A 56,915-nucleotide genomic window follows, 5' to 3' on the forward strand; every position below is an offset into this window, starting at 1 on the left:
ATAGCGCTGTCTCTGGTCGCGGCTACGCTGCGCGATCCGCTCCGTCACCTCCCCCACGCGGGCATTGAGGGGGGCGGTGGGGGCAGTGGTGGTGGCGGGCATGACGGTCTCCTGCGGGCGAGGAAGCGATCTTCAGGATAAAGCATTTAGGCCATTTGGTGCCGAAGCGCACGCGCCGCTCAAATCGATTTGATCCCAGCCGCCGCGCTGACGCTGGCCGCAGATCGTGCCCGCCAACGCGGAATGCCCGCCCCCTAATGCAATGGCGGAACGGCTGCGCCGGTGCCGGCCAGACCGGCAATGCGCACCAGCTTGTCGGGATTGCGGGTGATGTAGATGGCGACGATGCGCCCGTCGCGGATGTCGAGGGCGGTGGTCTGCAAGGCGTCGTCCCGCTCGCGACTGACATAGCCCGGCAGGCCGTCGATCCAGACCGGACGGATCAGCACGGCCGGCTGCCGCGTGAGCTTGCGATAGAGGCCGGCGAACAGGCGAAGCACGCGATCGAAACCCTCAATGGCATTGGGGAAGGCATGGGCCTTGCCCCCGCCATCGGACATGATGACCACGTCCTGCGCCAGCAGGGCGCGCAGGGCCGCCATGTCGCCGTTGGACGAGGCGAGGAAGAAGGCGCGGGCGATGCGGTCGCCCTCCTCGCGCGCCACCTTGAAGCGGGGACGGTCGTCGCGCACATGCTTGCGCGCCCGCGCCGCAAGCTGGCGCACGGCGGCACCGTCACGCTCCAAAGTGGTTGCTACCTCGTCGAGGGGCACGCCGAACACGTCGTGCAGCAGGAAGGCCGCGCGCTCCAGTGGCGACAGGCGCTCCAGGGCGAGCATGAGGGTCAGCGTCAGCTCGTCGAAGCGCATGTCCTCGTCCTCCGGCTCGACCATGGGCTCGGGCAGCCACGAGCCGAAATAGGTCTCGCGCCGCGCCCGCGCCGACATCATGGCGTCGAGGCACAGGCGGGTGACGATCCGCGTGAGATAGGCCGCCGGCTCGCGCACCTGCGCCTGGTCGACCGCCTGCCAGCGCAGCCAGGCGTCCTGCACCATGTCCTCGGCCTCGGCCATGGAGCCAAGCATGCGATAGGCGAGGCGTACCAGCCTTGGCCGCTGCGCCTCGAACCGGTCGACGGTGGCGTCAGGCGACGGCACGGACGTCCACCGGATGGGCGACGCGGAAGCCCACCTGAAGCCGGTTCCAGGCATTGATGGCGCCGATGGCCAGCGTCAGGCTCACCTGCTCCGCCTCCGTGAATGCAGCCTCAACCAGCGCATAGTCCGCATCGGGCGCACCGGTTTCGGCGAGGCGGGTGAGCGCCTCGGTCCAGGCGAGGGCGGCCCGCTCCCGCGCGCTGTAGAGGGAGGATTCGCGCCAAGCGCTCAGCATGTAAAGGCGCATCTCGGTTTCGCCGTGCTTGCGCAGGTCGCTGGCATGCATGTGGATGCAATAGGCGCAGCCGTTGATCTGCGAGGCGCGCAGCTTCACCAGCTCGAGCAGATTGTGCTCCAGCCCGCTGGCAGCGAGAGCGGCCTCCAGCGCCATCATGGCCTTGATGGCGGCGGGGGCGGCCTTGAAGGGTTCGGCAATACGCACGGTCATCATGGTCTCCTGTCACAGGGATTGTGCCTCCATGACGAGACGGCACGCTGGAATGTGACATGGCGGTGCTATGGCCCGCGAAAAAATCGCCGAGACCCCATCCCAAAGCCGCGCGGGACATCCGTTCGCTGCTGCACAAAACCCGGCACCAAGACCTGCCTTGCCCCGCTGATCATCCATCCCTAGTCTTTTCGGTAGCGGGCCGATACGAGCCCGGTGGGAGGAAAAGGGATGTCCGATGCCGCATTGGACCTGAAGCTGTGCCTTCTTCGGGGTGAGACACCAAGTCCGCTCGATCTCGACAGCTTTGCCGGCGCCGACCGCATCCGCCTGCGGACCCAGACCAAGTCGGCGGTCTCCGACCGCCTCGCCGTGCGCCTCCTCACCCTGATGGCATCGGGACGGCTGCCCCCCGGCGCCCGCCTGCCGCCGGAGCGGCAGATCGCCGAAACCGTGTCGGTGAGCCGGGTATGCGTGCGCACCGCGCTGGAACGCCTGAAGAGCGCCGGCTACCTGCGCTCCATCCAGGGTTCGGGCACCCGCGTGAGCGAGTGTCATGCAGGCAGCAGCCTCCACCGGCTGATCGCGGCGAACTCCACCAATCTGCACGACCTGATGGAGATCTGCGGCCACCTGGATTCCTGGGCCCTGGTACGCGCCATGCGCCACGGCGCCAGCGAGCCGAGAGACCGGCTGGTGGCATTGCTGACGCAGCCCGTCTCCTCCGCCGATTTCGCCCAGCGCGAGGCACAGGTGCGCTTCGCCTTGGCCGAGGCGACCCAGAGCGAGGTGTTCCTGTGGCTCATGCGCCACCTGTCGCGCGGCCTAGAGCGCGCCCAGGCGAGCCCGGCCAGCGAGACCGAGCGGGCGCTCCAGGTTGCCTCCCACCGGCTGGCGCGGGCATTGCGCCATGACGACCTGCCGGCGGCAAGCGTCGCCCTGGCGGAGCGCTCCGCCGCCCTGCTCCAGTGCAACTTCCATGACGGCTCGACGCCCCGGCGCGGCATGGGCGATTTGCTGGAAGGCGACGCCTTGCTCGCGGCCCTCACCATCGCCCAGCCCGACCAGCTGCGCGCGCGCCTCGTGGCGGAAATCGGCGTGCTCATGTCGGAGGCCAAGCTTTCCGACGGCGCCAAGCTGCCGAGCGAGCGCCAGCTCGCCGACCTGTTCGGCGTCAGCCGCATGTCGGTGCGCGAGGCCCTCGGCGCGCTCAAGGACCAAGGGCTGGTGCGGGCCAGCGCGCGCACCGGCACCCATGTGTGGCAGGCGCCGCTGGCGGAGAGCGGGCAGGAGCTGCGCTGCATCGTCCAGCGCAGCGAAGCCAACCTCATGGATGTCTGCGCCCTGCGGCATTATCTGGAGGCGTGGTCGTCCCGGCGCGCCGCCGCCTGCGCGAGCGTGGACGACCTCTCCGATATGCGCCGCATCATCGGCGAGATGCGCCGGCCGATCCCGGCGCTGCGGCGCAAGATCGACCTCGACTTCCGCCTGCACCTCACCATCACCCGCGCGACGGGAAGCGCGGTGGCGCTCTACATCACCGAGGTGCTGCGCGACGTCTACTCGGTCTATTTCGACTATACGCTCACGGAACTGTTTTCACCGCAGCGCGACAGCCTGTTGCTGGAACAGCATGTGGAGATCGTCGACGCCATCATGGCCCGCGATCCCGATCGCGCCGGGCGGGCCATGGAGGCGCACTGCCACATCTTCCGCAACCTCTACGGCCTGCTGCACGACACCGAGCCGCCCACCGCGCACGCGCTGCATTGAGCGGCGCGTGCCGCGCCCGAGCAACCCTCAGCGGCCGGAGAAGCCGGGTTTGCGCTTGTCGCGGAAGGCGTTCACCGCCTCCTGGTGATCGGCGGTGATGTTGGACAGGGCCTCATAGGCGAGGCTCGCGTCCATGACGCCGTGGACAATGCGCTTCAGCTCGATGTTGGTGGCCACCTTCGACCAGCGGATGGCCTTGGTGGCGCCCGCCAGCAGCTTGCCCACATAGGCCTCCACCGCCGCATCCAGATCGGCGGCGGGAACGGCGTGGTTGATGAGGCCGATCTCGGCTGCGCGCGGGGCGGTCAAAAGGTCGCCGCTCATGAGGAATTCCTTGGCCCGCGCATAGCCGATGAGCTGCGGCCAGATGGCCGCGCCGCCATCGCCGGCGACGAAGCCCACCGCCACATGGGGATCGCCGATCTTGGCTTCCGACGCGGCGAAGACCACGTCGCACATCAGGGCCAGCGTCGCCCCAAGGCCGGTGGCGTGGCCGTTGACGCGGGCGATGAGCGGCTTCTCCAGATCCAGCATGGAAAAGACGATGCGCTTGGCCTCCCGCGCCGTCTGCTCGAAGGTGTGGGGATGGTCGATCATCTCCTGCATCCAGTTGATGTCGCCGCCGGAGGAGAAGGCCCGCCCCGCCCCGGTGAACACCACCACGTCGCTGCCGGGATCGCTGGCGATGTCGTAGAACACCTCGGACAATTCCTCATGCATGACCTTGTCGGCGGCGTTGAGGAAATCGGGGCGGTTCATGGTGAGGGTCAAGAGCCGGCCCTTGCGCTCGATCTTCAGGGTCTCGTAGCGCTCTTCCAGGGGGATCCGCTTCATGGGAGAGAGGTCTTTCTTCGTCTTGAAGTTTAGTTCAATAAATCACGCCGCCGCGCCGAAGCGGGCGAGGTGTTCCTGCGTGGAGCCGAACAGCGCCGCATGGGTCTGGAGGCGCTTGTAGACGTGGCCGATGCGGTATTCCTGCGTGACGCCGATGCCACCGCTGACCTGGATGCACCGGGCCACCGCCCTGAGGCCCTGCACGCCGGCATAGGCCTTCAGCGCTGACGCCGCCCGCCCACGCTCCCCGGCCGGCCCGGCAAGGGCATCCGCCGCCCACATGAGCAGGGAACGCATCTGCGCGATCTCGCAGAAGCTCTCGGCCATCATGTGCTGCACCGCCTGGAACGAGGCCAAAGGCGCGCCGAACTGGGTGCGGTCCTTGAGATAGGACACGGTGAGGGCAAGCCCGGCATCGGCCGCGCCGAGGGCTTCCGCAGAGGCCCCCACCGCCGCCGCATCGGCGATGAGCGCGGCAAGGTCGAAGGCCGCTTCCCCCCGCGCCACAATGACGTCCGGGGCCACCGGCAGGTCGGCGAAGGTGAGCGCGGCGGCGGTGCGACCGTCCATCAGCACCGTCTCGTCCCGCGCCGCCGCAGCCGATGCCGGCAACAACAGCAGGGCGGCGCCATTGGCCGAGCCGGAGCCCACGGGCACGATCCAGTGAGTGGCGAGATCGATGCCGAGGGCCAGCCGGCTGCGCCCGGACAACAGCGTCGCGCCTTCGCCGAGCCGCAGGCCGGCGTCGGGGACATAGGCGAAGCGCACACTGCCCGCCTGAAGGCCCTCCGCCAGCGGCTGCGCTGCCTCAAGCGGCAGGGCCGCGAGCACGGGCGCGGCCAGAAGGAGGCTCGCCAGCAGCGGCGCGTCATCCAGCACGCGGCCGGCCTCCTCCAGGATCACCATGCATTGGGCCGGATCGCCGCCGATGCCGCCCAGCGCGTCCGGCAGGCCGAGGGCGAACCAGCCCAGCTCCGCCATGGCGCGCCAGCGCGCCTCTGGATCCCCCGTGCGGGTGTGCGACCAGGCGTTGGTGTCTTCGAGGAAGCGGCGCGCGCTGTCGCGCAGCAGCGCATCCTCCTCGCGTCGGTGTTCGGATCTGCGCATGGCTCCTCACATCCCCAGCACGGTGCGGGCAATGATGGTCTTCTGGATCTCGTTGGCGCCGGCATAGATGGTCACCACGCGGCGGAAGAGGTGACGCTCGGCCCAGCCCGCCGCCTCCGTGGCGGCCGGCCGCGCGTCCCCATCCGCGCTCCCATGGCTCTGCCGGATGCCCTCTTCCCCGAGCACGTCCATGGCCAGCTCGCTGATGCGCTGCTGCAATTCGGAGCCGATGACCTTGAGGATGGAAGCTTCCGGCCCCGGCTCGCGGCCGTCCGTCTGGTCGGCGAGGATGCGCAGGACCGTCACTTCCAGGGCGCTCAATTCCACGTCGAGGGCCGCGAAGCGCCGCTGGAACACCGGATCGTCGAGGACGCTCCCGCCCGCCGGCCCGTTCACCTGCCGCGCGAGGTCCCTGAGCCGCGTGAACTCGCGCCGCGAGCGGTGCACCTGGGCGTTGTTGGTGCGCTCGTGGCTGAGCAGGAACTTGGCATAGGTCCAGCCCTTGTCGATCTCGCCGACGAGGGCATCGTCGGGCACGAAGACGGCGTCGAGGAAGGTGGTGTTCACCGAGTGGGCGCCGTCGATAGTGATGACCGGCTGCAGCGACACCCCCTTAGCCTTCATGTCGACGATGAACAGCGACAGCCCGGCCTGGGGCTTCACCTGCGGATTGGTCCGCGCGAGGCAGATCATGTAGTCCGCGAAATGGCCCTCCGTGGTCCAGGCCTTGGCGCCGTCGATGACATAGCCGCCCTCCACCTTGCGCGCCGTGGTCTTCAGGCTGGCGAGATCGGAGCCGGCATTGGGCTCGCTGTAGCCCTGGCACCAGAAGGTGGCGCCGGAGCGGATGCCCGGCAGGTAGGCCGCCTTCTGCGCGTCCGAGCCGAAGGTGTAGAGGGTGGGGCCGACGAGATAGACGCCGAACACGCTCAGCGGCGGGGCATCGGCGTCCGCGCATTCGGCCTCGAACAGGAAGCGCTCGATGGGGGTCCAGCCCGGCCCGCCATAGGCCTGCGGCCAGTGGTGCGCGGCCCAGCCCTTGGCATCGAGAATGGCGTTCCAGCGGGCCATGTCGGCGCGCGACAGATGGATGCCGGCCCGGACCCTGGCGGCAAGGTCCGCGGGCAGGTTGGCGCGGATGAAGGCGCGCACCTCGGCGCGAAACGCCTGTTCCGCATCGCTGAAGAAAGTGTCCATGGCGGCCTCTCAGGGGATCAGGATGAGCGAGCCGGTGGTGGTGCCGGCTTCAAGGCGGCGATGGGCCTCGCCTGCATCCGCCAGCGGCAGGCTGAGGCCCACAGTGGGGGCGACGGCGCCGGAGGTGACCATGGCGAACATCTCGTCCGCGCCGGCCTGAAGGTCCGGCAGGGTGCGCAGATGGGCGAACACGCCGGGCACCGCTACCGACAGCGAGCGCTGCGGCCCGAGGCGCGCCAGCTCCACCGCGCCCAGCGGCTCGCCCACCTGGCCCAGATTGACCGCGAGGCCGAACGGCTTCAGGCAGTCCAGCGACTTCAGGAGCACGTCGCCCCCGAGCCCCTCATAGACCACGTCCACACCCGCCCCATCGGTGAGGCGGCGGGTCTCGGTCGCGAAATCCTGCTCCTTGTAGAGGATCACGTCGCAGCAGCCGGCCCGGAGCGCGTGCTCGGCCTTCGCCGGTGACCCCACGGTGCCGATCACCCGCGCGCCCAGCGCCCTCGCCCATTGCACGAGGAGGAGGCCGAGGCCCCCGGCCGCCGCGTGCACCAGCACGGTGTCGCCGGCCGAAACCCGCCGCACGCGGGTGAACAGCATGTGGGCCGTCATGCCCTGGAGCATGAGGGCGGCCGCCGCCTCGAACGAAATGGCGTCGGGCAGCTTCACTAACGCGGCCTCTGGCAACACGCGGGCGCTGGCATAGGAGCCCACCGGAGGCCCGGCATAGGCCACCCGGTCGCCGGCCTTGAGGCGCACCACGCCCGGCCCCACCGCCTCGACCACGCCGGCGGCTTCCACCCCGATGGCGCCCGGCAGGCGGGGAATGGGGAACACGCCCCTGCGATGGTAGATATCGATGAAATTGATACCCACCGCATGCTGGCGCACCAGCACCTCACCGGCCCCCGGCGCCGGCAGCTCGACCTCCTGAAGGACGAGGGCATCTGCCGCCCCGTAGGCGGCGATCCGGACCTCGTGCGCACGGACACTCACGCTGATGCCTCCCACTGGCCTCTTGAGGCAAACGCGCGGCGGCGATGCACCGCTTTGCCTGTTGCGCCTCAGGGAACGGGAGAAGCCGTCCGCAAACAACGTGCTCATTGGTCCGTCCGGAAGACCAAAGCGGGTTTTGACGGCGGGCCGGCGGCCCTGCGAAATCGATCCCGATCCGCGCCGCCCACCGGTGGCGCCCGAGCGAGCGTGCCCATGTCCCGTTCCACCTCCCCCGTGCCCGCCACCTCCGCGCCTACAGCCGTGCTCGACCTCACCGTGCCGGACCTGTTGCGCCTGCAGGCGCGGGAGGCGCCGAACCGCCTCGCCCTCTCCGCCCATTCCGCTAGCGGCCATCGCGACCGGCTCACCTATGCCCAGCTGGTGGAACGCATGGAGGCCATGGCGCGGGGGCTGGCGCGGCGCGGACTGGGCAGGGGGGACCGCATCGCCGTGCTGCTCGGCAACGAGGCCGGGCGCGAATGCATCCTCACCGCCATGGGGGCACTGCGCCTCGGCGCCGCCGTGGTGCCGCTGAACACCCGCTATGCAGACGAAGAACTGGCCCACGCGCTGGCTCTGGTGGAGCCGGCGGCGGTGGTGACGACCGTCGAGGGGGCAGCTCGCCTTGCGCGGCTGGCGCCCGCTCTGCACACCCTTGCCGTAGACGGGACGACGATCGGGGCGGACGCCTGGCCGGAGCCTGAGCGCGAGCCGCCGGGTCCTCTTCCACACGACCCCGCCGACGGGAGCCAGCTGGCCTGCCTGCTCTTCACCTCGGGCACCACAGCGCGCGCCAAGGCGGTGATGCACGATCACCGCTCCATGATCGGCGCCGGCCTCAGTTGCAGCGCCGCGCTGGGCCTCACCGAGGCCGATCTCTACCAGGGCGGCTGGCCGTTCTTCACCTCGTCGGGGCTTAATCTGGGCTGCATGTCGAGCTGGGTGGCAGGCGGCGGCTTCGTGTTCGAGGAGCCACTGGACAATGGCGGACGGCTGCGCCTCGTCGCCCGCGAGCGCTCCACCTTCCTGCACGGCGTGCCCTCGGTGATCCATTTCATGATCGAGGAATATGCCAAGGGTGGCTACGATGTCTCCAGCCTGCGCCGGGTGGGCTATGGCGGCTCCGCCATGCCGGCGGAAGTCATCCGCAAGATCGACGCGGCCTGGCCCGGCGTGGAGCAGGTGCAGATCTACGGCATGACCGAGAGCGGCCCGGCCGGCGCGCGCCTTGAGCCCGCCGACATGTGGCGCAAGCACGGCTCCGTCGGCGTCGCCATGCCCCATTGCGAGATCGCCATCGTGGACGAGGACGCCGCCCCCCTGCCCGCCGGCGCGACGGGGGAAATCCTCATCCGCGGGCCGGGGGTGGGCAAGGGCTACTTCCGCAATCTCGAGGCGACGCAGGCGGCGTTCCGGGCCGGTGGCATCCTCACCGGCGATGTCGGCCACCTCGATCCGGAGGGCTATCTCTCCTTCACCGACCGCAAGAAGGACGTCATCAACCGCGGCGGGCTGAAGATCTCCTCGGTGGCGGTGGAGCAGGTGCTCTACCGGTTTCCCGGCGTGCTGGAGGCGGCGGTGGTGGCCATCGCCCATCCCCATCTCGGCGAGGATGTGGCCGCCTGTATCGTGCCGCAGCCGGGCGTGCGCCTCGACCTCGACGAGATCGCCCGCTTCTGCGCCGACAAGCTGGCGGACTATGAGCGCCCGCGCCGCTGGCTGATCCTTGATGCCCTGCCCAAGAACCCCATGGGCAAGGTGCTGAAGACCGAGCTGCGGCAGCGGTTCGAGCCGACGCCGGCGTGAGGGGTCAGGCAGCTTCGCTCAGGCGCCGCGCGGGCTCTATAACACGCGGCGGAAGAAGGCCCGCACCTCGGCGGCGGCCCGGTCCGGATCCTCGTAGTGGACGAAATGGCCGAGGCCCTCGGCAACCGAGGCGTCGAGATCGAGGAAATAGTCCGGCAACCTGTCCATCCACGCCGACTTGAGCACCGGGTCGCGATCGCCCCAGAACACCCGCGTGGGCACGGCGATGGGCGCCACCGGTGGCGCCTCCCCCTTCATGATGGCGAGGCGGCCCGCGCGCATGCTCAAATACCAGTTGAAGCCGCCCTGCAAATTGCCCGGCTTCATGAAATTATCCACCCAGCGCTCCAGCGCGTCATCGAAGGTGTGGGGATCGGCGGACCAGTGGCGCAGGAAGTGCGAGAAATACTGCCGGCAGGTCTCGCGCGATGACCCCACCATGGCCGCCGCCCACGGCAGGCAGTGGAAGCTGTGGTACCAGATCTCGCGGATATGGTCCGGCGACGCCCAGCGCTTGCCGATGCCCGGATAGGGACAGTTGAAGAAGAACAGGCCGGAGAGCCGCTCCGGGTGGCTGCGGCCCGTGGACTGGGCCACCGAGGCCCCCACGTCATGGGAGACGAGGCCCACCGGTCCCTCAAGCCCGAGCCCGTCGAGAAGGGCGAGAAGATCCGCGGCGAGCAGGTCCGCGCTCACCGCCTCACTGGGGCCGACATCGGGCTTCTGGGTATCGCCGAAGCCGCGCAGGTCCGGGGCGATGACATCGAAGTCGGGCGCGAGCCGCGCCATCATCGGCTCCCACACCCCGCTGAATTCCGGCCAGCCGTGCAAGAGGACGAGGGGCCGCCCCCGCCCCGCCCGCAGATAGTGGATGTCCAGCCCGCCGGCCTGGATGCGATGGGATGCGGGCGAAGCAGATGGAGACGAAGCAGATTTTGGCATGGCCTCAGCCTGTCCGCGCCGCGCGCTCGGCCAGGATGGCCTCCACCGACTTTCCAGCCACGGCGAAGTCCGCGTTGGCGAAATCCTGGACCATGATGCGCACCTGATCGGGCCGGCACTCCAGCGTGCGGCACAGGGCGTCGGTCACTTCCTTGTACATGTCATCCTTCTGGGCCTGCGTGCGGCCTTCCAGCAAAACCACGTTGACGATGGGCATGGGGCACCTCCGTCCCGGAGTTCACAGTTTCCGGGCCGGGTCGGACAAGCCGGCTGCTGGTCTGGCGAGGAGACATCTGCCCGCGCCCGGGCGCGCCAATGCCCGAGGTAACGCGGGCGGGAGGCGAAGTGGTCTTATCCGTGGCCCAGCCAATCCCTTGCCCGCCGGGCGCCACGTGACATCGTTGGCAAAAGACATGCGAGCCCCGGACGGCGCCAACCGCCGGGGCATCGCCAGAAAACACGACTCCACGTGTCATCATCCGGGAGGAAACCCATGCCTAGCGACGGACTTCGCCGCCCGCCTTCCTGTTCACGCCGGGGACTTCTCGCGTTCGCCGCCGTGCTGTTCAGCGCCGGGACCGCGCTGGCCCAAACACCTGCACCGACACCTGCGCCGACCACCGTATCCATCGGCTGCGTGCTGCCGCTGTCCGGCGGCTCGGCCTCGGTGGGCAACCAGATCAAGGCCGGCACCCAGATCGCGGTGGACCAGATCAACCGCGAGGGCGGCATCAAGTCCATGGGCGGGGCCAAGCTCGCGGTGCTGTTCGGCGACAGCCAGTCCAAGGCCGACATCGGCGTGACGGAGACCGAACGCCTGATCACCCGCGAGAATGTCGCGGCCCTGTGCGGCGCGTTCAACTCGGCGGTCACCTTCCCGGCCACCGAGGTGGCGGAGCGCTACAAGACGCCCTGGGTGGTGCTCGGCGCGGTGAAGGACGAGATCACCGAGCGCAACTTCAAATATGTCTTCCGCATCAACAACAAGGCGAACTACGACGCACGCGAGCAGATCGACGCCATCGACCTGCTCGCCCAGGAGAGCGGCAAGAAGCCGAAGACCATCGCGCTCATCTATGAAGGCTCCGACTGGGGCCGCTCCCACGCCGCCAACGTGAAGAAGTTCGCCGCCGAGCGCGGCTATAGCGTGGTGCTGGACGAAGCCGCCCCGCCCAACCAGGTGGATTTCTCCAACCAGCTGCTGAAGGTGCGCGCGAGCCGCCCCGACGTGCTCATCGTCGCCTTCTACACCCCTGATCACCTGATCCTGTCGCGCCAATTGATGGACCAGCGCCTCGACATCCCCTTCGGCGTGCATTCCGTAGGCGGCGGCACCGAGGACCCGGCTTTCTACAAGGCCATCGCACCCCGCGCCGTGGATTATTACTTCGTGCAGGAAGACTTCCAGATCGACATCGTCGAGGCCACCAAGGATCCGGCCATCCTCGATGCCGACAAACGCTCCAAGGAAATGCTGGGCTACGGCCTCACCGCCTATTCGGCCCAGGGCCTTGCCACCATCCATGTGATCCGGGATGCCCTGGAGCGCGCCGGCAGCGCCGATCGCGAGAAGCTGCGCGACGCCCTCGCCGCCACCGACATCGCCGCAGGTCCCGCCCTTGCCGCCGGCTACCAGCGCGTCAAGTTCGATGCCCAGGGCCAGAACACCTTCGCTCACGGCGTGATTTCGGAGAACCTCGGCGGCAAGCGCCGCACCGTATGGCCGAAGGACAACCGCCTGCCCGACACCAAGCCCGTGTGGCCGGTGCCGGAGTGGTCGAAGCGGCCCAATTCCTGACGTCCGGGCTCCCTCGACGGCGTAGCCCGGGCCAAGCGTCCGGTGCTGCGCCGCCCTTTTCCCCGCGCTTGGAGCGTCACGCGTCCATGGATCCCCTCATCCTGTCTTTCGCCGTGGTCAACGGGCTGCTGCAGGGCGGCATCTACGGCGGCATCGCGCTGGGCCTCAGCCTCATCTTCGGCGTGCTCCGCGTCGTGAACTTCGCCCACGGCTCGTTCCTGATGCTGTCGCTCTACCTGTCCTTCTGGTGCTGGTCGCTTCTCGGCATGGACCCGTACCTGAGCGCGCTCGTCACCGTCCCGGCCATGTTCGCCCTCGGCTACCTGGTGCAGCGCCTCATCATCTCGCCGCTCATCGTGCGCGAGCGGGCGCTGGTGGTGGAGCCCCTGTCCGCGCTGCTGCTCACCTGCGGCATCTTCCTCGTCGTCGATAATCTTGCGCTCATGGCCTTCGGGCCGGACGTACGCTCGGTTCAACTGTCCTATTACATGCCCTCGCTGATGCTGGGGCCGATCCCGGTGGACACGCCCCGGCTGATCGCGGCCGCCTCGTCCATCGGCGTCGCGGTGGGCGTGTCGGCCTGGCTGCGCTATTCCCACCTCGGCCGGGCCATCCGCGCCACGGCGCAGAACCGCGATGCCGCCGCCTTGTCCGGCATCGACGTGCCGCAGGTCTATGCGGTCACCTTCGGCCTCGGCTGCGCCATCCTCGGCCTGTTCGGGGCGCTGATCGCGCCCTTCATCCCGGTCAATCCGCAGATCGGGGTCGCCTTCGGCATCAAGAGCTTCATCGTGGTGGTGCTGGGCGGCATGGGCTCGCTGCCGGGCTCCATCATCGGCGGGCTGGTGATCGGCGTGTTCGAGGCGGTCGCCTCGCAATTCGTCACCGCCACCTCCGCCGCCATCTTCTCCCTCGGCCTCTTCATCCTCGTCCTGCTGGTGCGCCCGGCGGGCATCATGGGCAGAGCATGAGCGTCACCCCCCATCCCCATCCCCATCCCGTTCCCCTCACCCGGACGACATCCCCCATGGGCTTCTCCCGCGGCGGCATCGCCCTCGCAGTGCTGTGCGCCGCCGCGGCCCTGCTGCCGCTGGTGACGGCCGACAGCTTCCTCATCCATTCCGCCATCATGGTGCTGTTCTTCGCCTACATGGCCACGTCCTGGAACTTCCTGTGCGGCTATGTGGGACAATTGTCCCTCGGCCACGCCATGTTCAGCGGCGTGGGCGGCTATGTCTCGGTGCTGCTGTTCACCACCTACGGCCTGTCGCCGTGGATCGGCATGCTGGTGGGCGGGCTGGTGGCGGCCGCGCTCTCCGTGCTCATCGGCTACCCCACCTTTCGCCTCAAGGGGCCGTATTTCGCGCTGACCACCATCGCGTTCGCCGAGATCGTGCGCATCTGGGTGGAGAATACGGACAGCTTCCTCGGCTTCCGTATCAAGGGCGCGGAAGGTCTGGTGGTGCCCGCCGTCGGTGGCGACAGCTTCTGGGCGTTCCAGTTCTCGGGCAAGGCGCCTTATTACTACATCATCCTTGCCATGCTGGCGCTCGCCATCCTCGCCACCATGGTGATGGAACGCTCCAAGCTCGGCTATTACCTGAAGGCGATCCGCGGCGATCGCGACGCGGCGGAGGCGCTGGGCATCTCGCCGACCCGCTACACCCAGGCGGCCTTCGCCATCAGTGCCTTCATGACGGCGCTGGGCGGCAGCTTCTATGCGCAGTTCTTCCGCTACATCAATCCGGAGCGGAACATGGGGCTCGAACTGTCCATCGACATGGCGCTGATGAGCATCATCGGCGGCCAGGGCACCCCCTTCGGCCCCCTCGTCGGCGCGCTGCTGCTGATGCCGCTCGGCGAGATCAGCCGCGGCTATCTGGGCGGCCAGTTCCTTGGCCTTCACCTCGTCATCTACGGCGTCGTCCTGATGATTACCGTGCTTTACTTCCCCAAGGGCCTGATTGCCCCCATCACCGCGCTGGCGAACCGCCTGTTCGGACGCGGGAGCCGCCCATGAGCGCACCCATGAGCGCGCCCCTGCTCTCGGTGGAGGCCATCTCCAAGCGCTTCGGCGGCCTGCAGGCGGTCAAGGACCTGTCTTTCCGGCTGGAGGAGGGCGAGATCCTCGGCCTGCTCGGCCCCAACGGCGCCGGCAAGACCACCGCCTTCAACATGATCGCCGGCTTCTTCCGACCGGACGAGGGGCGCGTGCTCTTACGCGGCAGGAATGTCGCGGGGCTCAAGCCCTGGGACATCTGCAAGGCCGGCATCGGCCGCACCTTCCAGCTCTCCAAGCCCTTCGGCGACCTCAGCGTGGTGGAAAACCTGATGGTGGGCGGCTTCGCCCGCTCCTCCGACCGCCGCCGCATCCGCACCAAGGCGGAGGAGATCGCGGTCTTCCTCGGCCTCGAAGCCAAGGCTGAAACCGAGGCCCACAACCTCACCGCCTTCGACCGGCGCAAGCTGGAACTGGGACGAGCCCTCTCCACCGAGCCGCGCCTGCTGCTCATGGACGAGGTGGTGGCCGGCGCGACGCCCAGCGAGGCGGTGGAGATGGTGGCGCTGGTGCGCCGCGTGCGCGAACGCGGCGTCAGCGTGCTCATCGTGGAGCATGTCATGAAGGTCATCATGGCCCTGTCGGACCGCGTGCTGGTGATGGATCGCGGCGCGCTCATCGCCGACGGGCGCCCGCAAGAGGTGGTGACGTCGCCGGAGGTGCTCAAGGCCTATTTCGGAGAGCGCTATGTCGTCCCCCGCGCTTAAGGTCAAAGGCCTGCATTCGGGCTATGGCGACATCCGCGTGCTGCGCGGCGTGGACATCGAGCTGCCACCGGGCGCCGTGGTGGCGCTCATCGGCGCCAACGGCGCGGGCAAGACCACTCTGTTGCGCACCATCTCCGGCCTCGTGCCGGTCTCAGCCGGCAGCGTGGAGATCGGAGGAACGCCCATCACCGCTTTGCCGTCCCACCGGGTGGTGGAGGCGGGCTTCGTGCAGTCGCCGGAAGGCAAGCAGCTGTTCTCCGCCATGAGCGTGATGGAGAATTTGATGGTGGGCGCCCACGGGCGCCGGGCCCATGCGCGGCGCCACGAGACGCTGGAGGAGGTGTTCGACCTCTTCCCCATCCTGAAGGAGCGGCGCAACCAGATCGCCTCCACCCTCTCCGGCGGGCAGCAGCAGATGGTGGCGGTGGGCCGCGCGCTCATGGCCCTGCCGCGCGTGCTGGCGCTGGACGAGCCCTCCCTCGGCCTTGCCCCCATCATGGTGGATCGCCTGTTCGAGAGCATTGCCCGCATCAAGGCGCGCGACCTCTCCATCCTCATTATCGAGCAGAACGTGTTCCAGGTGCTGGAAATGGCTGACTACGGCTACGTGCTTGAAAACGGACAGATCTCCCTGTCCGGCACCGGCCCGGACCTGCTCGCCGACGCGCACCTGCGCGCCACCTATCTCGGACTGTGAGCGAGGCGTTTCCATGAGCATGCAGAACGGCCACCAGGGCGGCCAAAAGGGCAAGGTGGCGGTGGTGACGGGGGGCGGCTCGGGGCTTGGCCTCGCCTGCGCGCTTCGCCTCGCCGGCCAGGGCTTCCGCGTCCATGCCCTCGGCAAGGATCTTGAGATCGACCTGGAGAGCGAGCCGGCGGCCGCAGGCAACGATGCCGCCTTCACCTTCACCGATTTCGACGTGACGGACGAGGCCGCCGTCGTGTCCTTTGCCTCCCGGCTCGACGGCGTGGACGTGCTCATCAACGCCGCCGGCATCATCCTGCACGACATGGCGGAATATGCCCCCGCCGGCTTTCGCCGGGTGATCGACGTGAACCTCAACGGCAGCCAGCTGATGGCCTGGTCGCTGCACGATCACCTCAAGGCCCGCAAGGGCTGCGTGGTGAACTTCGCCTCCATGTGGTCCACCTTCGGATCGGGCCGCAACCCGGCCTATTCGGCCAGCAAGGGCGCGGTGCTCCAGCTCACCCGGTCGCTGGCGGTGGGCTGGGCGGCGGACGGCATCCGCGTCAACGCCGTGGCGCCGGGCTGGATCAAGACCCGCATGTCGGTGAACGCCATGAGCGATCCCGTCCGCGCCGAGCCCATTATGCGCCGCATCCCGCTCGGCCAGTGGGGCGAGCCGGAGGACATCGCCGCGGCGGTCAGCTTCCTGGTCTCGCCCGAGGCCCGCTACGTCACCGGCGCCATGCTGCCGGTGGACGGCGGCTATTCCATCTCCTGAACACCAGCGAGGGTTTCGCCATGCCATCGCCCAATGAGACGCCGTCCTTCGCCCATCTGCGGGAAAAAGCCCTGCAGCTGCGCCGCAACATGCTGATCCAGGCCGCCGGCAAGGGGCAGGGATATCTCGGACAGGGGTTCGGCCTCGCCGAATTCTTTGCCGCGCTCTATTTCCACGAACTGAACTTCGATCCGCACCACCCGCAGGCGCCGGACCGCGACCGTTTCTACATGTCCACCGGCCATTACTCGATCGCGCTGTGGGCAGTGTTCGCCGAGATCGGCCTCATCCCGCACGACATGCTCACCACCTACGGTGCCGACGAGAGCCCGCTGGAAATGAGCGCCATCGAAGGCCACGTGCCGGGGGTGGAGATGACCGGCGGCTCCCTCGGCCACGGCCTCGGCATCGCGGCGGGGGCGGCGCTCGGCCTGCGGATCCAGCACAATCCGGCGCGGGTGTTCGTGGAGATTTCCGACGGCGAATTGCAGGAGGGCTCCACCTGGGAGGCCGCCACGGCGGCCAGCGCCTTCCGCCTCGACAATCTGGTCTGCTTCAACGACTGCAACGGCATCCAGGCCGACGGCGCACTGGTGGTGCCTATGGAGCCAGTGGCCGACAAATGGCGCGCCTTCGGCTGGGACGTGCAGGAGGTGGACGGCAACGCGCTGGAGGAACTGGTCGGCGCCATGCACTGGGCCCGCGCCCGCCGCGGCAAGCCGAAAGTCATCGTCATGCGCACCCGGCCGGGCCGGGGCATCGCCCGCCTCGAAGCCCGCGAGCAGGCCCATTTCATCCGGGTGGAGGGCAACGAATGGGACGTGCTCGGGCGTGAACTGGAGCTTGAAAATGCTTAAGGGCCGCACTTTGGGCATGGGCGAGCTGGAAGCGGTGGAGAACCGCGCATCCCAGCTCGCCCCCTTCGCCACCGGCGCCATCGCCGCCCAGGAGGCCCACGGCGACGTGGTGCTGCTCACCGCCGACCTCGGCAAATACACCGACACCTACCCGTTCCGCGACCGCTTCCCGGATCGCTTCTACAATGTGGGCATGGCGGAGCAGGCCTTGGTGATGGTGGCCGCCGGGCTCGCCCGCACCGGCCTTTCGGCCTATTGCACCACCTATGGCGCCTTCGCGACCCGGCGCGCCCACGATTTCCTCGCCATCGCCTGCGCCCATGGCGGCGCGAACGTGAAGATGTTCGCCGGCAATCCCGGCCTCACCACCGGCTATGGCGGCACCCACCAGGCCATCGAGGACCTCGCCCTCATGCGGGCGGTGCCCGACATGACGGTGATCGACCCGTGCGATGCCACCGAGATGCAACAGATCGCCGAGCAGGCGCGCGAGATGGAGGGCACGGTCTATTGCCGCCTGCTGCGCGGCAACGTGCCGGTGGTGTTCGATCCCGCCACCCACCGCTTCGAGCTGGGCAAGGCGAAGCGCATCGGGTCGGGCACGGATATCGGCTTCATCTCCACCGGCTTCATGACCGAGCGCTGCCTCGACGCCGCCGCCGGCCTCGCGGCGCTGGGCATCAATGCCTCCATCCTCCACTGCGCCACCATCAAGCCGTTCGATAGCGAAGCGGTGGCCGCCTTCGCCGCCTCGGTGGACAAGGTGGTGACCGCCGAGAACCATGTGCTCGTGGGCGGGCTTGCCTCCCTCGTGCTCGATGCCCTCTACGCCAACGGGGTGATGAAGCCCCTGCTCAAGATCGGCATTCCCGACCGCTTCATCGAATGCGGTTCCATCCCCTATCTCCAGACCCGCTACGGCCTCACCGCCGCGCGGGTGCGCGAGCAGGTGGCGCACTGGCTCGGCGCCGATGCCCGGGCGGCGGAGTAGCACCATGCGCGACCTCAAGGTATTCGGCGCCCCCGGCCTCTATGTGCAGGGCCCCGGCGCGCTGCGCGAACTCGGCCGCCTCATCGCCCCGGTGGGCACGCGTGCCCTGCTGGTGTCGGACCGCGTGATGAGCGGCATGCTCGCGCCGCGCATCGCCCCGCTGCTGGCGGCGGAGAACATCGCCTTCGCCGCCACAGGCTTCGACGGCGATGTCACCCACGCCAATGTGGATCGCATGGTGGCGGACGGCACGCCGCTGGCGCCGGACGTGGTCATCGCCGCCGGCGGCGGCAAGGGCATGGATGCGGGCAAGGCGGTGTGCCGCGCCTTCGGCGCCCGGCTGGTGAGCCTGCCCACCGCCGCCTCCAACGACGGCCCCACCAGCCGCAATTTCGTGTTCTATGACGACCATCACAGGCTGCTCTCGGTGGAGAAGCTGGTCCGCAATCCAGACCTCGTGCTGGTGGACACCGACCTCATCATCAAGGCGCCGGCCGCCTTGCTGGTCTCCGGCATCGGCGATGCGCTGGTGAAGCGCTTCGAGGCCGAGCAGGCGGTGGGCGCCGATGGCCCCAACATGTTCGGCGCACGGGCGACGCTCGCCTCCCTCTCCCTCGCGCAACGCTGCGACGAGGTGCTGCGGGCGGATGCCGTGGCGGCCCTCGCCGCCGTGCGGGCAGGCCAGCCGGGACCGGCCTTCGAACGGGTGATCGAGGCCTGCTTCCTGCTCGCCGGTCTCGGCTTCGAGGGGTCGGGCCTGTCCATCGCCCACGCCATGACGCGCGGCCTCTCCGCGATCCCTGCCACGGCGGCCGCCCTGCACGGCTGCCAGGTCGCCTACGCGCTGCTGGTGCAGTTCATGCTGGAGCGCCGGCCACCCGACTTCATGGCCGGGCAGTTCGCCTTCTACCGCGCGGTGGGCCTTCCCGTCAGCCTGCGCGACCTCGGGCTGGCATCCGCCGCCCGTGCCGACCTGGAGGTGATCGCCGAGCTGAGCCACCGGGCGCCGCACACCCGCAATTTCGAGCGCGCCCTCACGCCCGTCGACTTCGTCGCGGCGATGGAGCAGCTGGAAGCCATTGGTATTCTTTGATCGCCCCGATCAATCGCGGTGGGGATGCCCCGTCGCCGCGGTCGCGGCAAGGTCCGGCGGGAAGAGGCCGGCCTGGAAGCAGGTGCTCATGTGCTCCACCTTGGCGATGGCCCGCGCGGCCGCCACCGGCTCCAGCACATGGGTCGCGGTGTCCTTGAACAGGGCGACCCAGCGCACGAAATGCTCGGGCTTGAGCTGCAGCGCAATGTGCGACGCGAAGGGCATGCCGGAATAGCGCGTGGTGCCGAGCAGCGTTCGCGACCAGAAATTCTGGACGATCTGGTAATGGCCTTCCCAATCCGGGATGGCGCGGGCGAAGACCGGCCCCAGCACCGGATCGGCGGAGGCCTTCGAATAGAAGTCCTTCACCAGGCGCATGAGGTCGTCTTCGGAGACCGTCATGTCGGCGCCGGGCTGCTCGCCATGGCCTGAAAAGCCTTCGGCCCGATCGGCGACGAGCGCCGCGATCTCGGGCGCGGCCTGGGCCGTGCGGTTCTCCACATTCAGCGGCGGATTGAACCGGCCAACGATGTCGCTCAGCGTATGGGCGCGCACCCTGGCCAGCGACCGCTCCATGATGAACAGCGTATCGACCAGCGCCGCCTCGTTCGGATTGGCGGCGCCAAACACGGCGATGGCCTCGGCTAGGTCCGTCCCCTCGCCGGCATAGACGGGATAGAGGCTGGCGCCGACGCGCTTCGTCAGGATGAAAAGGCCGGGCCTGTCCGGCGCCGCATCGACCGCCACGAAGGCATAGCCGCCGAAATCGGCCGTGCCGGCACCGGCGGCCGGGAGCTTCAGCGCCGAGACCATGTCGGGGCGGCTGCCGGCTTTGTGGCCGGCGGGTGGCGTGGGGGCCGGGGCGGTCATGGGGACGGATCCTCTCGAAGGGCGTGCGTTGTAACGGCGTCGAGACGGGACACTGTTGCGCAGGGGGGCATTGCATGGGCGGCCGGCCGTGCGCGCTCCGGCTTTGAGCCGCCCCGAGACAGGCTACGCGCGACGACCGCAGACGACCTTTCAGGCCTTGTCCTCGCCTTCGGATGGCTTCGGCGTTGCCACGAGGCGCAGCGTCGGGCCGCCGCGCCGCGCCGAAGCGGAAGGGCGCTGCGACACCGTCTTCTGCCATGGCGGGCGGATGCGGATGGTGGTGCCTGGCACAATGCGCGCCATGATCGGCGTGTTGCCCTTATCCCATTTCATGCGACAGCCTCACGAGCAGGGCCTTGGAACGGCGCCGCGCAGTCGCGCCTCCCCAGGATCGGGCCGGACCACTGCCTTCGTCGCCATATGGATACAGCTATATTCCAAAGGTACGAACGCTATCGAGCCATTGCAAGTTTGAACGCGGTCGCAAGGCGCTCGATCTTTAGCCTTGGCTACATTTTCAGCATCTTGAGGCCGTGACCCATGCCACATGGAGCGAGCGGCCCCCTCTGGAGCGAAGCGGTCGAAGACCGCGACAGCGTGAAGAGAAGACAATGGTGCGCTCTGGCGGACCGGTTTCGAACCCGCAGGGTTCGCAAGGCCGAATGGCCGTCGCCGACGTTTCGGCGCTCCCTCTGGAGCGAAGCGGTCGAAGACCGCGACAGCGTGAAGAGAAGACAATGGTGCGGGCGGTCGGACTCGAACCGACATATCCGTAAGGACGGCGGATTTTGAGTCCGCTGCGTCTACCAGTTCCGCCACGCCCGCACGGCGACCCGGCGAAGGCTCAGGCGCCTCCGCGGCAGGCTTGGCCGCTCGCGTTGCTATAGCGGCAAGGCGCCCGCGCGGCAACCGGGCACCAAGGCCACCAACGCAAGGCCACGGACCGCAAGGCCCGGCCGCGATCCGTTCACACCCCGCGCGGCACGAGGTCGGACCGCCAGGCGCCGGGCAGGCGCACCACGCTGCGGATGGCGGCCCTTGGCAGGCTCACGCCGCGCCGTTCCACCGTCGCGGTCTCCGGCGCTAGCGCGGCGAGATAGTCCGCCGCCCAGCGGTCGATGTCGCGCGCCTCCAGCACCTGCATCATCCGCGCGTAGCGCTCGCGCCGCTCGGCGAGCGGCATCTCCAGCGCCCGGCGCAGGGCATTGGCCATGCCTTCCGTGTCATGCGGGTTTACGATGAGCGCGCCCGTGCCCATCTCCGCCGCCGCCCCGGCGAACTGGGACAGGATGAGAACGCCGGGATCGGCGGGGTCCTGCGCCGCCACATATTCCTTGGCGACAAGGTTCATGCCGTCGCGCAGCGGCGTCACCATGGCCACGTGGGCGGCACGGTAGAAGCCCGCCAGCGCCGAGCGGGAATAGGTCCGGTTCACATAGCGCAGCGGGGTCCACGACACGTCGGAATAGGCGCCGTTGATCTGCCCGGCCTTGTGGGAGACGTAGCGGTCCATCTCCTGGTATTCCGGCACGTCGGTGCGACTCTTGGGCGTGATCTGCACGAAGGTGACCCGCTCGTGCCAGTCGGGCCGGGTCTTCAGGAAATGCTCGTAAGCCTCGAGCCGGTTGGGGATGCCCTTGGAATAATCCAGCCGGTCCACGCCGATGATGAGCTTCTTGCCCACCAAGCTGTCGCGGAACGACTTCACGAAGGCGGCGCGGCTGGCATGCCGCGCCCGCCGGGCGAAGGCCGCGGTCTCGATACCCACCGGGAAGGTGCCGAGCCTGACCCGCCGCCCGCCGATGTCGACGCCGGTGCCGTCGGGCGTCATCTGGCCGCCGCGGGTTTCCAGGTAATGGGCGAAATTGTCCCGGTCGCCCTCGGTCTGGAAGCCGACGAGATCGTAATAGGCGAGCGCGCCCACGGTCTCGCCGTGCTGCGGCAGGGCCTGGACGATATCCGACGGCGGCATGGGAATGTGCAGGAAGAAGCCGATGCGGTTCTTGTGGCCGCGCTCGCGCAGGTATTTGGCGAGCGGCATCATGTGGTAGTCGTGGATCCACAGGATGTCGTCGGGGCGGATGATCTTCTCCAGGTGATCCGCGAACATGCGATTGACGCGGATATAGCCCGACAGGTCGGACCGGAAGAATTCGGAGAGATCCACCCGGTAGTGCAGCACCGGCCACAGCACCCGGTTGGCGAAGCCGTTGTAATATTCCTGGTGGTCCTCGGCCTTCAGGTCGACCACCGCATAGGTGATGCCGGCCTTGCGCGTCACTTCCGGGATTTCCGACGGTTCCGGGCAGATGCGCCCGCTCCAGCCGAACCAGATCCCGCCCTTGTCCTTGAGCGCGGCATTGACCGCCACCGCCAGCCCGCCGGCGGTGACCCCAGAGCGCTGGGGGACCGCCACACGATTGGATACGACCACGATGCGAGACACGAGGGTCACCTCCGTCGTTGCCGCGGCGCCGCCGCGAGGTGGGTGAGGAAAGCCCGGACCGACCGGGGATCGGCAAGCACCCCATGAGTGCCCGGTCGTGGCGTACCGACCGCAAGGGCGAGGCCCCCGCGCGCGGCGACGGCGCTAAAGCCGGCCTCGTCGGTGAAATCGTCACCGATGAACAGCGGGATGCGCCCGGCAAACGGAGCGCGACCCATGAAGTCCGCCACCGCCGTGCCCTTGTCGAGGCTTGCGGGCTTCACCTCGAACACGCAGTGGCCCGGCATCAGGCGCACGTCCTGCCGCGCGCCGAGGATGTCCAGCAGCGCGCGCTTGAGGGACGGCGCGGCATCGGGCGCGGCGCGGTAATGAACGGCGATGGCGGTGCCCTTGTCCTCGGCGAACACGCCGTCGAACCCGTCCGCCACGTCCTTCACCGCGTAGGCAAGCTCGGGGTCCAGCGCCGGCGCGGACAGGACCTTGCCATCGGGCGAAAGCCGCATCTGCGCACCATGGCTGCCCGCAGCGGCGAAGCCGAACGGGTGCAGCAACGCATCGAGGGCCTGGATGGTGCGCCCGCTGACGAGGGCCAGCGCCCCGTCCGCCTGCTCCGCCAGCGCGGCCAGAACCTGCGGGAGATCTTCGGGAACCTCGACCGCGTCGGGATGGTCGGCGATGTCGATCAGGCTGCCGTCCACATCGAGGAAAAAGGCGTGGGTGTCGGCGCGCACGTCCGCGCAAACCGGCGGAAACGGCGCGTCGGGCCGGTGCCCATCGAACGCTTTTCCGGAGGTATTTTCGGAGGTCGCGGACGGGTGCAGCTGGGTCAGCACGAACCATCTCCTTATCCCATTACAGTCTTGTCAACGCCCGCGGCCTCGCCATGGTTCCCCCGCATGTTTGACGCAATGCCGCCATGCCTGCGCAAACCGCGGCAGAACAACGGAACCGGAACCGTCGCAGGGCGTTCGATCTAGGGCTCAGGAGGACGCTCGATGCTCGGATGGCACAGGCAGACGACCGCTGACAGGATCAGCAGCCGGATCGCGGCGCTGAAGGACGAGCTGGATGATCTCCAGTCCGCCCTGTGGCCCAGGCCTGGCGGATTGCAGCGGATGGCGTCGCAAGCCCAGGACTGGATTTCCGAACGGGCCGAGGATCTGCACAAGACCCATTTGCCCAAGGCCCATCTGCCCAAGGTCCATTTGCCGGACGTTGATCTGCCCCGGCTGAATTTGCCGGACGTGCGGCGGCACATGCCGACGCCGTCTGCCTCGGTGGCGGTGATCGCCACTGCCGTGGTAGTGGGCGCTGGCGTGGGCTGCGTGCTATATGCCCTAACGTCGAGCGGCAAACGCCGCCCGGCATCCTTCGCGCCGAAGGGCAAGCCTCGCTCGGCGTCGGGGGTGGTAAAGTGATTTGGACCGAGATTCGGCGCGATGCCGGGATCAGGCAAGGGAGAACATGATGAAAGCGGCTCTCATTGTGTGCGCGCTGGCGCTGGGGCTGGCCGGCTGCAGCGAATATTCGCGGCAGGACCGGGCCGTCGGCGGCGCGGCGATCGGCGCCGGCACGGGCGCGCTCATCGGCGCCGCGGCGACGGGCACGGGTACGGGCGCCCTGGTGGGCGGCCTGATCGGCGCCGGCACCGGCGCCATCATCGGCGCCGAGACCACCCCGCGGGCCTGCTGGGCGCGCGACGCCTACGGCAACCGCTACCGGGTGCAGTGCCCCTGAGACGGGGCCGGGTCCGGGACGGGTTTTCGTCCGCGTGATGAAAGGGGCGCCTCGAGCGCCCCTTTTTTTGTCTCCCTTTTTTGGTCTTGGGCCAGCCGGCGACTGTGGACGAAGGCGGCGGATCAACGCGTCATTTACCTTAAGGCGTCACAAGAAAGGCACTCCAAGCAACTTCAGGGCGGGCCCGCACCAGCGGACCCGCCCTTCCTTTTTGACAGTCCTGACGCGCGCCGAGGACGCCTGTATCAGGGCGCGCGCCCCCGGCGCATCAGGCCCATCACGGCGGAAATCAGGAACAGCACGATCGCGACGAAGAAGATGATCTTCGCAATCTCGATGGCCGTTCCGGCAATGCCGCCGAAGCCAAGAACCGCCGCGATCAGCGCGACGACAAGAAATGTAACCGCCCAGCTCAGCATTTGAGTTCTCCATGTCTGGCGAGATACCGCACTTGATCATCTGGCAACGAATGTGAGCGAATATCCGCCTGGATCTCGCCCCGTCTTCGCGCTCCACTTTCGTCAACCACTTGCCCATCCAACGGTAGAGCTGGGCAGTGGGTTCCCACCGGGACGCGAAAGTGAAGCCGCGACCTGCTGGAACCAAAGGCGTGATGGCGCGTTTCAGGACAGACCGAGAGACATCAGTGGAGGAGCGGCATGAGCGAACCGCAGAACAGCTGGCCTGCCAGCGCGGCGCCCCACGGCTATGACCGAACGGAGTTCCGCCCCGGCGAAAGTCGCAGGGATTATCCGCGTCGGCCCCGCGTGCCGGATGAAGAACGCCGCCTGCTGCGCGAGGCCGAAGCCGCCCTGGCGGGTCCCGATCGCCGGCTCGATATCGACATCGACCTGGCGGGCAGCGACGGCGAAGGCGACCGGTCTCCGGACGGCAAGGAGCGCCCGTCCCGCCTCTATCGGGAATAGGGACGCGCCGGCCATATCCCCCGCCTGCGGCCACGCGGGCCGGGTTCGACCATCCATTCGGATCAATTGTCATATTGCAACGCACGCGGGCGGATGTCAGATGTGGAAACCGCCCGCGTCTGTCCAGAAGAACCGCCATGCGAACGGCACGCCCTGAAGGCCCCCTCGATACCCCCATGACGACGCAGCACCAGAAAGAGGCCAGCGGCATGCGAACGCCTCACCGTCGCGACATCTCCGCACGGCAGGACCTGTTGGGCCGTGAGCTTCGCCAATTGTTCGACGACTACACCCAGGAAGACATGCCCGACGACCTGCAAAAGCTCGCCGAGCAGCTTCAGGCCGCGTTCGAAGGGCGCGGCGAGGACGAGCCCGAGCCGGTGCAGAACGGCAAGGACAAAGCCGAGTCCGAGGCCGGCAAGCCCGGGCCGGACGGCGCGGAAGGCTGACCCCGGTTGGCCCCGCTGGCGGTGGCCGGCGCCGAAAGGGCGCCACCCCGCCGCACAACGGTTGGGCACCCTATGTGTGAACTACAACTCTAAAGACTGGTGTCGAGTCCCGGCGTTTGCTACGTCCCGCTAGGTCAACGTGCACTGTCCGCCTGGGGAAGATGGGACCAAGGATCAACTTTTTCTGGATGGGCGACCGTCTCGGGCCTGTCCACGCCGCCTGCATCCGCTCCTTCATGCGGCACGGGCACGATGTGGTCCTGCACAGCTACGGCCGGCCCGTGGATACGCCGGACGGCGTGGCCATGTTCGATGCCTCGGCCCTGATGAGGCCCGATGAGATCATCCGCCACAGAGCCACCGGGAGCCTGGCGCTTGCCTCGGACCGCTATCGTTTCCGCCTGCTGAAAGCCGGCATGGGGGTTTATGTCGATTGCGACATGTTCTGCCTCCAGCCCTTTCCCGATGAGTCCTACCTGTATGGCCTTGAACAGGACGCGCAGGTGAATGGCGCGGTGCTGGCCATGCCGGCCGACAGCAAGCTGTTGCAGGATATTATGTCCGCGACGGAAGATGACTTTTTCATACCGCCATGGTCACGCAATACCGTCCGCCGGCTCTGGAGCCTGCGCAAGGCGGTTGGATTTCCGCGCCATGTGGCCGACCAGCCGTGGGGAACATTCGGCCCTCAGCTGGTGACGTACATGATCCAGAAGAACACCCTGATGGAAACGGCTCAGCCGATCGACATCTTCTATCCGCTTCATTTTCAGCAGACCTCCCTGCTGGCCCAGCCCGGCCTGCGGATCGCGGACATCGTCACGCCCCGCACCCTCGGCCTGCACCTCTACAACCAGAGCCTCAAGGGATTGCAGCCCGCCGCCGGCAGCCCGCTGCACGAGATCATCCAGTCGTAGAGCATGTTCGGACGCAAAACCGCTTCGCACTTTTGCTGGAATTGCTCTAGCGGCGCGACCTGACGCGCGGCGCGCCAATTTTCCACCGCGCTTTTCTGATCGCTGCGGCGCACTTTAACCCGTTCGCAACGCCGCCCTCGGCAAGGTGCGGCGCATGTCGCGCGTCTCCTTGTGGTTCCTTTTCCCTGCGCTGCTCCTCGCGGGTGCGCTCACCGGCTGTCGTTTCGGGCTCGAAACGCGCGATCCCTGGCGCGTGGAAGCCGAGGAGCAATGCATTGCCCAGAAGGGCGTCGTCGCCTCCGCCTTCATGGAACCTATCCCGGCCATCGACGGGCCGGGCATGTGCGGCATGGAGCATCCCTTCCGCGTCACCGCCCTCGCCGAGGGCAACGTGGTGCTGGAACCGGCGGGCAAGCTCGCCTGCCCGGTGATCCATCAGGTGGACATGTGGGTGCAGGACGTGGTGCAGCCCGCCGCATTGGCATGGTTCGGCCAGCCGGTGGTGGCCATCAGCCAGATGTCGGCCTATTCCTGCCGCGGCATGAACGGGCAGGCCGGCGCCAAGATTTCCGAGCACGCCTTCGGCAACGCCCTGGATGTGGGCGCCTTCCGCATCGCCGACGGACGATGGGTCACCGTGAAGAACGGCTGGAAGGGCACGCAGGAGGAGCGCGGCTTCCTGCTCCAGGTCCAGGCCGGGGCCTGCGAGCGCTTCACCACGGTGCTGGCGCCGGGCTCCAACGTCTTCCATTACGACCACATCCATGTGGACCTGATGCGCCACGAGAAGGGCCGCACCATCTGCAAGCCGGCGCCCCGGCCCATGCCCGCGCCGCTCATCGCCAAGGCGCCGCAACAGGGGGGCCCGCAACCGGAATTCGCGCCGGCCGCCGGCCCAGCCGAGGCGCCCTCCTACACCCCGGCGGGCTACACGCCCCAGCCCCAGGCCGCCCCGCCGCCGCCCGCGCCGGAGCAGAAGCCCTCCTTCCTGTCGACCCTGTTCGCGCCGCGCCCTGCGGCGCCGGTGGAGGAGCCGCCGCCACCGCCGCCGCCGGTCGCGACCATGCAGCGGCCGGCCGGTGTCATCACCTCGTCGCCGCTGCCACCGCCCCCGTCCTCCCTACCGCCCGCAACCGTATCCTCGGGCCGAGCGCCGCAGCCCTATCCCGCCGCGCAGCAGCCCCCGGCACCGCAGGGCGTGCCCCCCGGCTGGCAGGTGGGACCGCAGGGCGTGCCCATGTCCTATGCGCCGTCCAGCAACCCCGAGACCGGCTCGGTGAAGCGCAAATATTACACCGCGCCCATCCCCCAGGCCTCCACCCTCCCCCTGCCCAAGGCGAAGGCGGGAGAGGATTGAGGTGACGCCGGCCCTGCCGTTCGCCGGCATCGACGGGTGTCGCGGCGGCTGGATCGTGGCGCGGTGGGATGGGGCGGATATCCTGCGCCTGACCCGCGTCGCGACCATAGCGCCCCTATTCGAGACCTCGGACGCGCCCAGCACCACCGCCATCGACATGCCCATCGGCCTGCCTGAACGGGTTGGCGCCGGTGGGCGCACGCCCGAGCGGCTGGTGCGCCCGCTGCTGGGCATGCGGCAATCCTCCGTCTTCTCGGTGCCGGCGCGGGCCGCCGTGATGGCGGGCGTGGGGCCGGGCGACGAGACCACCCGCTACCGTGCCGCCTGCACCGCCGCCCTCGCCACCTCCGATCCGCCGCGGGCGGTGGCCAAGCAATGCTTCCACTTATTTCCCAAGATGGCGGAGGTCGACCATCTGCTGCGCAGCCAGCCGGAGCTGCGCGCCCGGCTGGTGGAATGCCATCCGGAGGTGGCCTTCTGGGCCATGAACGGGCAAGCCGCCCTCGACATGCCCAAGAAGGTGATGAACCGGCCCCATGCGCCGGGCCTCGACCTTCGGCTTAGGCTCTTGGCCGCATCGGGCGTGCCGATTGATCTGCTGAACGCGCAGACCGCCCGCGCGCTCGGCGCAGGGCTGGACGACCTCATCGATGCCGCCGCCTGCGCCGTCACCGCCAAAAGAGTGGCCGAGGGCAAGGCCTTGCGCTTTCCGGAGCCTGCGGAAGCGGACGCCTTCGGCCTGCCGGTAGTCATCGTCGCCTGATAGAGGTTTTCTCTTAAGTCGAATTCCAGCCATAGGCTCCCTCTCGCTATGCGCGATGGGATGGGCTCATGACAGGGACGGCCTCTCCATGCCTCACGCGCGTATCCGCCTCTCTTCCCTCGCCGACAAGATCGTCTCCGCCGAGGAAGCGGCCGACCACATCCAGGACGGGATGATCGTGGGCATGAGCGGGTTCACCCGCGCGGGAGAGGCCAAGGCGGTGCCCATGGCGCTGGCCGCACGGGCCAAGGTGGCCCACGCCGCCGGCCAGCCCCTGAAGATCACGCTCATCACCGGCGCCTCGCTGGGCAACGACCTCGACAAGCAGATGGCGGAAGCCCACCTGCTCTCGCGCCGCATCCCGTTCCAGTCCGACCCCGCGCTGCGCAAGGCCATCAATGCCGGCGAGGTCATGTTCGTGGACCAGCACCTGTCGGAGACGGTGGAGCACCTGCGCACCAACCAGCTCGGCCCGGTGGACGTGGCGGTGATCGAGGCGGTGGGCATCACCGCGCAGGGCGGCATCATTCCCACCACCTCGGTGGGTAATTCGGCCACCTTCGCCATCCTCGCCAAGAAGGTGATCGTCGAGATCAACCTGACCCAGCCCATGGAGCTGGAGGGGCTGCACGACATCTACATCCCCACCCGCCGGCCGTTCCGCGAGCCGATCCCGGTGGTGGCGCCCGAAAGCCGGGTGGGCCTGCCCTTCATCCCGATCCCGGCCGAGAAGATCGCGGCCATCGTCATCACCCAGAAGCTGGACAGCGCCTCCAACGTCCTGCCGCCGGACGACGAGACGGCGGCCATCGCCTCCCACCTCATGGAGTTCCTGAAGCACGAGGTGAAGATCGGCCGGCTCACCAACCGCCTGCAGCCGCTGCAGGCCGGCATCGGTACCATCGCCAATGCGGTGATGCACGGCTTCATCGACAGCCCGTTTTCCGACCTCACCATGTATTCGGAGGTGCTGCAGGATTCCACCTTCGACCTGTTCGACGCCGGCAAGCTGAACTTCGCCTCGGGCTCGTCCATCACCCTGTCCAAGACCAAGCACGACCAGGTGATGCCGCGCATCGCCGATTATAAATCCCGGCTCATCCTGCGCCCGCAGGAGATTTCCAACCATCCGGAGATCATCCGCCGGCTCGGCCTCATCGGCATCAACACGGCGCTGGAATTCGACATCTTCGGCAATGTGAACTCCACCCACGTGGGCGGCACCAGCATGATGAATGGCATCGGCGGCTCGGGGGATTTCGCCCGCAACGCCTATCTGTCGGTGTTCGTGACGAAATCCATCGCCAAGGGCGGCGCGCTCTCCTCCGTGGTGCCCATGGTGAGCCATGTGGACCACACCGAGCACGACGTGGACATCCTCGTCACCGAGGTGGGCCTCGCCGACCTGCGGGAACTGGCGCCCCGCGAGCGGGCGCGGGTGATCATCGACAACTGCGTCCACCCGCTCTACCGCGACGCGCTGGACGATTATTTCGCGCGGGGATGCGCGCGGGGCGGCCACACCCCGCACATCATCGAGGAGGCGCTCTCCTGGCACGTGAAGGCGCGGGAGACCGGCTCCATGCTGCCGGAGCAGGAACTGAGGATCGCCTGAACGGGCGATCCTGCGGCGGCGTCCGGCTATTTCAACCGGAAGAAGCGGGACGGGTGCTCGTCACAGGGAAATTGCACCGCGGTCTGGTTGAGCCCCGTCGATCCGCCCGCGATGGTCAGGCACAGCCCGCTGTTGACATTGACCAGCCGGAACAGGCCGCCGTCAAACGGCGCGTAGACCCAGCGGCGGGACGGGTGGTCGTCGCAACTGTACTGCACCGAAGGCGTATTGCGATCGCTGTTCCCGCCCGCGACCGTCAGGCACAGATTGCTGTTCACATTCCGTATCTTGACGATGTTGCCCTCGATGGGCTCGATGACCCAGGCCCGCGAGGGGTGCGTGTCGCAGTGGTACTGGACGGTCTGCTCGTTCTGGTTATCGGTCCCGCCGGCAGGGCTCAGGCACAGATTGCTATTCGCATTGGCGATCTGGACCCGACCGGAGGGAGGTGGAGCCGCCCCGGCCGGTGCGATGAGCGCGGCCATGCAAACGGCGGTCGTACAAACGGAAGCGGCGCACCTGAAGGCGCCATGCCAGTTGAGCATTGTGCCATTCCTTCTGCTCAGCCAAGAATGACCCCCATGGGTCTCTTCTAAACATGACAACCGGCAAGGGCGCATCCGCCATTTGAGGGACGAGACGATCCCAATACCTTTAGTGAAGAAGAAGAGGTCCGGGCTTTTCTAGCAGTCCTCTGCTACACCCTGCGCGAGGCGTGGAACGCCCTTCGGGGCTCTTTGGGATCCGGCCTCCCCTCCCACGCCCGCCCGCGACGGCGGGAGGCAGGGCTTCACAGCGCACAGCGTTCAAGCCTCCGCCATGCCGCCCCTCCATACCGGCCATGCCCTCAGGCCGGGCCTGCCGGCTGGCTCTGGCCGCCCAATGGTGATAGGCGAGCGGCAATCTCATCACCGGAGCCGCTCTATGACCGCCGATATCCGTCCCGTGACCCGCGCCCTCCTCTCGGTGTCGGACAAGACGGGTCTCGTGCCGTTCGCCACGGCGCTGGTCGCCCACGGGGTGGAGCTGGTTTCCACCGGCGGTACCGCCAAGGCCATCGCCGAGGCCGGCCTGCCGGTGAAGGACGTGTCCGACCTCACCGGCTTTCCCGAGATGATGGACGGCCGGGTGAAGACCCTGCACCCCAAGGTGCACGGCGGCATCCTCGCCATCCGCGCCGACAAAGGCCACCAGGCGTCCCTCGCCGAGCACGCCATCGCCCCCATCGACCTCGTGGTGGTGAACCTCTATCCGTTCGAGGCCACCGTCGCCCGCAAGGCGAATTTCGACGAGACCATCGAGAACATCGACATCGGCGGCCCGGCCCTCATCCGCGGCGCGGCCAAGAACCATGGCGACGTGGCCGTGGTGGTGGAAGCCGCCGACTATGAGGCGGTGCTGAACGAGATCGCCGCGCACGGCGGCACCGCCCTGCCCCTGCGCCGCAAGCTCGCCCAGAAGGCCTATGCCCGCACCGCGGCCTACGACGCGGCCATCTCCAACTGGTTCGCCCGCGAGCTGAAGGAGGAGGCCCCGGCCTTCCGCGCCTTCGGCGGCAAGCTCATCGAGGCCCTGCGCTACGGCGAGAACCCGCACCAGTCCGCCGCCTTCTACGCCTCCGACGAGATCCGTCCCGGCGTCGCCACGGCGCGGCAGGTGCAGGGCAAGCAGCTGTCCTACAACAACATCAACGACACCGACGCCGCCTTCGAGGCGGTGGCCGAGTTCCACCCCGCCCGCACCGCGGCGGTGGTGATCGTGAAGCACGCCAACCCCTGCGGCGTGGCGGAAGGCGCCTCCCTCGCGGAGGCCTATGCCAAGGCGCTGGCCTGCGATCCGGTCTCGGCCTTCGGCGGCATCATCGCGGTCAACCGCACCCTGGATGCGGCCTCGGCCCGCGCCATGGTGGAGATCTTCACCGAGGTGATCGTCGCCCCCGACGCCACGGAGGAAGCCATCGCCGTGGTGGCGTCCAAGAAGAACCTGCGCCTGCTGCTCACCGGCGGCCTGCCCGACCCGCGCGCTCCCGGCCTCACGGTGAAGACCGTGGCTGGCGGCCTGCTGGTGCAGGGCCGCGACAATGCCAGCGCCGACGACCTCGACCTGAAGGTGGTCACCAAGCGCGCCCCCACGGACCGGGAGCTGACCGACCTGCGCTTCGCCTTCCGCGTGGCGAAGCACGTGAAGTCCAACACCATCATCTATGCCAAGGACCTCGCCACCGTTGGCATCGGCGCCGGCCAGATGAGCCGCGTGGACTCAGCCCGCATCGCCGCCCGCAAGGCGCTGGACGCGGCCGAAGCCCTGGGCCTCGCGGCGCCGCTCACCAAGGGCTCGGTGGTGGCCTCCGACGCCTTCTTCCCCTTCGCCGACGGCCTGCTGGCGGCGGTGGAGGCGGGCGCTACGGCGGTGATCCAGCCCGGCGGCTCCATGCGCGACAACGAGGTGATCGCGGCGGCGGATGCGGCGGGCCTCGCCATGGTGTTCACCGGCGTGCGCCACTTCCGCCACTGAGGCGAGGGCGCGGAGGAAAAGGGGCGCCCGCCCCTACCCCGCCAGCAGCTTCTTCACCAGCAGGCGGTCCACATAATGCGGGCCGTCGAACACGAATACCTCGAAGCCCTCGTAGGCGCGCAGCTGGGGCAGCAACTCCGCCGCCGTGGCGGCGCGCAAAAGGTCGCCGCCCGCCGGGCGGAAGGCCTCGGCGATCAGCCTGAAGCGCTCGCTGCCCAGTCGCTGCGTCAGCACCTGCGCATAGGAGCGCGCCGCCTCCGGACTGCGGGTATAGACCCCCACCCCGTCCTGGAAGAGCAGCCCCACGTCACTGGGCAGCCAGCCCTCGACCCAGTCGGCGAAGGCCTTGGCGCCCACGTTGGAATTGTCATAGGCACTCACCCACAGCGGCCGGGGAATGTCGGCGATGGCCGCCGCCATCTGGCCGACCCCGGTCCAGGTCGGGTCCGCCTCCACCGGGAAATAGAAGCCCGCGGGCGTGAACGGCAGGCTTTGCCGCGCAACCCGTGCCGACAGCGCACCGAGCGCCAGCACGTCGCGCCGCGCCTCCGGCTCCTTGAAGCGGCCGGCGAGGCCGGCGATGATGGTCTGCGCCCACGGCTCGCGGGCGATGCGGGTCCAGTTGGGCGCGTCGGCGATCAGCGGCAGGCCGAGGTCGGGCAGCGGCACGAAGGCGGTGCCATCGGCCACCAGCCATTGCACCAGCAGGCTGCGGGCGCCGATCTCGTTCCAGTCGCCGCGCGGATCCAGCAGGCCGCCATGGACCTGCCAGACGATGCCCTCCATCAGGCGCGGCGCGCGGCCGAGCCGCCGTACCGCCAGATCGAGCCCAACGAGGCCGGCCCCGGCCAAAGCCGTGGCGCCGATGGCGAGCGCGGCGCGGCGGCTCAGCACGGCCATGGCCTGCGCCGACTGACGCCGGGCCCGGCTGGCTGAAACCGGCCCGCCCGCCCGCTCACAGGGCGGCGACAGTGAGCCGGCGCTCCTGCTCGCGGACGGTGGCCTCGATGGCCTCTTCCTTCACGATGCCGCAGCGCACGAGATATTCGCCGATGCGCCCGTCCACGTCCGGGCGGTAATGCTCCATGGCCGCCTCGAACGCCTCGCGCTGCATCAGGCCCTTTTCCAGCAGCAGCTCGCCCAGCAGCGGCGGCGCCCGGTGGCCCTCGATGCCGGGGGTGACGCCGCGCAGCAGGCGCAGGCCGCCGTTGATCTCGCTCTCGCGGGCGATGCGCTGGACCGGCAGGTCGCCCACCGCCTCGCGCACCTCCTCGCGGGCCTTCTCGCCGAGGGGGGACGAGACCGCCACCACCAGGCGCCCGGTCTCGTCGCGGCCCACGGGCAGCAGGCGCCGGCGCACCATCAGGTCGAGGGGCAGCAGATCGTGGAACTGGCGCACCATCTGCTCGGTCACGTGGGTGCGCGGCAGGCCGGACTGGAAGGCGATGGCCTCTGCCAGGGTCTCCTCGTCCAGCCAGCCGCGGGAGACGAGGATGCGGCCGAGGGGCTGCTGGCGCTCGTCCTGCGCGGCCAGCGCCGCGTCCACGTGCTCCGGCAGCACCGCCTGCCAGGTGAGCAGCAGCTCGCCCAGCCGCTGGCGCTGCTGGCCCAGCTCCGCCTGGTCGGGAAAATCATGCATCGTCTTGTCCCAGACGATGCGGCGGCCGAACAGGGCATTTGCGAGGAACAGCCGCCACGCCCGCACGGTGGCGGCGAAATTGACGAAATTGCCCATCACCACCCGCGGCACGGACATGAGCCCCTGCTCCCAGCCATAGACCCGGGCGACGAAATAGAAGCGCTGGACCAGCCGCAGGGCGAAGGCCACCGCATTGGCGGTGAGCACAGCCAGCAGCCAGCCTTCCGTGGCGAAGATGGAGGGGTAGCGCGCCGGCAGCCAGCCGAGCTTCTCGGCGGCGAGGAAGATGAGGAAGTGCGCCGCCACCACATAGGCCAGCACCGCCACGATGGAGGTGACGATGCCCTTGCGGTCGCGGAACAGGAAATATTTGGTGGCGAGGCTCCCGCGCCAGCCCATGTAGCCCCAGCCCTGGAAGGCGATGCCCAGCCCCCAGCGCGCCTTCTGCCGGTAGGAGGTGCGAAAGGTGTCGGGGAAGAATTCGCGCACGCACAGGGGCATGCGGATGACGCGCTCGATCTCGGGCCCAAAGCCGAAGAAGGTCTCGCGCGTCACCCGGTAGTCGACCGGCAGGCGGGCGATGATGGATTGCATGCGCGCCTCGGCGAGGCGCGCGCTGATGTCGTAATCCTCGGTGAGGCTGCCGGTGTTGAAGACCTCGCCGTTGCCGTCGGCGAGAAGATGCAGCATGGCCCTGCGCGAGAAGCAGGTGCCCACCCCGGCGGAGGGCACCGAGCCGGCGATGCTCTCGCGCACCACCAGGTCCTTGGCGTGCCACTCGGCGAACTCGTCCATGTAGATGCCGGCCACCAGCTCCGACCAGTGGCGCTCCAGCGACAGCACCGGGATCTGGATCAGGTCCTTGCGCGGCAGGAGATAGTTGAAGAAGCGCAGCTCGAGGGGGTGCAGCACGTCCTCGGCGTCGTGCAGGACGAGGCCGGCGAACTCGGTGCCGGTCATCTCCTCGTGCTGGAAGATGGCGCGCACCACGGCGTTGAGGCAATCGGCCTTGTTGGTGGGGCCGGGGTTCTTCACCTCCACCCGCACCAGCTGCTTGTAGCGCCGGCGCATGCGCTCCACCTCGGCGATGGTGTCGGGATCGTTGGGGTAGGTGCCCACGAAGATCACGTAGCGCCGGTAGTCGAGTACGCTCACCATGTTCTCGATCATGGCCGCGATCACGCCGGATTCGAGCCAGGCGGGAATCATGATGGCGAGCGGCTGCTCGTCCCGCTGGTAGAGGGCGGCGGGTGTGAGCGGGCGGATGAACGGCTCGATGACGAAGCGGCGGTAGATCCGCCGCCCCCAGTACCAGGCATCGACGAACAGGTCGTCGATGGAGGAGATCAGGATGATCACCGCCACCACCGCCGCGGCGTATTCCACCACGCGGATGTAATCGGCCAGCAGGAATGGCCAATAGAGGGACAGCCCGTCGAGGGACATGGCGGTGATCCTTCCTGCGTCAGTTGCCGCGACGACGCACGTAGGAGGCGCGGATCAGCAGCAGGAAGAACAGGGCGGCGGCGCCGACGCCGAGCGGCAGGCCCCACTCCGACGACTTCTGCCACAGGCGCTGGAGGGTGCCGGCCGGCCCGTCGGTGTCGGCCACCCGCACCGTGCCCGGCGCGGCGCCCGAGGCGCTGAGCTCGGTGAGCGTGCCATCCACGCCCACCAGGGCCACGTCGCCACGGGAGAGGCGCACCGGCTTTTCCGGCGTCATGGCCACCGGGCCGATGCTCTGCCAGACGATGCCGCGGGCCTCATCCGCGCGCAGGGCCTGCACCAGCGCCACGTTCTTCAGCCCGGAGATGTCGAGCAGGCGCGCCTTGTCGTCGGTGCCGACGATGAGACGGTCGCCCTCTACCCGGGCCTTGGGGGTGATGCCCTGCACCGGTACGTCGAGGGCGAGGAAGGCCCCGGCGGCGCGGAAGGAAGCGCCGGGACCGGCCACCTCGAAGCTGCTGGAGCGGGCCGGGACGCCGGCAGCGGCCGCCGCCCGCACCACGCGGGGCAGGCTCGCCCTGGCGCTGGCGAGATAGGTGTCGGGCACCACGAGACGGCCACCGGAGGCCATGGCCGCGATCACGCCGAGGAAATCGCCGCCGGGGGCCGCGCCACCCAATTCGAAATGGCTGGTGGGCAGCACCGAGACCGGGAACGCCTGGGGCGTCTCGCGGCAGCGGTCGCTCACCGGCTGGCGTTGGAAAGTCACGCGCAGCACGTTGCGGGCGGCCAGCGCATAGGGCGGCACGGCGGCCGTCAGGTGCTCGGGATGGCCGGTGGCCTCCAGCCGCTTGGCGGCCAGCAGCACGTCGTTGAGGAACACCGCCACCACCGGCTCGGAGGTGGAGGCGCCGGGGGCGGCTGCCACGTCGAGGTTGAGCCGGCTCGGCAGGGAATGACCGCCGGTGGCGGCGGCGAGATCGAAGCTGACCACGAAGTCGCCGCGGGCCAGCACGTCGAGGTTGCCCTCGGCCGGGCCGAGGCTGGCGAGGGAAACCGCCGATGGCTTCTGCGGCACCGCGTCCACCGCGCGGATGGTCACCGCGCCGGAGGCCAGCGACGTGCGCCAGAAGCTGTCGAACAGCGCCGTCGCCTTGCCGCCGGCAGCGCCGCCCACCGCGATCACCGGCCGGCCGGCGAGAGACTGCAGGCTCACCTCGTCCGCCGCCACGGTGGCCGCGCCGAGGCTCGCCGCCTTGGCGCGCCACTCGGTGAAGGCGGCCGAGGCCGGGCCGAGGCGGGCGCCGAGAGCATCCAGCGCCCCCTTGATGGAGGTGAGGAGGCCGGCGTCCGCCACCGCCACGTCGGCGCCCAGCGGCGAGCCGGGCAGCACGAGGAGGGCGCCCAGATCCGCCGCGTCCTTGATGCGATATGTGCCGATACCGACGAAGTTCGAGAACGGCGCCACCACGCGCAGCGAGGCTGGAACGTCGAGGCCGGAGAGGTCCACTTCGTCGCCGATGGCGGGCAGTGTCTTCACCACCAAGCGCTTGCCGGCGGCTTCCAGCGCCAGCCCGAGCCGCCAGGCGGTGTCATAGGTGTCCTTGGTCAGGGTGCCCCCCGCCACCAGCAGGCTGCCCGATCCGGGCATGCCGCTCCAGGCGGTGGCAAGGTCGCGTACTGCGCCGGCCTCAAAGGAATAGGTGAAGCGGCTTTTGGGGCTGATCTTCAAGACGTTGCCGATGCCGCGCTCGTCCGCGCACAGATATTCGCCGATCACCGACGACCAGGCGGTACCGAGGCGCACGAAGCCGGTGGGGCGGGGCTTGCCATCCACCGCGACGGTCGCCGACGCGCTGCCGCTGTCCCCTTCCAGCCGGCGGGAATAGACCGGGGTTCCGTCCACCGAGAGCACCAGGGTGGTGCGCCCGCCGTCGCCGCGCAGATACTCGCCGTCGAGGGCGATGGCCGCATCGCTCAGCGGCACGCCGGCCGGCACAGGCAGGTAGAGGTCGCGGCGCGCATCCATGCCCTGAAGCACCACCGGCCCGTCGATGCCGAGATCGGACAGGGTATAGGAGCGCGTCACCCGCGTGTCCGCCGCCCGTTCCTGGATGGCGGAGACGATCGGATCCGCCGTCTGCGCCACCGCAGGCGCGACACCAAACAGGCCAGCGATGAGGCCGGCCGGCAGCAGCGCCGCCGCGAGCCGGGCGGCGAGTGGTCGTGCGGCCCTTCCGGCAGCCATGGCGCGGCCGCGCGCCAGGAGGACGGCGGGCGGGAGAGCCGGCGCGAAAGCGGGATGGTGTCTCATGTCAGTCTCTCACGAGCATGGCGGCAAGACCGGCCGGACGCCGGGGCGCGGGCACGGCGGAAGGGAAGGCGGGGGCAACGGACAGCGGTGAGAATTCCTCCACCGGCCGTCCGCACAGGCAGTCGAGGATGCGGCGACAGGCCTGCCCGTCGCCGTAAGGATTGATGCGGCCGCCATAGGCGGCATAGGCGTGCGGATCGTCGAGCAACCGCGTGACGGCGGCGATAATGGCGGCGCGGGAGGTGCCGACCAGCTCCACCGTTCCCGCCTCCACCGCTTCCGGCCGCTCGGTCACTTCGCGCATGACCAGAACCGGCTTGCCCAGCGCCGGCGCCTCCTCCTGCACGCCACCGGAATCGGTGAGCACCAAGTGGGCACGCTGCAGCAGCCGCTGGAACGGCAGATAGTCGAGGGGCGGCACCAGATGGATGTTGGCCCGTCCGGCCAACTCCTCGGTGACAGGCCCGCGCACATTGGGGTTGAGGTGCACCGGATAGACGATCTCCACGTCGGACCGGCCGGCGATCTCAGCCAGCGCCGCGCAGATGGAGCGGAAACCGTCGCCGAAATTCTCCCGGCGATGGCCGGTGACGAGCAGGATGCGCTTGCGGGGATCGAGCGCCGGCAGCCCCCGGTCGAGGGCGGCGGCAAGCTCCGGGTCGCCATCAATCCGGGACTGGGTCGCCTGGAGGGCGTCGATCACGGTATTGCCGGTGACCACCACCCGGCCGGCGAGCCGCTCGGCGGCAAGGTTCGCCCCGGCGCCGGCGGTGGGCGCGAACAGGAGGTCGCTGACCAGATCCACCACCCGGCGGTTCATCTCCTCCGGGAAGGGCTGGGCGAGATCATAGGTGCGCAGGCCCGCTTCCACATGGCCCACCGGGATGCGGCGATGGAAGGCGGCCAGCGCCGCCGCCATGGCGGTGGTGGTGTCGCCATGCACCAGCACGCGATCGGGCTGGACCTGCGCCAGCACCTGGTCGAGGCCGGTGAGCGCGCCGGCGGCAAGGCCGTTGAGCCCCTGGTTGTGGGCCATGAGGCCGAGATCGAAATCGGGGCGGATGTCGAACAGGTGCAGCACCGGGTCCAGCATCTCGCGGTGCTGGCCGGTGACGCAGACCACGGACGCGACCTCAGGCGCCCCCGCGAGGGTGCGAACCAGCGGCGCCATCTTGATGGCCTCCGGGCGCGTGCCGAAGATCGACAGAATTCTCAAGGCGCGTCCCCGGTGATTCGATTTTGGCCGTTGCACGAGCCATTATTGTCAAGGTCAAGTTTTTAGCACTGACGGAGCGTGGAACGCAATTTACCGTTGAACGGGGCTTCGTGTGGTAGGCTTGCGGGCATGCGACGGCCCCTGCACGGCCTCCGCCTTCCATGGTCACGCACTGTGAACAGAGAAGGTTGAGCGACACTTAAGCCCAAAATCCTTTTTTCGCAAAATGCGAATTTTGCGCCCGCACGGTGTTACCGCACCGGCGATGGAACCGCGCCTGTCGCCAGCGCCGCGCGCACCAGGGCCTCGGCCTCGGCGCCACCCCATTCGGCGGGTCCCGCAAGGAAACCCATCTCGCAGCCGTCGCGGTCCACGATGAGCGTGGTGGGCAGGCCGAAACCTCGTCCAACCCCGCGCAGGGCCTGAAAAGTCCTGGTCGCGGGGTCGGCGTAGAAGGCGAGGTGCTTCACCCCGATTTCGTTAAGGAAGGCGCGGGGCTTCTCGGGATCGCGGGTGTCGAGATTGACCGCCACCACCTCGAAATCCGGCCCGCCGAGGGTCGCCTGCAGGCGGTCGAGGTCCGGCATCTCCTTGCGGCAGGGCACGCACCAGGTCGCCCAAAGATTCAGCAGCACCACCCGGCCCTTGAAGTCAGCCAGCGTCACCTCCTTGCCGGTGCCGTCGGTAAAGGCGAGGGGCGGCAGGCGGCGGGGCTCGGTGGCGGGGGCGAAGGCGGCAAGGCCGCCCTTGACCAGCGGAGCGAACGCGCGCGCACGTTCCACGGTGCCCTGGCAGGCCGCATCCGCCACCTTGGACGAAGCCGGCTCCGCGGCCGGCGCGGAGGTGACCTGAGGCGCCTGTGCATTGCCGGGGAGGCGGTTCATCCCGTATAGGGCGAGCGCGCCGGCAACGGCGCCCGCCAGCGTCGCCAGCGCGACGATCGCGACGGTCCGCACGCCGGAGCCGCGCGCCCCCTTGGGAGGCGTCGCTGCCGGCCCGGTCGCCGTCTCGTCGGTTTCGGTCGCGCGGGGCTGGTCGGCTTCGGTCATCACGAGGGGATCCGTCATGAGCAACAAGATGTGGGGCGGGCGCTTTACCTCCGCCCCCGACGCCATCATGGAGGAGATCAACGCCTCCATCGGCTTCGACCAGCGTCTTTATGCGCAGGACATCGCCGGATCCAAGGCCCATGCGAAGATGCTCGCGGCCCAAGGCATCGTGGCGGCGCAAGATGCCGACAAGATCACGGAGGGTCTAGACACGATCCTGTCAGAGATCGAGGCCGGCAATTTCACCTTCAGGCGCGAGCTGGAGGACATCCACATGAACGTGGAGAGCCGCCTCGCCGAGCTGATCGGGGCCTCCGCCGGCCGCCTCCACACCGCCCGCTCGCGCAACGACCAGGTGGCCACCGACTTCCGCCTCTATGTGCGCGACACATTGGATGCCCTCGACGCCCAGCTCGCCGACCTGCAGCGGGCGCTGGCCGAGAAGGCGCTGGCCCATGCCGCCACCGTCATGCCCGGCTTCACCCATTTGCAGACCGCCCAGCCGGTGACCTTCGGCCACCATCTGATGGCCTATGTGGAGATGGTGGCGCGCGACCGCGGCCGCCTCGCCGATGCGCGCAAGCGCCTGAACGAATGCCCGCTGGGCTCCGCGGCGCTCGCCGGCACCTCCTTCCCCATCGACCGGGAGGCCACGGCGAAAGCCCTCGGCTTCGATCGGCCCACCGCCAATTCGCTGGACGCCGTCTCCGACCGCGACTTCGTCATGGAGACGCTTGCCGCCGCCTCTATCTGCGCGGTCCATCTCTCCCGCTTCGCCGAGGAGGTGGTGATCTGGACCTCGCCGTCCTTCGCTTTGGTGAAGCTCTCGGACAAGTTCACCACCGGCTCGTCCATCATGCCGCAGAAGCGCAATCCGGACGCGGCCGAGCTGGTGCGGGCCAAGGCCGGGCGCATCATCGGCGCGCTCACCGGCATCCTGGTGGTGATGAAGGGCCTGCCCTTGGCCTATGCCAAGGACATGCAGGAGGACAAGGAAGGCGCCTTCGACGCCTTCTCCGCCCTCTCGCTGGTGGTGGCGGCCTCGGCCGGCATGGTGCGTGACATCGTCCCGGACGAGAAGCGCATGGAGAAGGCGGCGGGCCAGGGCTATTCCACTGCCACCGACCTTGCCGACTGGCTGGTGCGCGCCCTCAACATCCCGTTCCGGGAGGCCCACCACATCACCGGGCGCATCGTGGGGCTTGCTTCCGACCGCGGCATTGCGCTGCACAAGCTGTCCCTCGACGACATGCAGGGGGTGGACCCGCGGATCACGCAGGATGTGTTCTCGGTGCTGTCCGTGGTGCGCTCCGTGCGCAGCCGGGTGAGCTATGGCGGCACCGCGCCGACCCGGGTGCGGGCGCAGGCCAAGCGCTGGCTGAAGAAGCTCGGGGTCCCGGCGTGACGCACCCTCCCCGCCCCGTGTCGCGCCCCGCGCCGTCGCCCAACTTGCAGCCCATCCTGCAGCGCGGGAGGCGGGGGCTCGCCTTTGGCGCGGCGCGGGCTATAGTGGCGGCCACCTTTTCCGGAACGGCCCAATCCGCCATGCGCCCTCTTCTCGTCCCCCTCGCCCTCTGCGGCACCCTCGCCCTTGCGGCGTGTGGCGTGAAGGGACCGCTTGAGCCGCCGCCCGGCGCCCATGCCACCCCCGCGGCCACCAAGCCGGCGGTTCAGCAGGCGGCAGTCACCTCGGCCAAGCCCGGAACCAAGCCGGGCGCGGCGGCCGATGCCCCCTATATCGCCCCCACCTCGGACGGCGAGATCCTCGAAAGCGCCACCCCCCACGCGGAGTGGCAGAAAAAGAAAGCGGCCCCCGGCGCCACCACCGGCGAATCGCCGCTGCTGAAGGGCGTCACCAAGCCCGACCAGCCCTTCATCCTCGACAGCCTGCTCTGAGAGCAGGCCAAAAGAGGTAAAGCCTTCGCGCCCGGCGGACGGACCCCGACCGTCCCGGCCCGAACGACAGCGCGCACGGACCGCCCCCTCTCCATGCACCATTTCGACTACCGCAACGGCTGCCTCTTCGCCGAGGACGTGGACATCACCCCCCTCGCCGGCGAGGTGCACACCCCCTTCTACTGCTATTCCAGCGCCACGCTGGAGCGCCACTACCGGGTGTTCATGGAGGCGTTCAGCGGCCGCGACGTGCTGCTGTGCTATGCCCTGAAGGCCAATTCCAACCAGTCGGTCATCGCCACCCTGGCCCGGCTGGGCGCGGGGGCGGACATCGTCTCGGCTGGCGAGCTGGCGCGCGCCCGCGCCGCCGGCGTGCCCAGCGAGCGCATCGTCTTCTCCGGCGTGGGCAAGACCCGCGAGGAAATGGCGGCGGCGCTGGACGGCGGCATCCTGTGCTTCAACGTGGAGAGCGAGCCGGAGCTTGACGCCCTCTCCGAGGTGGCGACGGCCATGGGGGTGAGCGCCCCGGTCTCCATCCGCGTCAATCCGGACGTGGACGCCAAGACCCACAAGAAAATCTCCACCGGCAAGTCCGCCACCAAGTTCGGCATTCCCATCTCGCGGGCCCGCGAGGTTTACGACTATGCCGCGCGCCTGCCCGGCCTCGCCATCACCGGCGTGGACATGCACATCGGCAGCCAGATCACCGACATGGCGCCCTTCGACAATGCGGTGACGCTGCTGGCGGAGCTGGCGCGCGACCTGCTGGCGGCGGGCCACAAGCTGCATCACATGGATCTCGGCGGCGGGCTCGGCGTGCCCTACGCGGCGTCCGATCCAGTGCCGCCGCCGCCCAGCGCCTATGCGGAGGTGGTCAGGCGCGCCCTCGGCGACCTGAAGCTGCCCCTGGTGTTCGAGATGGGCCGCATGCTGGTGGCCAACGCCGGCATCCTCGTCACCAAGGTGATTTACGTTAAGGAAGGCGAGGGCAAGACCTTCGTGGTGGTGGACGCCGCCATGAACGACCTCATCCGCCCCACCCTCTACGAGGCCCACCACGACATCATTCCCGTCGTCGAGCCGGCGGCCGATGCGCCGCTGGTGGTGGCGGACGTGGTGGGACCGGTGTGCGAGACCGGCGATTTCCTAGCCCTCGACCGTCCGTTGCCGCGCCTGAAGGCCGGCGACCTGCTGGCGGTGATGACCGCCGGCGCCTATGGCGCAGTGCAGGCCGGCACCTACAATACCCGTCCGCTGGTGCCGGAAGTGCTGGTGCGCGGCGCGGCGGCGGCGGTGGTGCGACCGCGCCTCGAGGTGGCAGACCTCATCGCCCTCGACCGCCCCGCGCCCTGGCTGGCCTGATCCGGGCGGGCGTGGTTACGGCCGGCCCGGAAACGCCCTGAACCGAAAGCAAGGCCCGGCGGGCGTTCAGCTCGCCAGCCGGCGGTCGGCGATAAAGGCGAGCAGCGCCTCTTCCGTCATGGGACGACCGAGGAAGAAGCCCTGCACCTCGTCGCAGGTGTCGGCCCTGAGAATGGCGAGCTGGCTCTCCGTCTCCACCCCTTCCGCCACCACCTGCATGCCAAGCGCGCGGCCGAGCCCGAGGATGGCCTGGACGATGGCCAGGGCTTCCTTGGAATGGTCCAGGTCGCCGACGAAGCGCCGGTCGATCTTGAGGGCGTCGAACGGGAAGGTCCGCAGGTAGCCCAGCGACGAATAGCCGGTGCCGAAATCGTCCATGGACAGGCGCACGCCAAGCTTCTTCAGCCCCGCCAGCACCTCAAGCGCCTTCTCGGCATTTTCGATCAGCACGCTCTCGGTGATCTCAAGCTCAAGCCGCTCCGGCGCCACGCGGGTGCTTTTGAGCACCGCATCCACCGTGTCGACAAGCGCGTCATTGCGGAACTGCACCACCGAGACGTTGACGGAGACGTTCAGGTCCGGCAGGCGGGAGATGGTGTCGCATGCCTTGCGTAGCACCCATTCGCCGATGGGAATGACAAGACCGCTCTTCTCCGCGATGGGGACGAACGCATCGGGGGCGAGCAGCCCAAGCTGGGGATGGTCCCAGCGGATCAGGGCCTCCACCCCGAGCAGCTTCAGCGTCCGCGCGTCGCAGCGCGGCTGGAACAACAGCACGAACTCGTCGGACACGATGGCCCGCCTGAGGTCGCCTTCCAGCGTCCGCCGGCCACTCATCTCGTCGTTCATGTCGTCGGCGAAGTAGGAGCAGGTGCCGGGACCTTCGGCCTTGGCCTGCTCCAGCGCCAGCTCGGCGCAGCGCACGAGGCCGTCGGCATCCTCCGCATCGAGCGGAGCAAGGGCGATGCCCATGTTGACCAACGGATAGGCCACCGCGCCGGACGACAGGCCGATGGGCGCGTTCAGCGCCGACTGAAGCCGCCGGGTCAGGCCGTCCACCGCCTTCGCATCCCCGACGCCGGTGGCGACGACGATGAAGGTGTCGGCGTCCACCCGCGCCACCAGATCATGGTCGCGCACGCAGCGGCGGATGCGCCGCGCAGTCTCGGCGAGGATCAGGTCACCCGCGCTCGGGCCGAACATCTCATTGAAATGGCGGAAATTATCGAGGTCGAGGCAGAAAACGGCCAGCACCCGCCGGGCTTCCTGCGGCGAGCTGAGCGCACCGGCGAGGAACTCGGTCATCAAGAGGCGATTGGGCAGGCTGGTCACCGGGTCGTGCAGGGCAAGATATTCCGATTCCCAGGGTCCACGCGCTCCATCGTCGGCGTCGCTCACAAGTCACCCAATGCCGATCGTTGCGATGGCCCACCCGCGACCGGGACGCCCCTGGGGGCCGGCCCTTTCGACGATCGGCGCATCCACTCGTCCCCCGGCCCTGCCCGATCATCATCCTTGTCGGGTAGCTACCGTCTGCTCCCGGCATGGTGATCCCCGCCCGGCCGGGTGGCAAGAGCGATATCGCCGCCAAGCCCGCTCCCGTCAAGGTCGCGCTTGACGTCAGGGGCGGTATCCACTTCGCGCGAAACCACTCTAGACACCGGCACCGGCGCCCGCACCGGCGGCCGCGGGGGTGGCGCTCAGGTCGAGGACCACCCGCATCACGGTGGGATCGTCGCTGCCGGCCGTGACCTTGAACCCCAGGTCCTCGGCCAGGTGCAGCATGGGTCCGTTCTCGCGGAGCACGTCGCCGAACACCGTGTTCAGCCCGCGCTTGCGCGCATGGGCGAGGATCTCGGTCATCAGCTGGTAGCCGAGGCCTTTGCCCTTCATGTCCGAGCGCACCATGATGGCGTATTCGGCGGCCTCGTTGTCGGGATCGGAGATGATGCGCACGACGCCGCACGTATCCCCGTTCGGCTCGATGGCCACGAACGCCATCTCCCGGTCGTAGTCGATCTGGGAGAGGCGGGCGGCCATCAGGTGGGGAAAATCCTTCACCGAGCCCAGGAAGCGCATGCGCACGTCCTGCGGATCGGAGCGATGGACAAGCTCCACCAGGGAGGGCTCGTCCTCGGGCCGGATCGGCCGGAGCGCCACCTTGGACCCGTCGGTCAACGCCAGCTCGGACACCTCGCTGGAGGGATAGGGCTTGATGGCAAAGCGGTCGGTGCCCTCCACCCGCGTCTCGTGCACCACGATACGGGCGTCGAGGGCGATGACACCGTTCTCGTCGGCAAGCAACGGGTTGATGTCGAGTTCCGCGATCTGGGGAAGATCGGCGAGCAGCTCGGCGAGCTTCACCAGGGTCCCGGCCACCGCGCTCATGTCGGCGGGCGGATGGTCGCGGTAGCCGGCGAGCAGCTTGGCGACGCGGGTGCGCTCGATCATCTCGCGGGCGAGGACGCCGTTGAGGGGAGGCAGGGCGACGGCCCGGTCGCCGATCACCTCCACCGCCGTGCCGCCCTGGCCGAACAGCACCACCGGGCCGAAGGTCTTGTCATAGGCGATGCCGGCGATCAGCTCCTGGGCGTTGGGTCGGCGCACCATGGCCTGCACCGTGAAGCCGGCGATGGACGCTCCGGGCCGCTTCTCGGCCACCGAGGCGATGATGGCGCGGCAGGCATCCTCCACCGCGGCGGCACTGCGCAGGTCGAGCCGCACGCCGCCCACGTCGGACTTGTGGGTGAGGTCGTGGGACAGCACCTTCACCACCACCGGCCAGCCGATCTCGGCGGCGCACCGGCCGGCATCCTCTGGGGTCGCGGCCACCCGCGTCTCCACCACCGGGATGTCGTAGGCGGAGAGCACCGCCTTCGCCTCCACTTCGGTGAGGGCGCTGCGGCCTTCGCCCAGAACCTTCTCCACCAGTTCGCGTGCCTTGGCCCGGTCGGGATCCTCGAAGGTGCGCGCCGGCGGCGTCTCCATGAGCTGGGTCTGGTTGCGCTGGTAAGAGACCAGGTGGCCGAAGGCTCGCACCGCCTCGTCCGGGGTCTCGTAGGTGGGGATCCGGCGGGCGGCGAAGCGCCGCCGGGCGCCGGCCGCCGCCGTCTCGCCGAGCCAGCAGGTGAGCACCGGCGCGCGCATGCGCGTCTCCAGCACGGTGATCACCGCGTCGGCGGCCTGGCTGCTGTCGGCCACCGACGACGGGCAGTTCAGCACCAGCACGGCATCCGACCCCTTGTCGGCGAGCAGCGCCTTCAGGGCGGCGCCGTAGCGGGCGCCGTCTGCGTCGTCCACGATGTCCACCGGGTTGGCCCCCGCCCATGGCACGGGAATGATCTTGTCGAGCGCCTCCACCGTCTCCGGCTTCAGGATGCCGAGACGGCCGGGAATGCCTTCCACCGCATCCACCGCCACCACGCCCGCGCCGCCGCCATTGGTGAGGATGGCGAGCCGGTCGCCGGTGAGCTTGATGCCGGCCGCGAGGGTGGACACCGCCTCGAACAGCTCGCGCAGCTCGTGCACGCGGAGCATGCCGGCGCGGCGGAAGGCCGCGTCATAGACTAGGTCGCTGCCGGCCAGAACCCCGGTGTGGGACAGCGCCGCCCGGGCGCCGGCGGCGCCACGCCCGGCCTTGATGACGATGACCGGCTTGGAGCGCGCCGCGATGCGTCCCGCCGACATGAACTTGCGGGCATCCTTCACATGCTCGACATAGAGCAGGATGGCGCGGGTGGTGTTGTCCAGGGCGAGATAGTCGAGCATGTCGCCGAAATCCACGTCAGCGCTCTCGCCCAGCGAGACGACGTGGGAAAAGCCGAAGCCGCGGGTGTGGGCCCAGTCCAGCACCGCCGAGGTCATCGCCCCGGACTGGCTGACAAAGGCCACGTCGCCCTTGGCCGGCATCAGGTGGGCGATGCTCGCGTTGATGTGGGGCCGGGTGGAGATGAAGCCGAGCCCGTTCGGCCCCAGCACGCGCAGGAGGTAAGGCCGCGCCGCGTCCAGCATCGCCTGGCGCTGCTCGGGGGTCTCGATCTGCTCGCCCGGGCCGTAGCCGGCGCGCAGCACCACCGCGGCGCGGCAGCCCTTCTCGCCCAGCTGGGCGATGGTGGCGGGCACGCTGTCCGGCGGGGCGGCCACCACGGCGAGGTCCACCGCAATGGGCAGGTCCGCCACCGAGGCGTAGTTGAGGGAGGAGCGGATGGCGCGCTCCTTCGGATTGACCGTGAGGATCGGCCCCTCGAACCCCGCCTCGAACAGGTTGCGCGCGATCACCGCGCCGATGCTGCCGGGTCGGTTGCTGGCGCCCACGAGGGCGATGGCACGGGGGTGGAACAAGGCGTCGAGATTGCGCGTGGTCATGAACGGCCTCGCTGCTGGTGCCCGTCGGCCCTCAAGATGCGACCGACCGTGGTCCGTAACCGGGACAAGTTACGCACGGGAACACCGCAAGAGCACGTCCCGATCATACCGCACTGCAATATGATCGGCAAAACGGTCTCTTTTTCAGGTTTGAAGCCGGATTCACCGATCGGGTTGGGTCAACCGGACCGGATCCGGCTCCGGGGAGAGGCAGGCAGAGCGGAGGCGAACCTTGTTCAGCACAGGCCGGAGCGCGCGAAACTGTCGCGCACGGCCTCGCTGAGCTGGTTGCCGAGGAGGGGTTTCTCGATGATGGCCACACCCTGGGCGGTGGCGCGGCTGCGCACATGAAGGGCGGGATTGCTGGTGATGAGGAAGGCCGGAAGGTGCACGTCGCGCCGGTCCAGCTCGCGCAGCAGGTCGAGGCCGTTCAGGCCGGGCAGATTGTAGTCCACGATCATGCAGCCGCCGCGCGACAGCTCGGCCGCGAGCACGTCCTCCGAGCGGGCATAGGTCCGCACGTTGAAGCCATCGACTTCAAGCGCGAACTTCAGCGCGTTGCAGACGGCCGGATCGTCATCCACCACATGGACGACGAAGCCAGGCGCCTCGTTGGACACGATCATTTCCCAGGTCCTTCCCACGACCGGCTCGTGGGTCCACGCCGCCGAGGGGCGCACGTGGTCAGTTGGTTTCCAGCCTACTTTGGGAGGAGGCGTCCGGCGTTGCGTTAGATCAAGCGGCAGTGGCCCGATCGAGCGCCCCCTTATGCCGCCTTGGGCGAGATGCCCGCCAGCAGCGCCATACGCACCAGCTCGGACAGGCTCTGCGCCTTCATCTTGGTCATCACATTGGCGCGGTAGACCTCCACCGTGCGCGGGCTGATGCCCAGCTCGTAGGCGATGGTCTTGTTGGCCTGGCCCGCCACCAGGCATTCCAGCACCTGGCGCTCGCGCTGGGACAAAGCGGCGATGCGCTCCGCCACCTGATCGCGCAGGGCGTCGTGCTGGTAGGCCTTCTCCCGGCGCGCCAGCGCGGACTTCACGGTGTCGAGGATGGCCACGTCGTCGAACGGCTTCTCCAGGAAATCGGCGGCGCCGAGCTTCATGGCCTCCACCGCCAAGGGTACGTCGCCATGGCCGGTGACCACGATCACCGGAACGGTGGAGCCCTTCTCCTGCAGATGCTGGAGCAGGTCGATGCCGGTCATGTCCGGCATGCGCACATCGGTGATGATGCAGCTCATGGACGGGTCGGCCGCCGGCATGCCCGCATCCAGGAAATGCCGGGCCGAGGCATGGGTGTGCACCGCGTGGCCGGCGGTGGCGAGCAGGAAAGCCAGCGACTCGCGCACGGCCTCGTCGTCATCGATGACGTGGATCACCGCGGACATCCGTGGGTCAGTCATGAAGCGCCGCCTCCTCGCCGACCGCGCGCAGGGTGAAGCGGAACACCGCGCCGCCCTGCGGGTTGGGCTCGGCCCAGATGCGGCCGCCGTGGCCCTCGATGATGGTGCGGGAGATGGACAGCCCCACCCCCATGCCGTGCTGCTTGGTGGTGACAAAGGGTGTGAACAGCTGCGGCGCAACCTCGGTCGAGATGCCGTGGCCCGTATCCGAGACGCTGATCATCACCATGTCGTCCTCCGCCGCCTCGGTCTTCACCACAAGCTGGCGCCGCGGCGCCTCCATCATTGCCTCCAGGGCGTTGCGCATCAAGTTCAGCAATACCTGCTGGACCTGCACTTTGTCGGCAAGCACGAGGTCGCACCTGGGATCATAGTGAAAACGCACCTGGATACCGTGCTCCTTGGCGCCGACGAGGGCGAGGGCGCTCGCCTCCTCCACCAGCTTGGAGAGGCTCTCCACCCGCCGCTCGCTCTCCCCGCGGGAGACGAAGTCCCGCAGCCGGCGGATGATCTGGCCGGCGCGCAGGGCCTGCTCCCCGGCCTTCTCCAGCGCGCCCTGCAACATCTCCACTTTGAAGGTGCCGGCATCCAGCAGGCGGCGCGAGCCCTTGATGTAGTTGGCGATGGCCGACAGCGGCTGGTTCAGCTCGTGGGCCAGCGTGGAGGCCATCTCGCCCATGGCGGTGAGGCGGGAGATGTGGACCAGCTCGGCCTGCAGCTCCTGCAGGCGCGCCTCGGTCTCCTGCCGCTCGGTCAGGTCGCGGATGAAGCCGGTGAAGAAGCGCTCGGAGGTGGAACGCATCTCGCCCACCGCCAGCTCCATGGGGAAGGTGGAGCCGTCCTTGCGCTCGCCCACCACCACCCGGCCGACGCCGATGATGCGCCGCTCCCCGGTGGTGAGGTAGCGCACCAGATAGCCGTCGTGGGCCTCCCGGTGGGGCGTGGGCATGAGGATCGAGACATTGCGTCCCACCGCCTCGGCCGCCGTATAGCCGAACAGGCGCTCGGCCGCGCTGGAGAAGGAGCGCATGATGCCGCGCTCGTCGATCACCACCATGGCGTCCGGCACGGTGTCGAGGATGGAGGAGAGGTGCGCCTCGCGGGCCAGCAGGTCGCGATTGCGGGCGGCGGCATCCAGCCTTGTGCGGCGCAGCCGCTCGCCGAGCACGGCGATGCCGAGCCCCACGGCGATGAACAAAGCCAGCGTCGCCGGATCGAAGGCGCCCCCGAGGCTGCGCGCGCCGGTGGCGAGGGCGAGCACCCCCCCGCCCGCGATGGCCACCGCCAGGGCGCTGCCGCCGGCGACCAGCCCCCGCCCGCTCACCAGCATCACGCCGGCGAGCTGGAGCATCAGCCCCTCGGCCCGGAACGGCGGGAAACCGACCACGACGCCGAGCCCGAGGACGAGAAGCGCCACGGCGCCGCCGACCAGGGCATCGGGCCATGCGGCGCGCCCCGCCGGGCGCCTTGCGGCCGTATCGCTCACCACGCTGTCCATCCCGCCTGCCACGCCGTCCCTTGTCACGCGTTCCCTGCCAAAACGTCCTTGGAGCACCGCCCCTTCAGTCGATTCCGGCCTCCGTAAAACTACTTAAGGGCACCGACTTAAGTGTTCGATCCGAATTTTGCGATGTGTCAATGCCGGTTATCCCTTTCTGCAACGTGATGGAAGGGTAAACCGATGCCGAGCCCCGCTGCAGCGATCGCCCAGAAGGCCTACGCTCATCCCATGACCGCTCCGCGCTGGGGCGACGAGGCCGAGAGCCGCTCCCCCATCGATGTGGTGGCCCGCCTCGGCATCGTGGCTTCTTATGTCCGCAACGGCGAGATCTTCGGTGAAGATCAGGCTGCCGACCATCTCTACATCGTTCTGTCGGGTGCCGTGCGCATCTGCAAGCTGCTCGGCGACGGCCGCCGCCAGATCGAGACCTTCTGCCTTGCCGGCGACGTGTTCGGCTGGGAGATGGAGCCCCGTCACCGCTTCTCCGCCGAGGCCGTGAGCGAATGCAAGGTGGTGCGCATCAAGCGGACCATCCTGTTCTCCCGCGCCGCCGACGATGCCGAGCTGGCCCATGCCCTGTGGGCGCTCACCGCCTCCGAGCTCGGCCGGGCGCAGTCCCACCTGCTGGTGCTCGGTCGCAAGACCGCCCAGGAGCGGGTCGCTACCTTCCTGCTCGACATGGCGGCGCGCGCCGGCTCCGGCCAGGGCACCAGCGGCATCGAGGTGACACTGCCCATGTCGCGCCAGGACATCGCCGACTTCCTCGGCCTCACCATTGAGACGGTGTCGCGGACCCTGACCCATCTCGAAGAGATTTCGGCCATCGCCCTGCCCTCGTCCCGCCGCGTGGTGCTGCGCGACGGAGCGGCGCTGCGGCGCCTGAATTCCTGATCGATTTTTCCCCCGGCGTGCCGCACTCTTCATCTGCGGCATACCTCCTTCGGCACGCGCTTCCGGGCGCGTGCCTTTTTCTTTTGGGGGTGGAAGAGCGAGCCGCGCTGCGGCCCGCTCATGGTTGACCTTCAGACCGCCGCCGCGTGACGCTTCTGCTCGGGGGCCGCGGCGCGGCTTGCCACCAGGCGCGTGTCGAACACCGCGCAGACCACGCGGGTGAAGGGGCGGCTCGCCTCCGGCACCTCCACCACCGCGCCGTGGCGCCAGGCGAGGCCGTCGGCGATCAAAGGCTCCAAAGCGTGGATCTCGTCGGCGAAGAAGCCGCGCGGAAAACCGTATTGCGCGCAGGCTACATCCAGATCCACCGACAGGTCGCACATGAGCCGCTCGATGACGTGGCGGCGCAGCCGGTCCTCGTCTGTCAGCGCGATACCGCGCGCGATGGGAAGGGCGCCGGCCTCCACCGCCTTGTGCCATTGGGGCGTGGCGGGCAGGTTCTGCACATAGCCCTGCGGCAGCGCGCCGATGGCCGACGCGCCGAAGCCGATGAGCACCGGCGCGTCGTCGGTGGTGTAGCCCTGGAAGTTGCGCTTCAGCGTCCCCGCCGCCGCCCGCTCCGCCATGGCATCCGACGCGCGGGCGAAATGGTCGAGCCCCACCGGCACATAGCCATGGGCGGCGAGCACGTCCGCCACCAGTTCCGCCTGCGCCAAGCGTTCGCTGGCGCCGGGCAATGCCGCTTCCGGGATCAGGGCCTGATGCTTCTTCATCCACGGCACATGGGCATAGCCGAACACGGCGATGCGGTCCGGATCAAGGCCGAGGGCCGCCTCCACCGTGCGGCGGACCGAGGCCTCGTCCTGGAGCGGCAGTCCGTACATGAGGTCGAGGTTGAGGGCGGTGATGCCGGCGGCGCGCAGGGCATCCGCCACCGCCTGCGTCTCCTCGCACGACTGGTGACGGCCGATCGCCTGCTGCACGGCGGGATCGAAATCCTGCACGCCGAGGCTGGCGCGGTTGAAGCCCTCGCGGGCCAGCGTCGCCACCTTGTCCGCGTCCATCACCCGCGGGTCGATCTCGATGGCGATCTCGGCGTCGGGGGCAAAATCGAAGGTCTCGCGCAGCGCGCCCAGGATGGCGGCGAAGTCCTCGTCCGCCAGCATGGTGGGCGTGCCTCCGCCGAAATGCAGGTGTGACAGCTTCAGCCGGCCCGGCAGGTGGCGGGCCACGAGGCCGATCTCCTCCACCAGGCGCTCCGCATAGGCCTTCACCGGGGTGCGGCTGCGGGCCACCGCCGTCTGGCAGCCGCAATAGAGGCACAGCTCGGCGCAGAACGGCACGTGCACATAGGCCGACACGCGGGCATCCCCCGGCACGGCGGCGAGCCACGAAGCGTAGGTCGCAGCATCGACGGCGGGGGAGAAATGGGGCGCGGTGGGGTAGCTCGTATAGCGCGGCACCGGCTGCCCGTAGCGGGCAAGGAGGGTGGGCGCATCAAGCTTGGGGGCGGGGCAGAAAGAAGCTTGGGTCATGGCCGCGACCATGGGGCGCCGGCCCTTGCGGCGCCTTGATGTGGCGCAAGGGGGCGAGCCCTGCGGCCGCCCCTTTCGACGCCTCGATGTCGCACCCTCAATAGGACAGGAAGGCCCCGGCGAAGATGCCCTCGGCCCGCTCGTCCCCCGCCAGCTTGAAGCGATATTGCAGCGTCAGGTCGAGATAGGAGCGGGGCGCCGTGTATTCGTCCTCGTTGAACCAGTAGCGCAGGGTCGCGCCCGGTCCCGCGCCGAGGGCGAACGGCGTGGCATAGCCGGTGTCGTAGCCGCCGCCGATGGCGAGATAGGGCCACAGCACCAGCCGGTCGGAGAGGGCGTCGAGCCGCCAGGCATGGCCGTAGCGCGCCTCGAAGGTGGCCACCGTCTGCGGCTCCATAACGAAGTAATTGTAGTCGGCATAGATCTGCCAGGCCCGCCAATTGTCCACGTCGACCCGCAGGTCTGTGCCCTCGCTCTTGGAATAGGCGGCGCGCAGCAGCACGTCGTCGCGGGCATACTGGCCCACCGGGAACAGGTAGGACACCTCGAACACCAGGTTCTCGCTCTTGAACGGCTTCCACCGCGCCCCCGCGCCGCCCTGGATGGTGTCGAAGCCGGTGGGGCCGCCGGCATCGCTGTAGAGCGTGCCGAAGCCGCGCACGAACAATTCGAAGATGGAGCCGTCACGATAGCCGATGCCCGGGGGGCGCCAGTAGATCTCGCCGCCCGCACCGATGGTGTGGTTGGCGCCCGGCGAGGGCGGGGCCAGATAGGAGCCGGGGGCGACGCCCACCGCGCCGTAGCTCACCGAGGCATAGGCGCCCCAGGTCCGCGACAGCTCCGCCACCTCGCGGCGCAGGCCGAACAGATATTGCGGATCAAGCTGGAGCTTGCCCTCGCGCGCCTCGTCGATGGCGGACTTGAAGTAATCCACCGCTTCCGCGTTGTGATAGGTGTGCCGCGCCGCATAGCCGGCATTGATCAGGTTGGTGCCGCGCAATTGCCAGCGGCTGTTGGCTTCGGAGAAGTATTCGTAGGCGAGATCATCCTCGCCCGCCTGGCTCGCCAGCACCGCGAGGTCCACAGCCTTCATGCCGCGCAGGGCACCGGAATTATAGGCGGACAGGAACAGCTGGCGCGCCTCCTCCTTGCGTCCGAGCTGGGACAGGACACCGATGCGCGCCGTGAGCATGGCCATGCGCTCCTGCCCGCTGCGCGCGCTGGCGGCGGCCAGGGTGAAGGCCTGAAGCGCCGCTTCCTTGTCGTCGAGGGCCAGCGTGGCGAAGCCGACCCGCGCCTGCACCTCGTAGCTCGCCTCGCCCCGGTAGGGCGCGAGGGCATCCAAGGCGATGGCCGGCTGCTTGGCCGAAAGGCCGGCGTCGGCAAGGCCCAGGCGCACCTGACGCACCTGCCCGGCCGGTAGGCGGCCAGAGGCGAGGGCGGCCCGGAAATCCTGGATGGCGCCCGAGAAATCCCGCGCCCGCATGCGCAAATTGGCCCGCTGCACCAGCAGCGTCACATCGCGCGGGTTGCCGGCGAGCAGGCGGTTGGCCACTGCCTCGGCCTCCTGGTAGCGGCCCGCCGAGGTAAGGGCGTTGAGCAGCAGCACCTGATAGGTGGTGTTGCCCGGCTCGGCATCCACCGCGCGGCGCGCTTCGGTGATGGCGGTTGAGTAGTCGCGCTTGGCGAAGGCCGCATAGGCGGCGCTAGCGGCGGCATAGCCCGGCGCGGCCGGGTTCAGGCCCGCCCCCGCCACCTGCATGGACTGGCCGGCGAACACCGAGCAGATGACCCCGTAGGACGTGGGCTGGCACAGCACCACCGGCTGCACCAGGGCCGGACGCGGGCCGCCCGGCGCCTTCATCAGCGCCTCCGCCTGCTTGTGCAGCGGCACGATTTCCTTATTTCTGCCCGCGTCGAGGGGCTCCAGCAGCTTCAGAGCGTCAGCGGCCTGCCCGGCGGCGAGCGCCGCATTGGCGGCGATGAGGCGGAAGTTCAGGTCCTCAAGGTCGGTCAGAACGGGACTGGCGAGCGCCGTGTCGAATTCCTTGATCGCCTCGTCGCGCTGGCCGAGCTTCTGCACCAGATAGCCGCGCAGCACGTGGGGCAAGGGCTCGCTGGGATTGTCGGCGACCGCGCCGGCGGCGGCGGCCTCGGCCTCCTTGACCTGTCCTGCCGCCATCAGGGCGTTGACGAGCACGATGCGGAACACCAGCGCGTCCGGCGCCCGGTCCACCGCCTGCCGGGCGAGGGTGACGGCGGCCTGCGCCTTGCCGCGCGCCAGCTCCTTGATGGCCTGTTCCGCCAGCGGCTCGGCGAGGCGCTTCTCGTTGGCGGCGCGCAGGGCGAGCAGGGTCGGATCGGTGTCGCCCTGGGCGATGGCGTCGTGGATGGCGACGTCCAGGTCCTTGAACTTCTTGGCGCGCTCCAGCGTATCCACCAGCAGGCGGCGCCAGGTGGGATTGCCGGGATTGTCCTTCAGCGCTTCGCGGATGCGCGTCTCGGCGAGGGCATCGTTGCCGTCGCGATAGGCGTTGAAGGCTTCGAGCGCCGCGTCATAGCCGGGGGTGTCGGAGACCCCGCCGCCGGGGGGCGTGGTGGCGGGCACGAGGCTGCACGACGGCCCATAGGGCGTGTCCACGCACTTCTGGTAGGGCACGGGGAGGCTCTGGAACGCCTTGTCGGGCACCAGCCTCGGGTTCTTCTCCTGCGCCCGGGCCACGCGAAGGCGCCCGACGATCGCCGCGTCCTGCGGCTGCACGGGCTCCAGCAGCTTGATGGCGCGCTGGGGGTGGCCGGCGGCGATGGCGGCATCGGCCATCACCAGGCGCACGTCGCGCGCGGTGGCCCCGCTCAATACCTCGTCCTTGAGCGCGGTGTCGAAATCCTGCTCGGCCTCGGCGATGCGGCCGAGCCGCTCGCGCAGATACCCGCGCAGGGTGCGGGGCAGGAAGGATTGGGGATCCACATCCACTGCCTCGCCAGCGGCCTTCTCCGCTGCCTCGATCTGCCCGTCGGCGATGAGGGCGTAGATCAGCAGCATGCGATAGCTGAGATCGTCCGGCACCAGCGCGATGGCCTTCCTCGCCGCCTCCACCGCCGCCTTTGGATTGGAGGCCTCCAGCGCCTTGTTGGCGGCAAGCGAAGGCGCCTGCGCCAAGATCCTGCTCTGTGCCCGCACCCTCGCGACCAGCGCCTGGTCGGTGATGCCGGCGGCGATGGCCTGGTTGCCGGCGGCCACCGCCTCGGCGGTCTTGCCCTGGGCCTCCAGCGCATCCATCAGCAGCAGCCACAGGCGCGGCACGTCGGGCCGCAGCTTCAGGGCCTCGCGGGCATAGGTGACCGTCTCCGAATACTTCTTGTCGCGCTGGGCCGCATAGGCCCGGTCCGCCGCGGCCCAGGCCGCACCGGTGAGTTCCGGCGGCTCGGCGCGGGCCGGCATCGCCCCGGCGAGAGACCCGGCTGCCA

Annotated in this window: 50 protein-coding genes and 1 tRNA gene (1 of these 51 running past the window's edge); 24 read left to right on the forward strand and 27 right to left on the reverse strand. The window is 69.0% G+C overall.

Annotated elements, in window-relative coordinates; genetic code table 11:
• Positions 1–254 precede the first annotated feature (254 nt).
• Together FZ033_RS20280 and FZ033_RS20285 are read right to left on the reverse strand one after the other, a co-directional pair.
• The gene (locus tag FZ033_RS20280) at positions 255–1,157 is read right to left on the reverse strand and encodes a sigma-70 family RNA polymerase sigma factor (RefSeq protein WP_232847582.1); all 903 of its coding nucleotides are present in this window, start codon (positions 1,155–1,157) and stop codon (positions 255–257) included.
• Positions 1,144–1,605: a carboxymuconolactone decarboxylase family protein gene (locus FZ033_RS20285; RefSeq protein WP_149577884.1), complete on the reverse strand. Its 462-nt coding sequence runs from the start codon at positions 1,603–1,605 to the stop codon at positions 1,144–1,146. The genes FZ033_RS20280 and FZ033_RS20285 overlap by 14 nt, the downstream gene beginning before the upstream one ends.
• A 231-nt stretch (positions 1,606–1,836) precedes the next feature.
• Here FZ033_RS20285 and FZ033_RS20290 point away from each other — a divergent pair, with 231 nt between their 5' ends.
• Complete coding sequence (locus tag FZ033_RS20290) at positions 1,837–3,378, forward strand: FadR/GntR family transcriptional regulator (RefSeq protein ID WP_149577885.1); 1,542 nt, start codon at positions 1,837–1,839, stop codon at positions 3,376–3,378.
• 27 nt (positions 3,379–3,405) lie between these two features.
• Here the strand turns inward: FZ033_RS20290 and FZ033_RS20295 are convergent, their stop codons facing one another.
• Genes FZ033_RS20295 through FZ033_RS20310 form a run of 4 tightly spaced genes read right to left on the reverse strand, consistent with a single transcriptional unit; the run spans position 3,406 to position 7,512 of the window.
• Positions 3,406–4,212 (reverse strand): enoyl-CoA hydratase/isomerase family protein, encoded by an 807-nt coding sequence (locus FZ033_RS20295; protein ID WP_188079600.1) that lies wholly within the window; start codon positions 4,210–4,212, stop codon positions 3,406–3,408.
• A 42-nt stretch (positions 4,213–4,254) separates the two neighbouring features.
• Entirely contained in the window at positions 4,255–5,319 is a 1,065-nt protein-coding gene (locus FZ033_RS20300; RefSeq protein ID WP_149577886.1) for an acyl-CoA dehydrogenase family protein, read from the reverse strand.
• Between the two features lie 6 nt (positions 5,320–5,325).
• Complete coding sequence (locus FZ033_RS20305) at positions 5,326–6,516, reverse strand: acyl-CoA dehydrogenase family protein (protein ID WP_149577887.1); 1,191 nt, start codon at positions 6,514–6,516, stop codon at positions 5,326–5,328.
• Positions 6,517–6,525: 9 nt separating this feature from the next.
• The gene (locus FZ033_RS20310) at positions 6,526–7,512 is read right to left on the reverse strand and encodes a quinone oxidoreductase family protein (protein WP_232847583.1); all 987 of its coding nucleotides are present in this window, start codon (positions 7,510–7,512) and stop codon (positions 6,526–6,528) included.
• Positions 7,513–7,725: 213 nt separating this feature from the next.
• On the opposite strand from FZ033_RS20310, the gene FZ033_RS20315 reads away from it, so the two are divergent.
• Entirely contained in the window at positions 7,726–9,318 is a 1,593-nt protein-coding gene (locus FZ033_RS20315) for a class I adenylate-forming enzyme family protein (protein WP_149577888.1), read from the forward strand.
• 36 nt (positions 9,319–9,354) lie between these two features.
• Here the strand turns inward: FZ033_RS20315 and FZ033_RS20320 are convergent, their stop codons facing one another.
• Both FZ033_RS20320 and FZ033_RS20325 read right to left on the reverse strand, forming a co-directional pair.
• Positions 9,355–10,260 carry an alpha/beta fold hydrolase gene (locus FZ033_RS20320; RefSeq protein WP_149577889.1) on the reverse strand — a complete coding sequence of 302 codons (906 nt, stop codon included), beginning with the start codon at positions 10,258–10,260 and terminating at the stop codon, positions 9,355–9,357.
• A 4-nt stretch (positions 10,261–10,264) separates the two neighbouring features.
• Entirely contained in the window at positions 10,265–10,477 is a 213-nt protein-coding gene (locus FZ033_RS20325; RefSeq protein WP_149577890.1) for a tautomerase family protein, read from the reverse strand.
• A 276-nt stretch (positions 10,478–10,753) separates the two neighbouring features.
• Here FZ033_RS20325 and FZ033_RS20330 point away from each other — a divergent pair, with 276 nt between their 5' ends.
• The 9 genes from FZ033_RS20330 to FZ033_RS20370 all read left to right on the forward strand — a co-directional run bounded on the left by FZ033_RS20330 (position 10,754) and on the right by FZ033_RS20370 (position 19,231).
• Positions 10,754–12,058, forward strand: coding sequence for an ABC transporter substrate-binding protein (locus FZ033_RS20330; RefSeq protein WP_149577891.1), 1,305 nt, complete (start codon positions 10,754–10,756; stop codon positions 12,056–12,058).
• A gap of 86 nt (positions 12,059–12,144) precedes the next feature.
• Positions 12,145–13,029, forward strand: coding sequence for a branched-chain amino acid ABC transporter permease (locus tag FZ033_RS20335; RefSeq protein ID WP_149577892.1), 885 nt, complete (start codon positions 12,145–12,147; stop codon positions 13,027–13,029).
• Positions 13,026–14,078, forward strand: coding sequence for a branched-chain amino acid ABC transporter permease (locus FZ033_RS20340; protein WP_149577893.1), 1,053 nt, complete (start codon positions 13,026–13,028; stop codon positions 14,076–14,078). The genes FZ033_RS20335 and FZ033_RS20340 overlap by 4 nt, the downstream gene beginning before the upstream one ends.
• A complete protein-coding gene (locus FZ033_RS20345; RefSeq protein ID WP_232847584.1) occupies positions 14,075–14,824 on the forward strand; it encodes an ABC transporter ATP-binding protein in 750 nt (249 codons plus the stop codon). The genes FZ033_RS20340 and FZ033_RS20345 overlap by 4 nt, the downstream gene beginning before the upstream one ends.
• Positions 14,805–15,521 carry an ABC transporter ATP-binding protein gene (locus FZ033_RS20350; RefSeq protein WP_149577894.1) on the forward strand — a complete coding sequence of 239 codons (717 nt, stop codon included), beginning with the start codon at positions 14,805–14,807 and terminating at the stop codon, positions 15,519–15,521. Before FZ033_RS20345 ends, FZ033_RS20350 begins: the two co-directional genes overlap by 20 nt.
• A 13-nt stretch (positions 15,522–15,534) precedes the next feature.
• Positions 15,535–16,290 carry an SDR family NAD(P)-dependent oxidoreductase gene (locus tag FZ033_RS20355; RefSeq protein WP_149577895.1) on the forward strand — a complete coding sequence of 252 codons (756 nt, stop codon included), beginning with the start codon at positions 15,535–15,537 and terminating at the stop codon, positions 16,288–16,290.
• A gap of 20 nt (positions 16,291–16,310) precedes the next feature.
• Complete coding sequence (locus tag FZ033_RS20360; protein ID WP_149577896.1) at positions 16,311–17,147, forward strand: transketolase; 837 nt, start codon at positions 16,311–16,313, stop codon at positions 17,145–17,147.
• On the forward strand, positions 17,140–18,138 hold the full coding sequence (locus FZ033_RS20365) for a transketolase family protein (RefSeq protein ID WP_149577897.1): 999 nt from the start codon (positions 17,140–17,142) through the stop codon (positions 18,136–18,138). Before FZ033_RS20360 ends, FZ033_RS20365 begins: the two co-directional genes overlap by 8 nt.
• A 4-nt stretch (positions 18,139–18,142) precedes the next feature.
• Positions 18,143–19,231, forward strand: a complete 1,089-nt coding sequence (locus FZ033_RS20370) for a glycerol dehydrogenase (protein ID WP_149577898.1) — start codon at positions 18,143–18,145, stop codon at positions 19,229–19,231.
• Between the two features lie 9 nt (positions 19,232–19,240).
• On the opposite strand, the gene FZ033_RS24415 is transcribed toward FZ033_RS20370, so the two are convergent.
• The 5 genes from FZ033_RS24415 to otsB all read right to left on the reverse strand — a co-directional run bounded on the left by FZ033_RS24415 (position 19,241) and on the right by otsB (position 23,380).
• A complete protein-coding gene (locus FZ033_RS24415) occupies positions 19,241–20,101 on the reverse strand; it encodes a group III truncated hemoglobin (RefSeq protein WP_232847585.1) in 861 nt (286 codons plus the stop codon).
• 150 nt (positions 20,102–20,251) lie between these two features.
• Positions 20,252–20,434: a hypothetical protein gene (locus FZ033_RS20380; RefSeq protein WP_149577899.1), complete on the reverse strand. Its 183-nt coding sequence runs from the start codon at positions 20,432–20,434 to the stop codon at positions 20,252–20,254.
• Between the two features lie 405 nt (positions 20,435–20,839).
• Positions 20,840–20,926 (reverse strand) — tRNA-Leu (locus FZ033_RS20385).
• A 142-nt stretch (positions 20,927–21,068) separates the two neighbouring features.
• Positions 21,069–22,547 (reverse strand): alpha,alpha-trehalose-phosphate synthase (UDP-forming), encoded by a 1,479-nt coding sequence (gene otsA, locus FZ033_RS20390; protein ID WP_149577900.1) that lies wholly within the window; start codon positions 22,545–22,547, stop codon positions 21,069–21,071.
• 5 nt (positions 22,548–22,552) lie between these two features.
• Complete coding sequence (gene otsB / locus FZ033_RS20395) at positions 22,553–23,380, reverse strand: trehalose-phosphatase (RefSeq protein ID WP_188079601.1); 828 nt, start codon at positions 23,378–23,380, stop codon at positions 22,553–22,555.
• Positions 23,381–23,542: 162 nt separating this feature from the next.
• Here otsB and FZ033_RS20400 point away from each other — a divergent pair, with 162 nt between their 5' ends.
• The gene (locus tag FZ033_RS20400; RefSeq protein ID WP_149577902.1) at positions 23,543–23,965 is read left to right on the forward strand and encodes a hypothetical protein; all 423 of its coding nucleotides are present in this window, start codon (positions 23,543–23,545) and stop codon (positions 23,963–23,965) included.
• Between the two features lie 49 nt (positions 23,966–24,014).
• Positions 24,015–24,284 carry a YMGG-like glycine zipper-containing protein gene (locus tag FZ033_RS20405; protein ID WP_012113747.1) on the forward strand — a complete coding sequence of 90 codons (270 nt, stop codon included), beginning with the start codon at positions 24,015–24,017 and terminating at the stop codon, positions 24,282–24,284.
• A 245-nt stretch (positions 24,285–24,529) separates the two neighbouring features.
• On the opposite strand, the gene FZ033_RS20410 is transcribed toward FZ033_RS20405, so the two are convergent.
• Positions 24,530–24,703 (reverse strand): DUF1328 domain-containing protein, encoded by a 174-nt coding sequence (locus FZ033_RS20410; RefSeq protein ID WP_149577903.1) that lies wholly within the window; start codon positions 24,701–24,703, stop codon positions 24,530–24,532.
• A gap of 240 nt (positions 24,704–24,943) precedes the next feature.
• On the opposite strand from FZ033_RS20410, the gene FZ033_RS20415 reads away from it, so the two are divergent.
• The 6 genes from FZ033_RS20415 to FZ033_RS20440 all read left to right on the forward strand — a co-directional run bounded on the left by FZ033_RS20415 (position 24,944) and on the right by FZ033_RS20440 (position 30,311).
• Entirely contained in the window at positions 24,944–25,210 is a 267-nt protein-coding gene (locus FZ033_RS20415; RefSeq protein ID WP_149577904.1) for a hypothetical protein, read from the forward strand.
• A 176-nt stretch (positions 25,211–25,386) separates the two neighbouring features.
• On the forward strand, positions 25,387–25,659 hold the full coding sequence (locus tag FZ033_RS20420; RefSeq protein WP_149577905.1) for a hypothetical protein: 273 nt from the start codon (positions 25,387–25,389) through the stop codon (positions 25,657–25,659).
• Between the two features lie 188 nt (positions 25,660–25,847).
• Positions 25,848–26,576 (forward strand): galactosyltransferase Lgt5, encoded by a 729-nt coding sequence (locus FZ033_RS20425; protein WP_149577906.1) that lies wholly within the window; start codon positions 25,848–25,850, stop codon positions 26,574–26,576.
• 154 nt (positions 26,577–26,730) lie between these two features.
• A complete protein-coding gene (locus FZ033_RS20430) occupies positions 26,731–27,933 on the forward strand; it encodes an extensin-like domain-containing protein (RefSeq protein WP_149577907.1) in 1,203 nt (400 codons plus the stop codon).
• Position 27,934: 1 nt separating this feature from the next.
• A complete protein-coding gene (locus FZ033_RS20435) occupies positions 27,935–28,696 on the forward strand; it encodes a DUF429 domain-containing protein (RefSeq protein WP_149577908.1) in 762 nt (253 codons plus the stop codon).
• Positions 28,697–28,784: 88 nt separating this feature from the next.
• On the forward strand, positions 28,785–30,311 hold the full coding sequence (locus FZ033_RS20440) for an acetyl-CoA hydrolase/transferase family protein (protein ID WP_149577909.1): 1,527 nt from the start codon (positions 28,785–28,787) through the stop codon (positions 30,309–30,311).
• A 26-nt stretch (positions 30,312–30,337) separates the two neighbouring features.
• Here the strand turns inward: FZ033_RS20440 and FZ033_RS20445 are convergent, their stop codons facing one another.
• Complete coding sequence (locus FZ033_RS20445) at positions 30,338–30,796, reverse strand: RICIN domain-containing protein (RefSeq protein WP_188079602.1); 459 nt, start codon at positions 30,794–30,796, stop codon at positions 30,338–30,340.
• A 439-nt stretch (positions 30,797–31,235) separates the two neighbouring features.
• On the opposite strand from FZ033_RS20445, the gene purH reads away from it, so the two are divergent.
• Positions 31,236–32,825: a bifunctional phosphoribosylaminoimidazolecarboxamide formyltransferase/IMP cyclohydrolase gene (purH, locus tag FZ033_RS20450; protein ID WP_149577911.1), complete on the forward strand. Its 1,590-nt coding sequence runs from the start codon at positions 31,236–31,238 to the stop codon at positions 32,823–32,825.
• A gap of 33 nt (positions 32,826–32,858) precedes the next feature.
• On the opposite strand, the gene FZ033_RS20455 is transcribed toward purH, so the two are convergent.
• From FZ033_RS20455 to tlpA, 5 genes are all read right to left on the reverse strand, one after another.
• Complete coding sequence (locus tag FZ033_RS20455; protein ID WP_149577912.1) at positions 32,859–33,725, reverse strand: hypothetical protein; 867 nt, start codon at positions 33,723–33,725, stop codon at positions 32,859–32,861.
• 55 nt (positions 33,726–33,780) lie between these two features.
• Positions 33,781–35,910 carry a glycosyl transferase family protein gene (locus tag FZ033_RS20460; RefSeq protein ID WP_149577913.1) on the reverse strand — a complete coding sequence of 710 codons (2,130 nt, stop codon included), beginning with the start codon at positions 35,908–35,910 and terminating at the stop codon, positions 33,781–33,783.
• A gap of 19 nt (positions 35,911–35,929) precedes the next feature.
• On the reverse strand, positions 35,930–38,224 hold the full coding sequence (locus FZ033_RS20465) for a cellulose biosynthesis cyclic di-GMP-binding regulatory protein BcsB (protein WP_149577914.1): 2,295 nt from the start codon (positions 38,222–38,224) through the stop codon (positions 35,930–35,932).
• Between the two features lies 1 nt (position 38,225).
• Entirely contained in the window at positions 38,226–39,440 is a 1,215-nt protein-coding gene (gene wecB, locus FZ033_RS20470) for a non-hydrolyzing UDP-N-acetylglucosamine 2-epimerase (RefSeq protein ID WP_149577915.1), read from the reverse strand.
• A 251-nt stretch (positions 39,441–39,691) separates the two neighbouring features.
• A complete protein-coding gene (gene tlpA / locus FZ033_RS20475; RefSeq protein WP_232847586.1) occupies positions 39,692–40,489 on the reverse strand; it encodes a thiol:disulfide interchange protein TlpA in 798 nt (265 codons plus the stop codon).
• Between the two features lie 16 nt (positions 40,490–40,505).
• Between tlpA and argH the strand changes: the two genes are divergently transcribed.
• The 3 genes from argH to lysA all read left to right on the forward strand — a co-directional run bounded on the left by argH (position 40,506) and on the right by lysA (position 43,747).
• On the forward strand, positions 40,506–41,894 hold the full coding sequence (gene argH / locus FZ033_RS20480; protein ID WP_149577916.1) for an argininosuccinate lyase: 1,389 nt from the start codon (positions 40,506–40,508) through the stop codon (positions 41,892–41,894).
• A gap of 140 nt (positions 41,895–42,034) precedes the next feature.
• Entirely contained in the window at positions 42,035–42,385 is a 351-nt protein-coding gene (gene lptM / locus FZ033_RS20485) for an LPS translocon maturation chaperone LptM (RefSeq protein ID WP_149577917.1), read from the forward strand.
• Between the two features lie 93 nt (positions 42,386–42,478).
• Positions 42,479–43,747 carry a diaminopimelate decarboxylase gene (gene lysA, locus FZ033_RS20490; protein WP_149577918.1) on the forward strand — a complete coding sequence of 423 codons (1,269 nt, stop codon included), beginning with the start codon at positions 42,479–42,481 and terminating at the stop codon, positions 43,745–43,747.
• A 66-nt stretch (positions 43,748–43,813) separates the two neighbouring features.
• Here lysA and FZ033_RS20495 read toward each other — a convergent pair whose 3' ends face one another.
• The 5 genes from FZ033_RS20495 to FZ033_RS20515 form a co-directional block, all read right to left on the reverse strand.
• On the reverse strand, positions 43,814–45,145 hold the full coding sequence (locus tag FZ033_RS20495; protein ID WP_149577919.1) for a putative bifunctional diguanylate cyclase/phosphodiesterase: 1,332 nt from the start codon (positions 45,143–45,145) through the stop codon (positions 43,814–43,816).
• A 255-nt stretch (positions 45,146–45,400) separates the two neighbouring features.
• Entirely contained in the window at positions 45,401–48,112 is a 2,712-nt protein-coding gene (locus FZ033_RS20500; RefSeq protein WP_149577920.1) for a bifunctional acetate--CoA ligase family protein/GNAT family N-acetyltransferase, read from the reverse strand.
• A 236-nt stretch (positions 48,113–48,348) separates the two neighbouring features.
• The gene (locus FZ033_RS20505) at positions 48,349–48,738 is read right to left on the reverse strand and encodes a response regulator transcription factor (RefSeq protein WP_149577921.1); all 390 of its coding nucleotides are present in this window, start codon (positions 48,736–48,738) and stop codon (positions 48,349–48,351) included.
• A 140-nt stretch (positions 48,739–48,878) separates the two neighbouring features.
• The gene (gene fixJ, locus FZ033_RS20510) at positions 48,879–49,520 is read right to left on the reverse strand and encodes a response regulator FixJ (protein WP_149577922.1); all 642 of its coding nucleotides are present in this window, start codon (positions 49,518–49,520) and stop codon (positions 48,879–48,881) included.
• Positions 49,513–51,018 carry a sensor histidine kinase gene (locus FZ033_RS20515; protein ID WP_149578065.1) on the reverse strand — a complete coding sequence of 502 codons (1,506 nt, stop codon included), beginning with the start codon at positions 51,016–51,018 and terminating at the stop codon, positions 49,513–49,515. Before FZ033_RS20515 ends, fixJ begins: the two co-directional genes overlap by 8 nt.
• A 183-nt stretch (positions 51,019–51,201) precedes the next feature.
• Between FZ033_RS20515 and FZ033_RS20520 the strand changes: the two genes are divergently transcribed.
• Positions 51,202–51,912 (forward strand): helix-turn-helix domain-containing protein, encoded by a 711-nt coding sequence (locus FZ033_RS20520; RefSeq protein WP_149577923.1) that lies wholly within the window; start codon positions 51,202–51,204, stop codon positions 51,910–51,912.
• Between the two features lie 131 nt (positions 51,913–52,043).
• Here the strand turns inward: FZ033_RS20520 and hemN are convergent, their stop codons facing one another.
• Together hemN and FZ033_RS20530 are read right to left on the reverse strand one after the other, a co-directional pair.
• Positions 52,044–53,447, reverse strand: a complete 1,404-nt coding sequence (gene hemN / locus FZ033_RS20525) for an oxygen-independent coproporphyrinogen III oxidase (RefSeq protein ID WP_149577924.1) — start codon at positions 53,445–53,447, stop codon at positions 52,044–52,046.
• A gap of 97 nt (positions 53,448–53,544) precedes the next feature.
• Positions 53,545–56,915, reverse strand: partial view of a bacteriophage N4 adsorption protein A gene (locus FZ033_RS20530; protein WP_188079603.1) — the 3' portion only. Its footprint extends 31 nt past the window's final position; only the last 3,371 of its 3,402 coding nucleotides appear in the window; its start codon lies off the right edge, out of view; it ends in the stop codon at positions 53,545–53,547.

Origin of the sequence: Xanthobacter oligotrophicus (assembly GCF_008364685.1) — a bacterium.
GTDB classification, from domain to species: Bacteria; Pseudomonadota; Alphaproteobacteria; order Rhizobiales; family Xanthobacteraceae; genus Xanthobacter; species Xanthobacter oligotrophicus.

Coding starts and splice junctions, on each gene's coding strand:
- FZ033_RS20285 (WP_149577884.1), bottom strand. CDS start 1,605: ATGACCGTGCGTATTGCCGAACCCTTCAAGGCCGCCCCCGCCGCCATC.
- FZ033_RS20290 (WP_149577885.1), top strand. CDS start 1,837: ATGTCCGATGCCGCATTGGACCTGAAGCTGTGCCTTCTTCGGGGTGAG.
- FZ033_RS20295 (WP_188079600.1), bottom strand. CDS start 4,212: ATGAAGCGGATCCCCCTGGAAGAGCGCTACGAGACCCTGAAGATCGAG.
- FZ033_RS20300 (WP_149577886.1), bottom strand. CDS start 5,319: ATGCGCAGATCCGAACACCGACGCGAGGAGGATGCGCTGCTGCGCGAC.
- FZ033_RS20305 (WP_149577887.1), bottom strand. CDS start 6,516: ATGGACACTTTCTTCAGCGATGCGGAACAGGCGTTTCGCGCCGAGGTG.
- FZ033_RS20315 (WP_149577888.1), top strand. CDS start 7,726: ATGTCCCGTTCCACCTCCCCCGTGCCCGCCACCTCCGCGCCTACAGCC.
- FZ033_RS20320 (WP_149577889.1), bottom strand. CDS start 10,260: ATGCCAAAATCTGCTTCGTCTCCATCTGCTTCGCCCGCATCCCATCGC.
- FZ033_RS20325 (WP_149577890.1), bottom strand. CDS start 10,477: ATGCCCATCGTCAACGTGGTTTTGCTGGAAGGCCGCACGCAGGCCCAG.
- FZ033_RS20330 (WP_149577891.1), top strand. CDS start 10,754: ATGCCTAGCGACGGACTTCGCCGCCCGCCTTCCTGTTCACGCCGGGGA.
- FZ033_RS20335 (WP_149577892.1), top strand. CDS start 12,145: ATGGATCCCCTCATCCTGTCTTTCGCCGTGGTCAACGGGCTGCTGCAG.
- FZ033_RS20340 (WP_149577893.1), top strand. CDS start 13,026: ATGAGCGTCACCCCCCATCCCCATCCCCATCCCGTTCCCCTCACCCGG.
- FZ033_RS20345 (WP_232847584.1), top strand. CDS start 14,075: ATGAGCGCACCCATGAGCGCGCCCCTGCTCTCGGTGGAGGCCATCTCC.
- FZ033_RS20350 (WP_149577894.1), top strand. CDS start 14,805: ATGTCGTCCCCCGCGCTTAAGGTCAAAGGCCTGCATTCGGGCTATGGC.
- FZ033_RS20355 (WP_149577895.1), top strand. CDS start 15,535: ATGAGCATGCAGAACGGCCACCAGGGCGGCCAAAAGGGCAAGGTGGCG.
- FZ033_RS20360 (WP_149577896.1), top strand. CDS start 16,311: ATGCCATCGCCCAATGAGACGCCGTCCTTCGCCCATCTGCGGGAAAAA.
- FZ033_RS20365 (WP_149577897.1), top strand. CDS start 17,140: ATGCTTAAGGGCCGCACTTTGGGCATGGGCGAGCTGGAAGCGGTGGAG.
- FZ033_RS20370 (WP_149577898.1), top strand. CDS start 18,143: ATGCGCGACCTCAAGGTATTCGGCGCCCCCGGCCTCTATGTGCAGGGC.
- FZ033_RS24415 (WP_232847585.1), bottom strand. CDS start 20,101: ATGACCGCCCCGGCCCCCACGCCACCCGCCGGCCACAAAGCCGGCAGC.
- FZ033_RS20380 (WP_149577899.1), bottom strand. CDS start 20,434: ATGAAATGGGATAAGGGCAACACGCCGATCATGGCGCGCATTGTGCCA.
- FZ033_RS20400 (WP_149577902.1), top strand. CDS start 23,543: ATGCTCGGATGGCACAGGCAGACGACCGCTGACAGGATCAGCAGCCGG.
- FZ033_RS20405 (WP_012113747.1), top strand. CDS start 24,015: ATGAAAGCGGCTCTCATTGTGTGCGCGCTGGCGCTGGGGCTGGCCGGC.
- FZ033_RS20410 (WP_149577903.1), bottom strand. CDS start 24,703: ATGCTGAGCTGGGCGGTTACATTTCTTGTCGTCGCGCTGATCGCGGCG.
- FZ033_RS20415 (WP_149577904.1), top strand. CDS start 24,944: ATGAGCGAACCGCAGAACAGCTGGCCTGCCAGCGCGGCGCCCCACGGC.
- FZ033_RS20420 (WP_149577905.1), top strand. CDS start 25,387: ATGACGACGCAGCACCAGAAAGAGGCCAGCGGCATGCGAACGCCTCAC.
- FZ033_RS20425 (WP_149577906.1), top strand. CDS start 25,848: ATGGGCGACCGTCTCGGGCCTGTCCACGCCGCCTGCATCCGCTCCTTC.
- FZ033_RS20430 (WP_149577907.1), top strand. CDS start 26,731: ATGTCGCGCGTCTCCTTGTGGTTCCTTTTCCCTGCGCTGCTCCTCGCG.
- FZ033_RS20440 (WP_149577909.1), top strand. CDS start 28,785: ATGCCTCACGCGCGTATCCGCCTCTCTTCCCTCGCCGACAAGATCGTC.
- FZ033_RS20445 (WP_188079602.1), bottom strand. CDS start 30,796: ATGGCCGCGCTCATCGCACCGGCCGGGGCGGCTCCACCTCCCTCCGGT.
- purH (WP_149577911.1), top strand. CDS start 31,236: ATGACCGCCGATATCCGTCCCGTGACCCGCGCCCTCCTCTCGGTGTCG.
- FZ033_RS20455 (WP_149577912.1), bottom strand. CDS start 33,725: ATGGCCGTGCTGAGCCGCCGCGCCGCGCTCGCCATCGGCGCCACGGCT.
- FZ033_RS20460 (WP_149577913.1), bottom strand. CDS start 35,910: ATGTCCCTCGACGGGCTGTCCCTCTATTGGCCATTCCTGCTGGCCGAT.
- FZ033_RS20465 (WP_149577914.1), bottom strand. CDS start 38,224: ATGAGACACCATCCCGCTTTCGCGCCGGCTCTCCCGCCCGCCGTCCTC.
- tlpA (WP_232847586.1), bottom strand. CDS start 40,489: ATGACCGAAGCCGACCAGCCCCGCGCGACCGAAACCGACGAGACGGCG.
- argH (WP_149577916.1), top strand. CDS start 40,506: ATGAGCAACAAGATGTGGGGCGGGCGCTTTACCTCCGCCCCCGACGCC.
- lptM (WP_149577917.1), top strand. CDS start 42,035: ATGCGCCCTCTTCTCGTCCCCCTCGCCCTCTGCGGCACCCTCGCCCTT.
- lysA (WP_149577918.1), top strand. CDS start 42,479: ATGCACCATTTCGACTACCGCAACGGCTGCCTCTTCGCCGAGGACGTG.
- FZ033_RS20500 (WP_149577920.1), bottom strand. CDS start 48,112: ATGACCACGCGCAATCTCGACGCCTTGTTCCACCCCCGTGCCATCGCC.
- FZ033_RS20505 (WP_149577921.1), bottom strand. CDS start 48,738: ATGATCGTGTCCAACGAGGCGCCTGGCTTCGTCGTCCATGTGGTGGAT.
- fixJ (WP_149577922.1), bottom strand. CDS start 49,520: ATGACTGACCCACGGATGTCCGCGGTGATCCACGTCATCGATGACGAC.
- FZ033_RS20515 (WP_149578065.1), bottom strand. CDS start 51,018: ATGGACAGCGTGGTGAGCGATACGGCCGCAAGGCGCCCGGCGGGGCGC.
- FZ033_RS20520 (WP_149577923.1), top strand. CDS start 51,202: ATGCCGAGCCCCGCTGCAGCGATCGCCCAGAAGGCCTACGCTCATCCC.
- hemN (WP_149577924.1), bottom strand. CDS start 53,447: ATGACCCAAGCTTCTTTCTGCCCCGCCCCCAAGCTTGATGCGCCCACC.